Source organism: Nisaea sp. (assembly GCF_040217065.1).
Taxonomy (GTDB): Bacteria; Pseudomonadota; Alphaproteobacteria; order Thalassobaculales; family Thalassobaculaceae; genus Nisaea.
On record NZ_JAVJNX010000011.1, the window covers coordinates 229566 to 286784 of the forward strand.

Genomic DNA, 57219 nt, shown 5'->3' on the forward strand with positions numbered 1-57219 from the left:
TTCCCTGGCGCGCGAGGCCGCCGGCATCCGGATGCGCAAGAAACCGCTTGGGCGCAGCGCCCTTTGCGTGCCGGTCCGGCTCGAGCAGCCGCACGGCCGGCTCTGCATCGAGCGCTATGACGATACCGGCACCCTCACCCTGATCCCCGTCGGTGACCATGACGCCTCGCTGATCACCATCGCCGCCCCGGACGAGATTGCCGCCCTCGCCGCACATCCGGACGAGATCATCGAGCGCAAGCTGACGCGCCGCCAGGACGGGTTCGGCCACATCGCCTTCGCCGGCGAGAAAGCGGTCTTTCCGCTGTCCCTCGGCTTCACGCCGCAACCGGCGCGGAACCGTGTCGTGGTCATCGGCGAAAGCGCCCATATCGCACCGCCCATCGCCGCCCAGGGCTGGAACATGTCGGTGCGGGACATCATGACCCTGAAAGCCCTGCTCACCGCTGCCGCCGCAAATGGCGAGGATATCGGCAGCCAGCAGGTTCTCGGCGCCTACGCCCCCCGCCGCCAGCCGGACGTTGCCGGGCGTTTGTCCGCGATCGGTGCGCTTGCCGGCGTCGCCACACGGCCGGCCGCGCCGCAAAGACTTATCCGACAGGCCGGCCTGGCCGCTATCGGCCGGTTCAAGGGGGTCAAGCGCAGCCTGATGCGCGCCGGTCTCAGGTGACCATGCGCCGCGGCGCGGCACTGCTTTTTCTCATATTCGTACTGGTCGGCCCTATTCGGGCCATGGCCGCGACGGTCGCCGGTGCGGAACTGCCGCCCCCCTCTCTGGCCTCCATTTCGGCATGACTCTCCGCGCGGCGTCGGATGCCCTGCCAGAGACGGAAGAGCTGGATCCCGGTGTCGATTTCGGCCGTCTGAAAGGCCGGCTGGTGGTCCCGCAGGCTGACGCATTCGGATCCCTGTTCCGCATATACCTGCAATTCGGGCGGGCGGAGACCCTGCAGCAGATCCTTCTCGAACGGCGGCACGCGGCCGCAACCCGGCGCAGTGCCGGCGACATTCAGGACCGTCTGATCGCCAGCCTGGGACAGCCGGATGAAACCTGTCTTCCGCCCCGGGCGACACCGGCAGCCGCCCGGATCACCTGGCGGCGCAAGGGCTGGGTCCTGCATCTGATCGGGTTCGACGATCTCGGCCTCGGTATCATCACCGAGGATGCCGAGCGGGGCGACCCGCTGGAGATGAAACCTTTGGGACGCAGCCGCGACGAGCGTTTCCGCAGCCGCCAGCAACGCAGCCTGCCACGCCGGATTCTCATCCGGATACATGATGCAAACTCCCTGACGCTTGAACCGCCGGCTTGCGCTAAGCGCTAGGGATCCCCTTACTGCACAGCGTTGACGCCGGGCTCCCGCCCGTCAGCGACGCCGCACGCCGAGATACGCGCCCGCAAGAAATGGTGAGCTTAACATTGTTCCAACGCCTGCCGTGCCAAGACATGCCAATAATGCAGCGCGAATCAGTACATATCCGCACACACCAACAACATAACAGGTAAGTATTTATTTTTTACTACCATCAGCTAAGTAAAAATAAAATCTCACCCCCTGATTTGAAGTTTTTTCTTCTATTTTATGATGTTGTGATTTCACTTACATGACGGTTGCAGAATCACGCTACCGTGCATCGACTTGACAGGGCTGGTCCCGGCGGTATGTGTTTCTACCGGGATCACAGCAGAAACAAAGAGATTTTCAACAGGATGCCAGTCCGCACGTGGGGCCATTTAACGACGCTTGATGTCGCCGCGCTCGATCCTGTGCGCACCGTCGCAGTCCTTCCCGTCGGCGCCGTCGAGCAGCATGGCCCGCATCTGCCGCTGGCAACGGACATTCTGATCTCGGAAGGCATCCTGCAGGCGGCCGGAAAGCAGCTCTCTCCGGAGGTCTGCCTGCTCATTTTGCCTTCCCAGGCCGTCGGCCTCAGCCCTGAGCATATGAACTTTGCCGGCACCCTGTCCCACGAGGCCGAAACCCTGCTCGCCTCCTGGACGGAAATCGGCATGTCCGTCGCCGCGGCCGGTCTCTGCAAGCTGATCATCCTCAACAGCCATGGCGGTCAGCCCCAGATCGTCGATCTGACGACACAGCGGCTGCGCAGCGAGGCCGGCATGCTCGCCGTGCGGGCGAACAGCTTCCGCTTTGACCTGCCGCCGGACCTGGTCTCCGCGGAGGAGCGGGCATTCGGCCTGCATGGCGGCCAGATCGAAACCGCCCTGATGCTGGCACTGCACCCGGATCTGGTGCGCCGGGACAAGATCATGGACTTTCCGAACAGCGCGGCGGGCCGCACCGGCACGGCGAAACGCCTCGGCCTGTCCGGGGCCGGCGGCTACGCCTGGAATGCCGAGGACCTGCACCCGTCCGGTGCCACCGGCAATGCCAGCCGGGCAACGGCGGAACAGGGCGCGGCCCTGCTCGCCGCCTACGCCGCCCAACTTGCGGAGCTGATCACCGATGTCGCGGACTGGCCGCTCACCGATGGCGCCCCCTTCGGCGCGGCACCATGAGCGACACCTGGTCCGGTATCCTCGCCTTGCTCGGCAAGAACGGCGGTCCTGAAGAGGCCGGCGCGCCGGACATCCCCTGGCCGCTTTACCGGGAACTTGCCCGGGATTGCCTGGACCGGCCGCTCGTCATCGCCCAGATCGGCCAGAGTCTCGATGGCCGGATCGCCACCGCCAGCGGCCATTCGCACTATATCAACGGTCCGGAAAGCCTCGACCATCTGCACCGGCTGCGGGCCATGGCAGACGCGGTCATCGTCGGCGCCAGCACGGCCTCACTGGACAACCCCCGCCTGACAACACGGCGGGTGCCGGGGCCCAACCCGGTGCGCGTGGTGATCGATCCGAACCGGCGGGTGCCGCCGGCGCATGCCCTGCTGACGGAGCCGGAGGCGGAAACGCTTCTGATCAGTCGCCGCGACGACCCGGATCTGCCGCCCCATTGCACTGTGCTTGCCATGGCGGAGAGCACCGGCCATGCCGCCCCCGGCGCGATATTGGATGAGCTCCGGGCCCGCCGCTTGCGCACCGTCCTGATCGAAGGCGGCAGCGAGACGATTTCCCGCTTCCTGACTGCCGGGCTGATCGACCGGCTGCATGTCGCCGTCGCGCCCATGCTGATTGGCTCGGGCCGTCCGGGCCTTGTCCTGCCAGAGATCGAAACCCTGGCAGAGGCCCGCCGCTTCGAGTCCAGGAGCTATGCTCTGGGAGCCGACACGCTGTTTGACTGCCGCCTCAGCTGATCCGCGGCACGGCGAAATGATCCCGGTGCCCGACATGAATGAGGCCTCCGGGATCCGTCATCACGGCTGCCGCCCAGGCATCAATCTGCGGAGAATTTTCAGGTGCCATCTCGGACGCGGCCGAGACCCAGCCCCGGATCAGCTCTGCCGCGCCCGGATCGCCGGATCGCAGGCACCAGTCGCTGTCCCCTTCGGAGGGATTATAGGACCTGTCCACAAGACCGCGAGAAAGCGCGACAGCAACGTCGGGACCGAGCGCCGGACCGAAACCCTTGTCGGTGCGCTGATGCCAGTTTACGAGGTCCCTGACGGTTTCGGTGTCGGCGGGCACGGCGTCCGTCTGCATCCGGCCGTCATAGGTCAGCACCGAAAACAGAGCCGTCCCGCGCGCCGCCAATGCATCCAGCAGGCGCCCGAGCCAGGGTGCGGAGACAAGGTCGAACAGGGCAGACGCCGTCACCAGATCAGCCCCGGCGATGAGCTTTGCCAGATCGGCGCTGGCCAAATCCACAGTCTTGCATGCAATCCGGTCCGCCTCTTTCAGCACCGCTGTCTGTTCCGCCGCCGTGAGCAGGGCCGGATCGTTGTCGACCAGCAACCAGTCCACCGGCTGGCTGAATAGTGGCGCGAGGTGGCGCTGGTTGTTGCCGTTTCCGGCACCGAGATCGACGATCACAAGACGGTCGGGGCGGGCCGCGGCCCACGCCCGCAGAGCCGCCTCGACCGTCCGGTTCCGGGCCGGACCGTCCCAGGCGGCACGGGCGCTGAGCCAGGTGTCGGAAAACCCGGTCACTGCAGGACCACGCCATCGACTGCCCGCTGAAAAGCTGTCGCGGCCCGGGCCCAGTCGGACAGTTCCGGTGCCGCCTCCCGGGACCTTGCCGCCAGTTCCCGTCGTGCGTCCGGATCCGGCAGCAGCCGGCGGAGCGCTTCCGTCAGGGACGTGAGATCCCCGGCAGGAACCAGTAATGCGGCCGCGTGGACAGCCGATGCGACGGCGCTTTCGCGGCTTGCCAGAACCGGCAGACCGGTCGCGACCGCATCGGCAAGAGCCATGCCGAATCCTTCATGAAATGAAGTTGAGAGGAACAAGCCGGACCGGGTGTACAGGTGCGCGAGGTCTGCTTCCGGCACCTCGCCGTGCAACGACACGCGTCCGTCCAGACCAAGCTCGCCGACAAGTGCCGTCAGCTCCGCCGCATGGCCCGGATCGCGGGCCCCGCCGACGATATCCAGATGCCAGCCGAGATCGCGGCAGTCGGCCAGGGCGCGCAGCGCGATATCGTGCCCTTTCCGCCGGGTCAGGGTGCCGACCGAGAGAATTCGCACCGGTCCCTCGCCGGATTCCGCAACCGGCCGGACCCAGTCCGCAACACCGGGCTCGACCACATGGACGGAGGATGGATGCACGCCGAAATCCGCCAGCCGCTCGGCGGTCCGGCGGCTGGAAACCACGATCCGCGCCACTTCCTGCAGCACGGCCTTCTCCGCGTCGAAATAGGCCGTCTGCTCCGCCTCGCTGAGGCCCGTCTCGTCGGCCAGCGGATGGTGGATCATGGCCACCAGATCGAGCCGTGAGGCATGCTGGAATACCGCCTGGCCAAGCGCCGTCAGGGCCAGACCGTCGATGACGCAACGCGCCCGGTCCGGCAGCCCGGAGAGCACTGCCGCCCCGGCCGCGACGTCATAGGGAGCCGCTCTCGGAAAATCGCCGGCTAGCTCATGCACCTTGCCGAGGCGCCCGGCGGCCTTCAGCCCTTCCACCATGTGACGGTCATAGATGAACCCGCCGGTCAAACTGTCCAGCGGGCCCGGGACGATGAAATGCACCGGCGGCTCCGCGCCGGAGAATGGGTCGGTACTCACAGCGTTCCCTCGTAGGAGGCCCAGGCGATGTGGGATTCGTGCAGCGTCACCTTCATGGACGCGAGTTCCTTCGCCCCTTCGCCAAGCTCTCCGGCCGCAATCGCACCCGCCATGCGGTCAAAGATATGCCGGGCGAGGAATTCCGTGGTGGTGTTCTCACCGGCGAATTCCGGCAGATCATCAAGGTTGCGGTAGCCGAGCGGCTCCAGAACCGCCTTCAGCCGCTCCGACGCGGCGCCGATATCGACCACCAGATTATCCGCGTCCAGCTCCGCCCGGCGGAATTCCACGTCGATCACATAGGTCGCGCCGTGCAGCCGCTGGGCCGGGCCGAAGGTTTCGGAATTGAAGCTGTGCGCGATCATCACATGGTCGCGGACGGTAAGTGCATACATTGAAAGACTCCGGTCAGTCAGAATAGCGGATGCGGTGACAAAGGGTTTCCGGCGCTCCGGCGACAAGCCCCGCCAGAACTTCCGGCAGAGCCTCGAAGGGACTCTCGCCGGTAATGAGAATGTCGAGCGCCGGATCGTCCAGCAGGGTCAGTGCCTCGGCCAGGCGCTCGGCATGCCGCGCCTGCTCCCGCCGGGACGGCGCCACGGCACCGACCTGGGAGGCCTGGATTGTCAGGCGCTGGGAATGGAAGGCACCGCCCAATGGCAGGGAGACTTCGCGGTCCCCGAACCAGCTCAACTCAAGGATGGTCGCCTCGAAAGCCGCGAGATCGAGCGCTGTGCGCAAGCCGCCTTCGGTCGCGCTGGCATGAAAGATCAGGCTGAATTTTTCCGGCTGCATGTCCGCTTCCGCATAATGCAATCCAAGCCTCCGGCAGATCGCGGCGCGGCTTTCCACCGGGTCGAACACCCAGACCTCCGCTCCCCAGAACCGTCGGGCGAGATAGCCGGTCAGCAAACCGACCATGCCGCCGCCGATAACGGCAATCCGGCCGGTGCGGGCCGCCTCGGCATCCCAGACCGCATTCAGTGCCGTCTCCATGTTCGCGGCGAGCACGGCCCGCTCCGGCGTCACGCCTTCCGGGACCGGTATGGCGGCGGCGGCGGGCAGCACGAAACGGGTCTGATGCGGGTAAAGCGCGAAGATCAGGGAGCCGGCTTCCAGCGCGGAGCCACAGACCACACGCGCGACAGCGGCATAGCCGTATTTCACAGGCCCCGGGAACTGCCCTTCCTGAAACGGACAAGCCATGCGTTCCCATTCGGATTCCGGCACGCCGCCCCGGAAGACGAGGCTCTCCGTCCCCTTGCTCACAGCCGAATAGAGGGTATCCGCCAGAAGCTCGTCCGGCCCCGGCGCGGCAAGCGCCGCCGCCCGGATCTCGCCCCGGCCATCGCCGAGAGACCAGAACGCCCGCGCGCCGTTCCCGATTGCCGTATCCTGCCCGATCATTTCCGCCTCATTGGAAGACGCACAAATCCTACCGGTGAAGGCCTAGTCGGTTGTGCTTCCGAGCGCAGCAAAAACTATCGTGAGCGCGATGTTTTCGAGCTCTTCCCTACCCCAAAACCGTCATCCCGGCCGGAGAGCCGGGACCTAGATGATCATGGGCGGTGCTTGCCTTCCCTAGGTTCCCGCCTACGCGGGAACGACAATTTCTGGGGATGGTTACTCTTCTTCCCGAACGCTCGGCAATCGCGCCTCAACACCGGTCAGCTTCTCATAGGCCTTGATCACCGCTGTGCAGCTTTCATCCTCGAAGCCCATGATGGAGGCCAGCGCGTAGGTCTGGTGCACAGACTCGGCCATGAACCCCGGCAGCCCTGCCTGCTCCAGCCATTGTGCGTAATAGCGGACATCCTTCTGGGCGTTGGCAAGCGACATCAGCGGGGTGAAGTCGCGTTTCAGGGTGGCTTCGCCATAGAGATCCATCATGCCCGACTTGCCGCCTGCGGCGGAGATGATGCCGATCACCTTGTCCATATCGAGCCCTTCCTTGGCGGCGAGCGCGAAGCCCTCGCACCAGGAGGCGACATTGGCGAAGGCGATGTAATTGTGGATCAGCTTCAGCCGGATGGCGTGTCCGGCCGGGCCGACATGGAAGATGTTCTCGGCATAGGTCTCGAACAGCGGTCGCAACCGCTCCAGCAGATCCTCGGAGCCGCCGAACAGGATATTCACCTCACCCCGGTCGGCATGGACCGGCGTCCGGGTCATCGGCGCCTCGCAATAGGCGATGCCGCGCGCGGCGCAGGCCTCCCGCATCCGGTCCACATGCGCCGGCGAGACCGTTGTGTGATCGAGGAAGACCGTTCCCTCGCGCATATGGGAGAGCAGACCGCCCGGCCCGAGAGCGAGTTTCTGGACCGCCTCGGCCGTGGTGATGCAGATGCCGAGGACATCCACCCCGGCCGCGATCGCCGCCAGATCCGGCGCGGCTGTAGCGCCCTGCGAGACGGCCAGCGTTACCGCATCCGGGTCGAGATCATGCACCGCGACCATGGCACCTCCGGCCAGCATGTTCTTCACCACCCCTCGACCCATCCCGCCAAGACCAATGAAACCGACCTTGAAACCGGATGCCTTCGAAACTGTCTCATTTCCGTTCATGGCTGTATTCCTCTTCTCGACGCCGAAGGCAAAAAGGCCGGCAAATTGCCGGCCTTTCGCAAAAACAATTAAATGGTCAATTGATTACGCGCCCGGCTGATCGACCACACGGAGATAGGGGCGCTGCTCGTCCCAGCCGCCCGGGAACAGCTTCTTGGCGTCCTCGTTCGACAGCGCCGGGACGATGATGCACTTGTCGCCGCTGGTCCAGTTCACCGGCGTCGCCACCTTGTGCTTGTCGGTCAGTTGCAGGGAATCCACAACGCGCAGGATCTCGTCGAAATTCCGTCCGGTGCTGGCCGGATAGGTCAGGATCAGGCGGACCTTCTTGTTCCCGTCGATGATGAAGACCGAGCGCACCGTCAGCGTATCGTTCGCGTTCGGGTGAATCATGTCGTACAGACCGGCGACCGTCTTGTCGTGGTCCGCCACCAGCGGGAAATTCAGCGTATTGCCCTGGGTCTGCTTGATGTCGTCGGCCCATTTCTCATGGTCGCCGAGGCCATCGACGGAAAGGCCGAGAACCTTGACGCCGCGCTTGTCGAATTCCGGCTTCAGACCGGCCATGTAGCCGAGCTCGGTGGTGCAGACCGGAGTGAAATCCTTCGGATGCGAGAACAGGATGACCCAGTTGTCGCCCGCATAATCATAGAAGTTGATCTTGCCGTCCGTGGAATCCTGCGTGAAATCAGGCGCTATGTCGCCAAGCCGGATGGTCATGGCCTTCTCCTCCTGGTTTGGATTTTGAGCCGGTCGCCTCCCTCCCGGGGAATGCGCGGGCAGCGGCACTATAAACAGAAGCGGGGCCGGGCGAAACCGCCGCGACCCCGTTTCTTAACCATGAATCCGGTATCGGATCAGGGCAGTTCCATGCCGCGGCTCAGGGCCGGACGCGCCATCATGGCGTCGTACCAGCGCTTCACGTTCGGGAACTGCGCCAGGTCCACTTCCTGCCAGTCATGCCGGAACACCCAGGGCAGGGTCGCGAAGTCGGCGATGGACACCTCGTCATTGGCGAGATAGTCCCGGCCTTCGAGGCGGCTGTTCAGCACGCCGTAGAGACGCAGGCATTCCTTGCCGTAGCGCTCGATGCCGTAAGGCACCTTCTCTTTCGCGGCGCGCTTGAAATGGTGCACCTGGCCGAAGATCGGACCAATGCCGCCCATCTGGAACATCAGCCACTGGATGACCTCATAGCGCTTCGCCATGTCGGTCGGCATGAACTTGCCGGTCTTCTCCGCCAGATACATCAGGATCGCGCCGGACTCGATGACCGTGTAGGGCTTTCCGTCCGGGCCGTCCGGATCGATGATCGCTGGGATCTTCGAGTTCGGGTTGATGGCGATATATTCCGGTGTGAACTGGTCGTCCTCACCGATATTGATCGGATGCAGGTTGTACGGAATGCCGCACTCCTCCAGCATGATCGTGATCTTGCGGCCGTTGGATGTTTTCCACGTGTAGCATTCGATCGGCGCCGTCATGGCTTCCCCCCCTGTTGAATTCTTGAACCTTCATACAAGAAAAGACAGCCGCGTTTCCGCAACCGTCTTTTCAGAACGAGACCTATTCGGCGGCCGCGAGTTTGCCTTCGTTGGCCATTGCCCAGATTTTCTCGGGCGTCGCCGGCATGTCGATATTGGTGACGCCGAGCGCATCGCAGACCGCACTGATCGCCGCCGGCGGTGCGCCGATGGCACCGGCTTCGCCGGAACCCTTGATGCCGAGCGGATTGGTCGTGCACCAGACATTGTGGGTCTCGAAATCGACCCACGGCACATGGTCCGCGCGCGGCAAGGTGTAATCCATGTAGGAGCCGGTCACGAGCTGGCCGCTTTCCTCGTCATAGATCGTGTGCTCGTACAGCGCCTGGCCAATCCCCTGGCCGACGCCGCCGTGCACCTGGCCCGCCAGCAGGCTCGGATTGATGACCGAGCCGAAATCGTCGACCACGCTGTATTTCAGGATCTCGACGATGCCGGTATCCGGGTCGATCTCCAGCTCGCAGACATGGCAGCCGTTCGGGAAGGTTGCCGCTTCAGGCGTGCGCTTGTGCACCGTGTCGAGCCCCTCTTCCTCATCACTCCTGGCTTCCCTGTTCACGTCGAAGAGCGACATGGTCTTGTCGGTCCCGGCAACGGTGAAGGTGCCGTCGGCGAATTCGATATCCTCGATTGCGGATTCCATCACCCGGGCCGCGACCTTCTTGCCCTTCTCGACGATCTCCCGGCCGCCGAGCAACACGGCGACACCGCCCACCGGCATGGCACGGGAGCCGCCGGTCAGGCCCGGAGGGGTGCGGTCGGTATCGCCCTGGATGATCCGGATATCCTCACCGTCGATGCCGAGCACGTCGCCCAGCACCTGGGCATAGGCAGTCTCGTGCCCCTGCCCGTTCGACTGGTTGCCGATATAGATCTCGATCTTGTTGTCCTCGGTGAAGCGGATATCCGCCGTCTCCGGGTTCCCGCCACCGCATTTCTCGATGTAGTAGCCGAGGCCGATGCCGCGCAGCTTGCCGGCCTTCGCGGATTCGGCCTTGCGGGCGGGAAAGCCGTTCCAGTCCGCCTTGGCCAGGCATTTCTCCATGACCGTCTGGAATTCGCCGGTGTCATAGACGTTGCCGAGCGTGGTGCTGTAGGGCATCTGCTCCGGCGTGATGAAATTGCGGCGCCGGATCTCGTCCCGGCCAAGACCGGTTTCCGCCGCGCAATTGTCGATCACACGCTCGATCAGGTAGGCCGCTTCCGGCCGGCCCGCACCACGATAGGCATCCACCGGCGTGGTGTTGGTCAAAACACCCTTCACATTCACATAGATCACCGGAATGTCGTAGACGCCGGAGAGCATGTGCGTGCCCGCCTCGGTCGGGATGAAGGGGCCGAAATTCGAGAGATAACCGCCGAGATTGGCGAAGGTCTCGACCTTCATGCCGATGATCTTGCCGTTCCCGTCGAGCGCGGCATCGACATAGCTGACATTGTCCCGGCCCTGGGTATCGCTCATGAAGGCTTCGGATCGTTCCGGGGTGTATTTCACGGCCCTCTTCAGGCGGCGGGCGGCCCACGCGAGCAGGCACTGTTCCGGATAGAGGAAAATCTTCATGCCGAACCCGCCACCGACATCGGTGGTGATGCAGCGCAGCTTCTCCTTGTCGATCTTCAGCACCGTTTCGGCCAGGATCGGGTGGATGAAGCTCGGGCCCTGGGTCGAGCTGTAGAGCGTCGTGCGGTCGGTCTCCGCGTCGTACAGGCCGATGGCACCGCGCGGCTCCATGGAGTTCACGATAATGCGGTTATTGACCACCTTGGTGCGGACCACCTGCTTCGCCCTGGTGAAGGCGGCCTCGGCCATCTCCAGATCGCCCTTGTGCCAGTCGAAGCACACATTGTGCGGGATGTGGTCGTAAAGCTGGGCAGCGCCCGGCTTGGTCGCGCCTTCCGTGTCCGTTGCCGATTGCAGTGGCTCGTAATCCACCTCGATCAGTTCCGCCGCATCGCGTGCCTGCTCCAGCGTCTCCGCAATCACCATGGCGACCGGAGTGCCGACATGGCGGACCGTATCGCCTTCGAGGATCGGGCGCGGCGTGTCGGCTCGCGCACTACCATCCTTGTTCGGCGCCGGTGCAAGACTGGGAAGATCGCCCAGCCCGTCTTCCTGCACATGCCTGTTGGTCAGCACGGCGATGACACCGGGAGCCGCTTCCGCGTCCGCCGTATCGATGCCGTTGATCCGCGCATGGGCATAGGGGGACCGCAGGATGAAGGCCCGGGCCGTTCCGTCGGGCGTGACGTCATCGGTGTAATTGCCCTGACCGGTCAGCAGCCGCTGATCTTCAACGCGTTTGATCGCCTGGCCAATGCCGAATTTTACCATGGAGTCCCTCCTCGTCGGGCCGTTGCGGACACAACAGCCGAAATCTCTCGCGCGGATGTTATGGGTTTAGAAGTCTGGCACTCAAGCAGCAAATGGGTTAGCAAACTTTCTCTTCATACATCCTTCACAGAGTTAGGGGCTCTTTGCCCGTGAACCAACCCTTGTCGCAGAAATCGGCAGAGATTCCGCCTTTCGCGATCTTCCTGCTGGCCATGCTCGCCCTGCTCTGGGGCCTGAACTGGCCGGTGATGAAACTGTCCCTTGCCGAATATCCGCCCTTTGTGTTCCGCGCCATCGCGGGGATATCGGCCGGGCTGGGTCTGTTCGCCCTGGCACGGGCAAACGGGCATGTACTCCGCGTGCCGCGCGCCGAGTGGAAGGGACTCCTCATCGTCTCCCTGCTCAATATGTCTGTTTGGAACATTGCGGTGCTCTACGGCATTGACCTTATGGAATCGGGACGGGCCGCAATTCTCGCATACACCATGCCGCTCTGGGCAACCTTGACCGGCGCATGGTTGGTCAAGGAGCCCTTGCGCGCCCGCTCGATTCTGGCACTGGGCCTGGGCCTTGTCGGCATGGGCCTGCTGTTCTTCGGTGACGACCGCGCCGTGTCGGGCGATCCGCTCGGCCCGGCGTTGGTTGTCATTGCCGCCATGAGTTGGGGCGCTGGCACCGCGGCGGTGAAATATTTCCGCTTTTCCATGTCCGTGACCGTGCTGACCGGCTGGCAGCAGATGCTGGGGGCATTGCCCGTGGCCGTAATTGCACTTCTCTGGGACTACCAGAACATGCCGGAAAGCGTGACCCTCATTCCCACGCTCGGCCTCGTCTACAACATGACGATTACCGGAATCTTCTGTTACTGGGCCTATTTCAGCGTGGTGAACATGCTGCCGGTCGTGGTCTCCACAGTCGGCACGCTGATGGTTCCGCTCGTCGGCGTCATCACGGATGCCATGATCTTCGGAACGGTGCCCGGACCGGTGGATTACGCTGCCCTGGCGGCCGTGGTCTCCGCCGTTTTCCTGGTGATGACCCGCCGGGCGAAATAGCGCCGAGACAGCCGCGATTCAGATCAGGGCGTAATGCAGGATGCTGAGGACCGGCACCAGCACGGCCCAGACGACGAAGACATAGGCCAGATTCGGGCCGAGGGCGACGCGGGTTGGCCGCACGTCGAACATCGAACCGGCCGTGACCACGGACAGCGACGCGATGGAGACCATCGCCCCCAGGCCCCAGCCTGCGAGCATTGCTTCGTAGAGGGCCAGCGGCAGCACGCCGTGATCCAGACTGGTCAGCGCGGCGAGAAAGACCGTCCCGGTAATGATCGGGTGAATACCGACAATGGCCGGTATCAACTGAATACCGATCATCATGGCCAGCAGGACCGGGGCCGGCAATCCGCCCTCAAGCAGCGGCGCGACATGGACAATAATTGCATCAGCCTCCCCGGCCACGGTGCCGATGACGATGGCGATGGCGACCAGGGCAAGATCGTCTCCGAGATCCTTCATCCCCTCGGCGGTCTTATCCAGCACCGGCCAGAATGCATCCGGCCGGCGGAAGAATTGCAGCGCGCACAGCAGAGGCATCACCACCAGAATGGCGCCCAGCGTCGAAAGTGGCGTGAACGTACCGACCAGAATGACCGTCCCGGCTGCAATGCCGAGGCGCGGCGCGATCGGCCGGAGACAGGCAAGGGCGGCGCCGACGGCCGCCAGACTGACAGGCCGCGCAAACATGGCAAGCCCGATTGCGATGCAGATACCGACGCAGATGAAGCCAAACGGAACGATCTCCCAAAGCTCGACCGCCGGCAGATAAGTACCGGCCACGGCGAAGCCGACAAAGAAGGGTGACCAGAGCACGGCGATGCTCATGCCCCGCATCGAGGCACAGGCCGCCGCGCGGCGGCGGTCGTCGCTTGCATCGGCGGGCACCACCGCCGAGACCAGAGCGAACGAGCCTGTGTTCAGCACCGATCCAAAGACCATCGCCCCGATGGTAATGCCGACATCCGCGGCGCTGTCCGGGAGGGCCGCCAGCCTGTTCTGGCTGTCCCGCACTGACGGCATCAGCCGGGCGACTTCCCGGGTCATTTTCAGCGTCGGCAGCAATCCGGCGAAGATCAGCGTGCGCTCAAGACCGCGCCAGACCGCTTCCGGGGCGGCGACGGTAAAGATCAGGATCAGCGTTGCGACTATGCCGATGCCGACGAGCACTTTCGTCTCCAGCCGGGCTTGCGGCAGCGTCCCGAGCACGAAAAGCAGCAGGCCACCGGCAACGATATGATCGAGCGTCGGGAGAGAAAGGAAGAGCCCGGCAACCGAACCGGCCCACACGGCTGTCAGAAGCAGGACGCGCCAGTCCAGAAAAGACTGCGGAAGGATGGGATATCTCCAAGGCGACGGAAACAGCAGATGAACGAGAAAGACACTGCGCCGCCGTGGGATATTTGGCAATCCTCGCGCAAACGTCTCGGAATTGCCCTAACGATCTTCCGCCAACGGTGGCAACGTGTTATCGGTATTAGATCGGATTTTGCACAAAATTATGTCGGGCGAATTTCAATGAGCGACACTTCGAACACCAACACCGGCGGTCAGGCGGCTGGACAGCAGCCGAACATCGTGATTGCCCCTGAATGTCAGGATATCTTTGTCGACGGGGTCATCGGCGCAATGGTGCGGGACGGTGTCGTTCGGATCAACCTGGTGAACACCCGGTTCAATATCGACGGCTCCCAGGTCGAGCACGCCGTGGTCTCCCGCATGATCATGTCCCGTTCCGGGGTGCGCAACCTGCACGCGGCTCTTGAGCAGCTGATGGGGCGCCTGACCCGCTCGGCGGATGGCCGCCGCGGGGAAGACGCTCCCGAAGACGAGGGCTGAACCTGCCCGTCAGATGGTCGCGTGCTGCAGAACCGTGAGGTTCGAATGGCGGATCATGACGGCGAGGTTGTGCAGCACCAGAACCAGCACCGAGGGATATTCCGCCAGAATATTGCGGAAATCGCTTGGTGCCATCGCCGCTACGAGACAATCTTCAATCGCCCGGACCTCGGCGGATCTGGGACCGCCATCCAGCGCCGAGAGCTCGCCGAAATAGGCACCGGCACCGAGCCGGTCCAGCTCAAGCGCATCGCCGATCAGCGTATGGTTCACGACATCCGCCGATCCCTCCAGCATGAAATAGACATCATGATCGGCACCGACGCTGGAAATGATGGTTTCACCTGCCGAGAAGCTGCGCTTTCGGCACAGTGCCGCAATCGCCGAACGCTCCTTTTCCCCGAGATCCAGAAACAGTCCAATCCGGCCGATCTCATCCGCGTCGACAGGACCTCCGTCCAACGTCACGTCATCAGAACTCATCACCTGCCCCCATCAGCCATCTTCGCGTCGATATCACATAGTATGCATTCTCGGAGCCTGGACGAAAGCGCTTAGCGTGGAATTGAGTTTGTATGGCTCAGAGCGTTCCGGCACGTCTCAATTCCCGAATCGCAAGCGCAATTGCCCGCGAATCGCCGAGTCCGGTATGGGCGCCGGGCACGGCCGGAAGCCCAAGATGCTGCGGCAATGTCGAGCTCACGGTTTTCGTCTCCGGAAGGTTCATGGCGCGGGAGAGGCCCGGACGAACATTCGTAAAAAGAGCGTCCGGGAACGGCCATGCCATACCGGCCCAGTCCGCATTCAGCACAAGGTCGAGCCAGTCATTCCCGTTGGACAGCACGAGTTCGGCATCATCGACAAAATCCGCGAACCGGATCAAAGCCTCCTCGAAGGACAGGCCATGACGGGCAAGATCCTCCTTGCTGATTCCGGTCAGCTCGATGAAATAGTCGGAAAGAACCGGATTTTTCACAGGCTTCACCAGAACTTCGAAACTGGACAGTTCAGCCATTGGCATGGCGGCATCCAGCTTCACCGCACCGATCTGGACGACCTCCATGAATTCGCCGGGCCCGCTCCAGTTTCGGGCGAGCGAGCCTTGCCAGGCCGTGATCTCAAGATCGAAAATAACGATTGTCCCGCGCTCCGGGAAGCTTCGGAAAGGGCTGGCCGCTGTGTTCCCGCCGACGCGATCCGCGCGTCCAGGCATGGCCGCTCTCCTCTTAGAGGTTGATTTGTAGACTGGTAAAAACCGACGGGCAGACGCTACAGTTCCCCCGTCAACCTGCCAAGTGAAAGACTGATGATCAAAAATCTCGTCCATATCGGCTGTGGCGCCGGCTTTGCCGGTGATCGAAAGGATGCGGGCGGCCCGGTCGTCGATACGCTGGCCACCCGCGACGGCCCCAGATACCTGATTTTCGAGACCCTTGCGGAACGCACCCTGGCCCTGGCCCAGAAGCAGAAGCAGCGCGATCCGGACCGTGGCTACTCACCGTTCCTCGACTCCTATGTACGGCCGGTTCTGGCACGCTGCCTCGCGAACAATATCCGCATCGTGTCCAATTTCGGCGCCGCAAACCCTGCCGCCGGCGCGAGGCACATCCTGAAGATTGCCGAGGAAATCGGCTGCCCTACGCCACGTATCGCTGTTGTTTCCGGCGACGATCTGCTGACGGTGATGGACGAACAGGAAATCCGGGCGCACGGCACGATTGAAGGCCTGCCGATCGGTGAGGGAATAGTCGCCGCCAACACCTATCTCGGTGCACGTCCGATCGCCGAAGCCCTGGCCGGCGGTGCCGATATCGTCGTCGTCGGACGGACCACCGACCCGGCCCTGGTGCTTGGTCCGCTGATCCATGAGTTCGGCTGGACGGAAGACGACTGGGATGCGCTGGCGGCCGGAACCCTGGCCGGGCATCTGCTGGAATGCGGCGCCCAGGTGACCGGCGCCTATTTCGCCGATCCCGGCTTCAAGGATGTTCCCGACCTCGCCCATGTCGGCTTTCCCATCGCGACGATCGCCCGCGATGGTGCGATCCGGATCTCGAAGGCGGACAATACCGGCGGCTGCGTGACGCCGGCGACCGTGAAGGAGCAGATCCTCTATGAAATGCACGATCCTTCGGCCTATCTGACGGCCGACGTGGTGCTCGATATAACCGGCGTGACGGTCGAGCAGGCGGGAGAAAACCTGGTCGCTGTCTCCGGCGCCCGGGGCAAGGCCAGACCCGGCACTCTGAAAACCACGGTCAGCTTTGACGGCGGCTGGCTCGGCGAGGCGGAAATCAGCTATGCGGGCCCGAACGCCCTGGCCCGTGCCGAACTTGCCCGCGACGTCCTCGGCGAGCGGGCCCGGGAGCGGGGCAGCAACGCCGCGTACCGTTTCGACATCATCGGTACATCCAGCACCTTCGATGGCGGCACAGCGCCCTATCCGGGCGCCGTAGCGGCGGCGCCGGATGGCGATTACCGTGTCCGCGCCTCTGTTTCCTGCCATTCCCGGGAGGTCGCGGAGGATCTTGCTGACGAGGTGCTGAGTCTTTACTGCTCCGGCCCTGCCGGCGGCGGCGGCTTCCGGCGGAACATCACGGCACAGATTCACACCGCCTCGATCCTGGTCGACAGGAACAGACTTTCTCCCAGGGTCCATTTTCTCGGAGCCGGCGCATGACAGTGGTTCTCGACACAATCCGGCTGCGCCTGCACGACATCGCCCACGGCCGCAGCGGCGACAAGGGAAACCGCTCCAATATCAGCGTGATCCCTTACGCCGAAACCGCCTATTCCCTGCTGCTGGAACAGATCACGGAAGAACGGGTACTCGAGCATTTTGCCCATAAGGGCGCAAGCGCGGTCGCACGCTATGAGCTGCCCAACCTGCCGGCACTGAACTTCGTGATCGACGACGCGCTTGAAGGCGGTGTCAACAGCACGCTCAATCTCGACCTGCACGGCAAGACGCTGTCCTTCATGCTGCTGGACCTGCCGGTCGAGGTGCCTCTCGATCAAATCGAGGAATTCACCCTGGGCCGGCGGACAGCCTAGCGCGCCCGGCTCGGTTTTCCGGCCAGGGCCTCGCGCCTGGCCTCGAAGATCGCTTCGCGCATTTTCGGCGGCAGCGCCTTCAGCCGCTCCGCCGCATCCGCCGTTGACAGGGTCTCGACAACATCCTCGGGCATCGCCTTCGCCTCTGTTTCCAGTTGAGCCTGGGCCTTTTTCAGACTGGCTTCGACAGCGGCCATTGCCATCCTGGACATCTCGATCTCGTGCAGGATTTTTTCGTAGCGTTCTTCAACGTCAAGCTGCTTCAGCTTCAGGTAGTCCCCCTGATCCGGAATGATTTTCTCAAGGACCGGCAGCAGACTGTTCTCGAAAAACGCCTCGGAGATACGGCGGGCGTCACTCTTGATGCCGAACAGATCGAACCCGAGCGGTTTCGAGAGCCGCCAGACGCCGAGTCGGATCACGTCAAGGACATACTGGCTGTCATAATTTGCACAGAGTTGGTCAAGCGCCGCACGCGCCTTGCCCGGACTCGCATAGCAGTTGAAGAATCCCTGGGCGAGGCTGTCCAGCTTGGTTTCGTGCTTGGTCACGAACCGCTTCTCGGCCTCGAGCAAAGCCTCCGATTTCTGGTGCTCCTTCAGGCCCTTGCTCACCTTGGCACGCAGGACCTGCGCATCTTCCACCAAGTTTACCAAACCACGGAAGCGCTTTACCGTATCCGGTTCGGACATCGCTTGATCGAAACGGGCCCGGAGAGCCTCGACGACCGTTGAATTAGTCCCGAAATCACCCATTCACCACGTCGCCAATGTTCCCTGTGCTGACAGCCGAGCATTACCCCGTCTGAATAAGAAATGCTGGATCGCTCCTATAATTGCGTGCGACAAAAAGACAGTCCAGCCACGAATTAACGAGATCAATAGACATGTTGCGACGCGAAGATGACCGGCTGCTCACCGGCCACGGCTGCTATGTGGACGATTTGTTCCCGGAAGGCGCCGCGCACGCGGTCGTGGTCCGGTCGGCCATGGCGCATGCGCGCCTTCTCTCTGTTGCAGTCGAGGACGCCAAGGCCGCCCCCGGCGTGCTGACCGTACTGACCGGCGACGATCTGGTGCGTGAAGGCGTCGGTCCGATGCGTTCACGGATGCCGGTGACCGGTCATGACGGCACGGCGATGATCGAGCCTGAGCGTCCGGCGCTGGCCCGGGGAGTCGCCAAATACGCGGGTCAACCGGTCGCTTTCATCGTCGCCGAAACCATATCCGCCGCCCGCGAGGCCGCCGAACTTGTCGATATCGATTATCAGGATCTCGACCCGGTCACCGATCTCGCCCATGCGGTCTCCGATGGTGCCCCGCAGCTCTGGGAAAACGCGCCCGGCAATGTCAGCTTTGACTGGCGAATCGGCAATGGCAGCGATGTCGATGCCGCGATCGCCGCGGCCGACCATGTGGTGGAACTGACGGTCGACCATCCCCGCGCCGTGATCGCCCCGGTCGAGCCGCGCGGCTGCGTCGGCGTATTCGACAGTGAAAGCGGGAAATATACTCTTCACACCCCGAGCCAGGGCGTCGTCATGCTGCGTGCGGCCATGTCGGAGGCGCTCGGCGTCGACGAGACGGACATGCGGGTCATCACCAACGATGTCGGCGGCAGTTTCGCGGTGAAGATCTGGCCCTATCCGGAGCAGATCCTGTGCCTGCTCGCCGCCCGTCTGACCGGACGGCCGGTAAAATGGATTGCGGACCGCACCGAGAGTTTCGTCGCCGACGCACCGGGTCGCGGCCGCCTCGACCGGGCGACGCTGGCCCTGAGCAAGGACGGCACGATCACCGCTTTCCGGATTGACGCGCTGGCCGATATGGGCGCGTTCCTCAATGCGGTGAACCCGTCCATCGTCACCAAGGGCGCCGTCCGGGTCTTCACCAGTTGCTACAAGATCACGGCGGCCGAATACCGGGTACAGGCCGTGTTCACCAATGCCACACCGACGGACGCCTATCGCGGCGCCGGAAAACCGGAAAGCGCGGGCACGCTGGAACGGCTTATCGACTATGCCTGCGACACGCTTGGCTTCGACCGGGCGGAAATTCGCGCCAAGAACCTGATGACGCCGGCTGACCTGCCGTTTCATACCCCGATGGGCGAGGATTATGATGGCGGCGACTATCCAGAGATCTTCAGGAAAGCGCTCGCCAAGGCGGATTACGAGAGCTACGCGGAGCGCCGCACGGCGAGCGCGGCTGCCGGCAAGAAGCGCGGCATCGGCTTCGGTATCCACGTCCACGCAACCGGCGGCTCCACCGCCGAGCGCAGCAAGGTCGAGCTGACCGACGACGGCAAGGTGCGGGTCCGTACCGGCACCCAGGATTCCGGCCAGGGCCACCAGACCACGCTGGCACAGGTCGCCGCCGAGACTCTCGGGATCGATCCGTCGCAGGTCATCGTCGAGCAGGGCGACAGCGCCGCTCTTCAGGTCGGCGGCGGCACTGGCGGGTCCTGCATGATGCCGATCGCGGCCAATACCGTGCATCGCGCGGCCATCGAGATGGTCGAGAACGGCAAGAAGCTGGCCGGGCACATCATGGAAACCGCCGCCCAGGACATTGAATACGAGGCCGGATCCTTCAAGGTCGCCGGCACTGACAAGGCGATCTCCTTTCCCGAGCTGATGGCCCGCATGGGCGACATTCCGGCGGAAACGCTGGAGCCCGGACTGCGCGGCGGCTGCGTTGGCGAAATGGATTTCGAGGGAAAGCACACCACCTTCCCGAACGGGGCCTATGTGGTCGAGGTCGAAATCGATCCCGACACCGGCAGGGTCATTGTCGACCGGTTCGTCGGGGTCGATGATCTCGGCCGGATCGTGAATGAGCCCCTGGCCTTCGGACAGGTCACCGGCGGCATCGCCCAGGCCATCGGCGAGGTTCTGATGGAAGGCAGTGTCTACGATCCGGACTCGGGGCAGTTGCTGACCGGCTCGCTGATGGATTACGCCTTCCCGCGCGCCGATGACGTGCCAATGATCGACCATGCCTGGGCGGCCACGCCGTCCCCGAACAGCCTGCTCGGGGTCAAGGGCGTCGGCGAGGTCCCGTCGATCGGCGGACCGGGACCGATCATGAATGCGGTGATCGATGCGCTTGCCGAGTATGGCGTCAAACATATCGATATTCCGATGACACCACAGAAGGTCTGGTCGGCGATCCAAAACGGCGGCTGATCCGCAACCAGGCTGATGAATGCCGGCAGCAGACCGGCACCAGCACACGGGAGGAAGACATGACGCTATCCAGTTCCATGACCGGCGGCACGGCGCTGGTCCGCGCCCTGACGGAAAACGGTATCGATACTGTTTTCGGTCTGCCCGGCATCCAGCTCGACGGGTTGTTCAACGCCTTCTATGACGCCCGCAACAGCTTGCGCGTGATCAATGCCCGGCACGAGCAGGGCACCGCCTACATGGCCTTCGGCTATGCCCAGTCCACAGGCAAGGTCGGCGCCTATGCCGTGGTTCCCGGCCCCGGCCTGCTGAACACCTTTGCCGCGCTCTCCACCGCCTATGGCTGCAACGCCCGCGTTCTTGCCCTGACAGGACAGATACCCAGCAACACCATCGGCCGCGGCCTCGGCATGCTGCACGAGATCCCGGACCAGCTCGGCCAGATGGAACGGCTGACCAAATGGTCCCACCGGATCAACCATCCGTCCGAAGTTCCCGCAGTGATGGATCAGGCCTTCCGGGAACTCTGGAGCGGACGCCCCCGCCCGGTCGGCATCGAAATGCCGCTCGATCAATTGCATCTGAAAAGCCCGGTCGGCCCGATCACGCCGACCGCGGCACCGGAGCCGCCGGAGCCCGACCCGGATCTGATCGCGGCGGCCGCACAGATGCTCGGCGAGGCCAGCAATCCGATGATCTTCGTCGGTGGCGGCGCCTATGAGGCTGCTGAGGAAATCCGCGCGTTGGCTGAGATGCTGCAGGCGCCGGTCGTGTCCTACATGAACGGCAAGGGCGTGCTTGACGATCGTCACCCGCTTTCCCTGCACCACCCGGCCGGCAACCGGCTCTGGGGCGATGCCGATGTGGTGATTTCCATCGGCTGCCGGCTGCAGCACGAGAGGATGACCTGGGGCATGGATGAACGCCTCGCAATCATTCACGTCGACATCGACCCGACCGAACTGACCCGTGTCGGAAAGCCGGATATCGGCATTGTTGCCGATGCGGCGGGTGCAACCCGCCTTCTGCTCGACAATATCCCGTCACATAACCGCTCACGCCCGTCCCGGACCGAGGAAATGGAAGCCCTGAAGGCCGAATTCCAGGCCCAGTTCGAAGCCAGGATCGGCCCGCAGATGGAATGGGTTGCCGCCCTCCGCGCCGCGTTGCCGGAGGATGGCTTTCTGGTCGATGAGTTCACTCAGGTCGCCTATGCCTGCCGCGTCGGATTTCCGACCTACGGTCCGCGCACGCTTGTCTCTCCTGGCTATCAGGGCACGCTCGGTTACGGTTATGCCACCGCGCTCGGCGTGCAGGTCGCGCATCCGGACAAGCAGGTATTGTCGATCAATGGTGATGGCGGATTCATGTACACCATGCCGGAGCTGGCAACTGCCGTGCATCACGGCATCAATGTCGTCGCCGTTGTCTTTGCCGACGGCGCCTACGGCAACGTCATGCGGATGCAGAAAGAGCTCTACGACAACCGGGTGATCGGCAGCGAATTCACCAATCCCGACTTCGTGAAGCTCGCCGAAAGCTGTGGTGCGCTAGGCTTGCGGGCAACAACGCCTGCGGAACTGAGAAAGAAGATCGAGGAAGGCTTCGCCGCCGGGCGGCCAACCCTGATCGAAGTCCCGGTCGGCGAACTTCCGGAACCCTGGCCGGTGATCCGCCCCGGACCGTCGCGCCCCATGCGGTAGCGAGCGGCGGCGGAGCCACCGGGCCGAACAGCAAGGATGACCCCCATGCCTGAATCAGTATTGATTGTCGGAGCCGGCGCCGGGCTCAGCGCCTCCCTCGCCCGCCTGTGCGCAAAAGATGGCATGAAGGTCGTGCTGGCCGCCCGCGACACGGAAAAGCTGGCCGCCCTTGCCACTGAAACCGGTGCCCAGGTTCAGACCTGTGACGTGGCCGACAAGAACAGCGTCGCCGCCTTGTTCGACTGGGCAGACGGCGCGATCGGCGCCCCGGATCTTGTGGTCTTCAATGCGTCGAAACGGGCCCGCGGGCCGATTGTGGATCTCGACCCGGACGAGGTTCTGGCCGCAACCACCGTAACCTGCCACGGCGCATTCCTGGTCGCCCAACAAGCGGCGCGGCGCATGCTGCAGGCCGGGCGCGGCACGATTCTCCTCACCGGCGCCTCGGCCGGCGTGAAGGGCTACCCGCAATCTGCGCCGTTCGCCATGGGCAAGTTCGGCCTGCGCGGCCTTGCCCAATCCATGGCCCGGGAGCTGCACCCCCAGAATATCCATATCGGCCACTTCGTCATCGACGGCGGCATCCGGACCGCTAACGACCAGCGCGAAAGCCCGGGCGAAGACAAGCTTCTGGATCCGGACGCGATCGCCGAGAGCTACCTGCATTTCCACCGGCAGCCCCGGTCAAGCTGGGCCTGGGAGATCGAACTTCGTCCCTGGAAAGAGACGTTCTAGACGGAGGCTGTTGCCCGATAGCCACAAATTGTGGGTAATCACACACTCTGCGGCGTCGCCAGGTTTTTTCCCTTCCCTTCAGGCATGAAGGTCTCATATATCAGTCCGTCATATATCGGACCGATATACTAGGGCTTTTTCATGGACGTAAAAACACTCTGCCTCGCCGTCCTCAGCCGACGCGACGCAACCGGCTACGAGATCCGCAAGCAATTCGCGGAAGGTCCGTTCGCGCATTTCCAGAAAGCCTCGCTCGGCGCCATCTATCCCGCCCTGACGCGCGCCGCCGAGGAAGGGCTGGTGACGGTCACGGAAGAAGCCCAGGACGGCCGGCCGGACAAGAAGGTCTATTCCCTGACCGAGGCCGGCGAAACCGCCCTGCGGCGGGCCTGTGAAATAGACCCGGAGCCGGATCAGGTTCGTTCCGATCTGCTCTTCCTGATCTTCTTCGCCAACTACCAGACACCGGAAAAGATCGCCCGGCTGATCGACGGGCGCATCGCTTTCTATGAGACCCAGCAACGCGAGCTTGACGAGTTGAGCGCAAATTGTGTTGCCGGCCCAGGCAGAGAATTCGTCCGCGGGCTCGGCAGTACCATCTACTGCGCCGCCGCCGACTACATGCGGGCCAATCGCGACGATCTTCTGGCGAAACTCGACTCGGAAGAGCGTCTTGCAGCCGAGTAGCCCCCTCATCGAACAGACACGGACGCCACGACTCCGGAACACATAGCCCCTCTGAGGTCTCATGAGAATTAACCGTTCCATCATACTGGCCACCGTCATCGCCATCGGGTCCGTCGCATGGATTTTGTCCGGCCAGTTTGCAAGCGGATCGCGGACGGACGGCGAAGTGACCGAGCCCGGAAAGATAACGGCGCCGGTTGCGGAAATGGCGTCCGTCCGTTTCGTGGAAAGCGTTGCCGAACCCTACCGTTCCGCCGTGATCATCTCCGGCCGCACGGCTCCCTTCCGTCAGATCGAGCTGAAAGCGCAGATCCAGGGCAAGGTCGTCGAGCTCAGTGCGAAAGACGGCGATCAGGTCAAGAAAGGCGATCCGATCGTCAGGTTTGACCCGGAAGACCGGGAAGCACGGCGCCAAATGATGAAAGCGCGCATCGACCAGCGCGCGGTGGAATTCAATGCCGCCGACAAGCTCGCGGACAAGGGGTTTCAGGCACAGACACGCAGGGCCGAGGCATTTGCCGACTTGCAGGAAGCCAAAGCCGACCTGGCAATGGTCGAGGAGGAAATCCGGCGCCTGAAAATCGCGGTGCCTTTCGACGCGGTGCTCGACGATGTCCATGTGGAACTCGGTGATGTCGTGCAGAGCGGCGATCCGGTCGCGACCCTGTATGATCTCGATCCGCTCCTGGTCGTCGCCCAGGTCGCCGAGCAGGAGCGGGTCAAGCTTGTCGTCGGGCAGCCGGGCAGAGCCACACTGCTCGACGGCACCGAGCTGACCGGCACCATCCGCTACATCACGGCCGCCGCCGACCCGGATACAAGAACGTTCCGGGTTGAGCTCGAAGTGCCCAACCCGGCATTGACACTGGAACTCGGCATCACCGCCGGTGTCGTGCTGCCGCTCCCCGAAGTGACGGCCCACAAGATTACAGCCGGAGTCTTTACCTTGAATGACGAGGGCCAGTTCGGGGTGATGACCGTCGATGCCTCCGATACCGTGCGATTCAACAAGGTAGCCGTGCTCGACAGCGATGCGGACTGGGCCTACGTCACCGGCCTGCCGGACCGTGTGCGGCTGATTTCGGTCGGCCAGGAATTTGTCACCGACGGTGAGACGGTGCATGCCGTACCGGAATCGGCTGTCGGCACCGACGCCGCGAAAGCCAACTGAGGATCGCCCGATGCATGCGCTGATCGACGCCGCCCTGCACCGGAGCCGCACCACCCTGATGGTGCTGTTCCTGATCCTGGTTTCCGGGGCGGTCGCCTATGTGACCATCCCGAAAGAGGCGGATCCGGACGTCAACATCCCGATCGTCTACGTGGCGATGAAACACGACGGCATCTCGCCGGAGGATGCCGAGCGGCTTCTGCTGAAGCCGATGGAATCCGAGCTTCGCGGCATCGAGGGCGTGAAGGAGATGCGCGCGACCGCCTATGAGGGCGGTGCGAACGTCACCCTGGAATTCACAGCCGGATTCGATGCCGATCAGGCCATGCTGGATGTCCGGGAGAAGGTTGATCTCGCCAAACCGGAACTGCCCGAGGAAACGGACGAGCCGACGGTCCACGAAGTCAATGTGAGCCTGTTCCCGATCCTGGTCGTGACCCTTTCTGGCGCGCTGCCCGAACGCACCATGCTGCATCTCGCACGGAACCTCCGTGACGAGATCGAGGGCATCACCACGGTGCTCGAGGCGAAGCTGACGGGCGAACGCGAGGAGCTGGTCGAGATCATCATCGATCCGCTGCGTCTCGACAGCTACAACATCGACGCGGCGGCCGTGCTTGAGATCGTCGCCCGCTCGAACCAACTGGTCGCGGCCGGAACGCTCGATACCGGCAATGGCCGGTTCCCGATCAAGGTGCCCGGGCTTTACGAGAACCTGCAGGACATTCTCAATCAGCCGATCAAGACGAACGGCGATGCCGTGGTCCGGGTCCGTGACGTTGCCTATGTGGAGCGCGGCTTCAAGGACCGCGAGGCTCTTGCCCGGCTAGATGGCCGGCCGGCAATCGGCATCGAGGTGACCAAGCGGATCGGCGAGAACGTGATCGAGACCGTCGAAAAGATCCGCGCCATCGTCGCCGAGACGCAGAAAGCCTGGCCGAACGGCGTCAACGTCACTTTCAGCCAGGACAAGTCCGGCCAGATCCGGATCATGCTGACCGACCTGCGCAACAACGTCCTGAGCGCCGTGCTGCTGGTCATGATCGTCATCGTCGGCGCGCTTGGCATCCGCTCCGCCGGTCTTGTCGGCATCGCCATCCCAGGCTCTTTCCTGCTCGGCATCCTGACACTTTCCTCGCTCGGACTGACGGTGAACATCGTCGTGCTGTTCAGCCTGATTCTCGCCGTCGGCATGCTGGTCGACGGCGCCATTGTGGTGACCGAATATGCCGACCGGAAATTGTCCGAAGGGCTCGACCGCCGGGCGGCCTATTCGGAAGCGGCCAAGCGCATGGCCTGGCCGATCATTGCCTCGACCGCGACGACCCTTGCCGCCTTCCTGCCGCTGCTGTTCTGGCCGGGCGTGGTTGGCGAGTTCATGAAATTCCTGCCGATCACCCTGATCGCGACCCTCAGCGCTTCGCTCTTCATGGCCCTGCTCTTCGTCCCTGCCCTCGGCTCGATCATCGGCAAAGCCGGTGCGCAGAGTCCGGAAAGCCAGGAATCGCTTGCCGCCATGGAAAACGGCGACCTGAACAAGGTCAGGGGCTTCACGGGTGGCTATCTGAAGGTCTTGCAGGTCGCGCTCAACAATCCGGGCAAGGTGATCCTGGCCGCGGTCGCGCTGCTGGTCGGCGTCCAGTATTACTACGCCAACCATGGCAACGGGATTGAGTTCTTCCCCGATGTCGAGCCCGACAACGCCATGATCCATGTCCATGCCCGCGGCAACATGTCGACAGCGGAAAAGGCGCGGCTGGTTCTCCAGATCGAGAAGGAAGTGCTCGATGTCGGCGGCTTCAAGTCCACCTACACATTTGTCGGCGACAAGGACAGTGGCGGGCAGGATCTGGCCGAGGATGTCATCGGCACGATCCAGGTCGAATTCATGGACTGGCAGGAGCGCCGTCCAGCCGATGTGATTCTCGCGGACATCGCCGCGCGCGCCAAAGCCTATCCCGGCATCTTTGTCGAAACCGCGAAGGAAGAGGGCGGACCGCCGACCGGCAAGGCGGTCCAGGTCCAGCTCCGGTCCAATTATCCCGACCGCCTGACCGAGGCGACCACAAAGATCCGGGCCCAGTTCGACAATATGACGGGGCTGCAGAATATCGAGGATGACCGGCATATCCCCGGTATCGAGTGGCAGATCGACGTCGACAGGGCGCAGGCTGCCAAATTCGGCGCCGATATCGCCCTGATCGGCAGTTATGTGCAGTTCGTCACGCGCGGCCTCAAGGTCAGCGACTTCCGGCCGAACGACAGCGACGAGGAGATCGACATCGTCGTCCGCTATCCGCGCCCGTTCCGGCGCCTGGATCAGTTCCTCTCGATCCGGATGGTGACGGACAAGGGACTGGTGCCGCTGCGGAACTTCGTTACCTGGTCACCCCAGGCCAAGGTCGGTACCATCAAGCGCTCCGATGCGCGTCAGGTCATGTCCGTGAAGGCGGATGTCCTCCCCGGCGTGCTGGCGGACGAGAAGGTCCAGGAGTTGACCGAATGGCTGGCAAAAACCGACCTGCCGGCTGGTGTCAGCTACAAGTTCAAGGGAGAGGACGAGGAGCAGAAGGCGGCCCAGGCCTTCCTCGGCAAGGCCTTTGGCATCGCCCTGTTCATCATGGCGATCATTCTGGTAACCCAGTTCAACAGCTTCTACAGCGCTTTCCTGATCCTGAGCGCGGTCATCATGTCCACCATCGGCGTGATGATCGGGCTGATGGTCACCGGCCAGCCCTTCGGCATCGTGATGAGCGGCATCGGCGTGATCGCGCTCGCCGGTATCGTGGTGAACAACAATATCGTGTTGATCGATACCTTCGATGCACTCAAGACGACGACCGGCAGTACCATGGAGGCGATCCTGCGCACCGGTGCCCAGCGCCTGCGCCCGGTCATGCTGACCACGGTCACGACCATGCTGGGCCTGTTGCCGATGGTGTTGCAGACCAATATCGACCTCTTCACCCGGGAAGTCTCGGTCGGGGCGCCGTCGACCCAATGGTGGGTGGCACTGTCTTCCGCCATCGTGTTCGGCATGGGCTTCGCCACGATCCTGACGCTGATCGTGACGCCGTCCGCCTTGCAGCTCCGGTCGAATTTCCGGGAATGGTGGACCGGGTCGGTGGTCAATCGTCGCGAGCGGGACCGATTCCCTGACAATTTGCCCGACGCCCCGGAGACGGCTGAACAGAGGCAGGGTTAAGCCAGCTCTTGAGCCGGCGGCTCGCCTCGATCATGTCTGCGGTGGCGCCGGCAAAGGAGAACCGGATCGAACCATGGCCGCGCGCCGGGTCGAAATCGACGCCCGGCGTCGCGGCGAGACCGATCTCGGCCAGCATCCGCTTCGAGAAATCGACGCTGTCATTGGTGAAACGGGTGACGTCAGCATAGATGTAGAAAGCACCGTCCGCCGGCGCCAGATCGTCCAGCCCGGCCGCCGGAAGCTCGTTCAGCAGCACCTCGCGGTTCTTCGCGTAACGCGCCACGTTGGCCTGCAGTTCATCGTGACAATCGAAGGCCGCCACCGCTGCATGCTGGGAAAGTGTCGGCGGCGAGATGAAGAAATTTTGCGCCAGGCACTCCATGGAACGGGCCAGATCCTCCGGCACCACCATCCAGCCGAGCCGCCAGCCGGTCATGGAAAAATACTTCGAGAAACTGTTGATGACGAGAGCCTGGCTGTCGCTCTCCAGCGCCGAAACCGGACGGGTACCGAAACCGATGCCGTGATAGATCTCGTCCGAGACGATCCGGATGCCCTTCTTCTTGCAGTAATCGGTCAGGGCGGTGAGTTCCTCCGCCCCCAGCATGGTGCCTGTCGGGTTGGACGGGCTGGCGACGATCAGGCCGTCGATCTCCCCCTCCACGGCATCGAGCAATGCCGGGGTCGGCTGATAGCGATCCGAACGCGCGGTCTCCAGCAACACGGTTTCGACACCGAGAGCGGAGAGAATGTTGCGATAGGCAGGATAGCCCGGCGACGCCATGGCCACCCGGTCGCCCGCCTCGAAGGCGGCAAGAAAGGCGACCTGGAAAGCACCTGACGATCCGGTTGTCACCATGATCCGGGATGGATTGAGGGAGACCCCGTACCAATCGTTGTAATGCTGCGCGATGCGTTCCCGCAGGGGGTCGATTCCGGCGGCCAGCGTATAGCCGATCCGGTCATCATCCAGCGCCCGTTTCGCCGCTTCGATCACGCCGCGCGGCGCCGGTGTCGCCGGCTGGCCGACTTCAAGATGCAGCACATCGCCGCCCGCGGCCTCCCGGTCAGCCGCAGCCTGCATCACATCCATGACGATGAAAGCGGGGACAGCGCCCCGCCGGGAAACTTTCAGGGCCATGGGCCTGCCTCTCTGTTATGTGCCGGGTTCGAACAGGATCATGCCGCGGCCGCGCGGATCGTCGGCAATGCCGCAATCCAGGTCGCTTCGCGGCAACCCTTCCCGGCACCGGAACAGGCGAACCGCGCCAATCGGCCGGATGGCCGGCTGCACCGGATAGCCGGATCGCGCGGCAATAGCCCCGGCGCCTGGCGCGATACCGGTCTCAACGGAGAGAACACCGGTCGCCATGTCGAAGTGGGAACGCGGCGCCGCAACGGCTGCCGGCATCTGCTGTCCGCCGGCATAATGCCGCGCGATGGGCGGCACGAGAGCTGAGACCGCTTCCCGGCCGCCGGTCGCCATTGCCGTCATATGGACCTGCCAGGCATGCGTGTTGCCGGCAATAACGGCCGCGGCCAGAGGCGGGTTCGAAGCCGGAAGAGCCGGGGCCGGCATGAAGCCGAGATCGGGAAGCGCGCGGCCTGTCCCGAACGGAGCATTCATCGTCAGTGCACAGCCGACCGACTGACCGCGCTTGTCGGTGATCGCAAAGCTCGTCGCGCCGGACCGTGATGCCCCTCCGAACAGGGCGGCCGCGCCGGGCGTAGCCGCGCTGCGGGGCGCACCAGGATTGAAATTCCCGAACAGCAGCGCTGCCGCATCCTCGCTTAGGTCGGTGTCGCCATTTGCCACTGCATTTGCCGCACGGACCTGCATTTCGGCCAGCATGAGCGGGTCAATGTCCTGCGGCGCGGCAGACCAATTGCCTTCATGGAACGCAAGCGAGAGAGTCTTGCCGATCAGCGCGCTATCGGCGATGCGACTGGCTGCGACCGCCCAGACATGATTGTCGAAATCGACGCCTTCGACATCGGCCCACGACGGAACCGCACTGCGCAGGCGCGCCGGATCGACCGAATATCCGAAGTCTGCCGCCCCTGCCATGAAACGGCGCGCGAGCTGCCCTGAATAGAGGTCACCAATTCCGGAGACCCGCAGCCGGCCAAAGGCGGCAGCAAGATCCAGCTGGACAAGGGAGCTCCCCGCCTGCAGCGGAGTACCGCCGGGAGCGAACAGGTTTGGACGCCCGGGGCCGGATGCCTGCAGCCCGCCGCCATCGCGCGCAAGGTCCTCCGCCAGGCGGCGGGACACAGGTTCGCCGAACCGCGCGAGCTGCTCCGGCTCGCCGATCAGCTGCGTGATCGGCAGCCGACCGTAACGGGCATGCAAGGCGAACATCGCCCGCGGGCCAAGCGGAGCCGCAATCGCATTCCGCTCATCCGACAAGGGGTACGGCAGGAAGGAAAGGCGCTCGAAACGCTTGCTGGCGGAATCAAAGACAACACAGGTACCGACCGCTCCCAGTCCCGCTGACGACGGTAATGTGACGGCCAGGGTGAAATAGGCCGAGACAGCCGCATCGGCGGCTGTGCCGCCATGAACCAGCACATCTTCGGCAATAACGGCGGCCCGGGGCTCATCAACGGCGACAGATCCGAAAAAGCCTTCGGTGACCTCGACGGCCTCGTCGCTCGCACAGCCTGCGAGTAGGCCGGCACAGAGCGCCAATGCCGCAGGCACGGTCCTATGAAACATAACTTCCCCTCAATTCACCGCTAGCTATTGAATGCGTTCCCTGACACGCGCACATTAAAAAGCCATGCGCGCTGCACCAACAGGCTCGGACCCAAATCCATGAAGTGCAAAGCCCTTGTTGGCAAGTCTCTAGTTACGATCGTGTTTATGTTGACCGTCCTTTCCGGATGGGCCCGGCCGGCGGACGCCCGATCGTACATTACCGATACGGAGATTGAGCTCTATATCCGCGAGCTGGCGACACCGGTTTTTCAGAGCGCCGGCCTGTCGCCCTCGGCAATTGATCTCTATTTCATCAACGATGACACGCTGAATGCCTTCGTCGCCGGCGGCCAGAATATCTTCTTCCATACGGGGCTGCTCATGGCGACAGAAACGCCGGAACAGCTGCTTGGAGTGATCGCTCACGAAACCGGACATATTGCCGGAGGCCATTTGGCCCGGAGCGGAGAAGCCCTGCGGAATGCAAGCCAGAACGCTCTCCTGGGCATAATCCTCGGCGCGGGCGCCGCCCTGGCGACCGGCCGCGGGGATGCGGCCACAGCGATCTTCAAGGGCAGTCAGGCGGCGGTGCAGGGATCACTGCTGGAATATAGCCGGGCGCAGGAATCCGCCGCAGACCAAGCAGGTATCCGCTACCTTGAAAGCAACCAGGAAACATCGAAGGGCATGCTCGAATTCCTCTCCACCCTGAGTGGTCAGGAATTGCTGAGCGGCCGCAGCCGGTCTCCCTATGCAAGTACACACCCCCTGACCCGGGATCGAATCGCCTTTGTCGAGGAACAGGTCAGGAAGTCCCGCTACAGCGACAAGAAATTGCCGGAAGATCTGCAGTTGAAACACCGCCGCATGGTGGCGAAGCTGCATGGTTTCATCAATTCTCCAGCGCGCACGTTCAGGGATTACCCGGAAACCGAGACATCTCTGGAAGCCCGCTACGCCCGCGCCATCGCCACCTATCGGCTGCCGGACACGACGAAAGCCGAGAGCCTCGTCGACGACCTGCTGGCAGACAATCCGGACGATCCCTATTTCCTTGAACTGAAAGGCCAGATCCTGTTCGAGGCGGCCTTGCCGGCGAAAGCGGAGGCGGCCTACCGAAAAGCGCACGAGGCCCTGCCGGATGCGCCGCGGATCGAGCTGGAGCTGGCGCGGGTCCTGCTCGCCCTCGGGACAAAGGAAGACGACCAGGAAGCGCAGGCGCATCTGGAAAATGTCGTTCGGAAACTGCCGAACAGCACTTTTGCCTGGCGCCAGCTTGCCATCGCCTACGGCCGGAACGGCGAGCACGGAATGTCCGCCCTTGCGCTCGCCGAGGAAGCCTTTCGGGCCGGGCGGGAACGGGACGCCGCCCTGCAGGCCAACCGGGCCAAGCAGAAATTGCAACCGCATACCGAGGCCTGGTTGAGAGCCACCGATATCGAGGAAATCTCGACACCGCGCGACCGCGAGCGAAAGAAGAAATAAAGCCCCCGTGCGGCCGGCAGGATGCAATAACGACAACGTGGCTTGTCAGCGCCGGTGCCCCGGCTAAAGTCAGCAACAGATCAAATCACGACGGGAAAGGCACGCGACATGGCTGCCACGATGCTCCGAACAAAGCCCCGCAGGCCGCTGATCCAGGCACTGGCTCTCGCGGTCGCTCTTGCGATCCTGCCCGCAAGTCTGCCGGCCGCTGCCGCAGAGCCCTTTTCGGCGGACCAGAAGGCCGCGCTCGACGCTGCCATCCGCGACTACATCTTGGCCCATCCGGAAGTGATCGTTGACTCGCTCAATGCCATGCAGGCGCGCCAGGAAATGGCGGAAAAACAGCAGCAAAGCGCTGCGCTCGTCCATTTCCAGGACCAGATCTTCGCCAATCCCGACGATCCGGTCATCGGCAATCCCGATGGCGATGTCACGGTGGTCGAGTTCTTCGATTACCAGTGCGGTTATTGCAAGCGCATGGTCGATCCGGTCATGCAGCTGCTGAAGCAGGATCCGAATGTCCGCTGGGTGATGAAGGAATTCCCGATTCTCGGCCCGGCCTCCGTGACCGCAGCCCATGCTTCGATCGCGGCCCGCAACCAGGGCGCCTACCAGGCATTCCACATCGCTCTCATGGGCTACCGCGGACGGCTGAGCGATGCCGTCGTGTTCCAGACAGCCCGGGAGGTCGGCCTCGACATCGAGAAGCTGAAAGCCGACATGTCATCTCCCGAAACCCGGAAAACAATCCAGGACGCCACGGCTCTGGCGCGCACGCTGGGTGTCAATGGAACGCCGGCATTCATCATCGGCAAGGAACTGCTGCCGGGTGCGGTCAGCCTGGACACGTTGGTCGAACAGATCGAAGTCGCCCGTAAAGGGTGAGTCAGGGCTTGATCATCTGAACCGATGGCGGAATGTCACGGATCCGGCTGTAGAATATTGCAGCCACGACGATCAGCACGGCGACACTGGCAAAAACCAGCCGGTAAGCCTGATCGGATCCGCCACCGACCAGATCCACGATCAGCCCCGTTCCCCATTGGGCGAGGAAGATCGTTCCAACCCCGACAAGGCTCATTGCGGTAATTGCCCGACCGGCAAGGTGGTCCGGCACGAATCCGCGGCAATGCGCCGCCAGAACAACAAAAAACGGAGAGACGAAACCGAAGGCAACCAGCAGCAGCAGGGCAAGCCAGAGCGCCGGTTGCGGAATCAAAGCCATGATTCCGAGCAAGAGCACCATCAGGATACAGCTTCCCAGCACCACGCGTTTTCGGGAATTCAGCAACCGGTCCAGTGGGCCGAACCCCAGTGTTCCGGCATTCTGTGCCAGCACCATGACAAGCAGCGCGTAGCCTGCTTCGGTCTGGCCAAGTCCGTGAACCTCCCTGAGATACGGACCGGCCCAGAGCCCGCCTATCGTGGCAAAAGGCGCGGCAAAGCAGCTTGCCATGATGAGTGTGCCGCGCAGGTCCCGGTCCCGCAGCATCGTGAGAATGGCGGAGAAGGCCTGACCGAAGCTTTCTTTCGGCCGGTCGGGACGCACCAGTCCGGGCGGATGGTCCCTGCCCCAGAGAAAGATCATAACCGTCACGATCAGGATCGCGGCGGCAAGCAGCAGGAAAGTCCCGGTGAACCCGACCCGCTGCAGCATGATAGCGAGCGGCGCCGTTGCGAGCAGGCCGCTGGTTGCGCCCGAAATCGCGATCAATCGTGCCGAGACCGTGGCAACCCGATCGGGCCGGGTCCAGCCAAGCACGATCAGGTAGACCGTGGTCACGGCACCGGCATGCCCGACGCCGAGCAGCACCCGACCTCCGGTCAATCCGGCGGCGCTCTCCGAAACGGCAAAAAGCACCATGCCGCCAACCGCAATCAGGCTGAGCGCCGAGGCGGTCAGGCGTGCACCATAGCGGTCGAACAAAACCCCCATCGGAATCTGCACGAAGGCGGCGGCGAGCGACATGATCCCAATAACGGCCCCGATCTCGGCCGGGGAAATGCCGCGCTGCTCCATCAGGGCATTGGCAATAACCCCGCCACCAAGCCGGTTGATCTGTACCAGCGTCAGAAACGCACAGAGAATGAAGAAGACTCGTACTGCACCGCTGCGCACGGCATGTCCGGTCGCGCCTGTCATAAGACGCCCCCGGACCTACCGGCGCTGCGGAGCGCCACGAACAGCACCTGCGGAACCATGAATACTCCGGATAAAATGCAACAGCCCGCCAGCATCGGCTGGCGGGCTGTATCTGAAACCAAATGCGAATTTACGATCCGGTCAAGACCATTCTATCAGGCATCAAGCACACCGCGCCTGACCTGATCCTGCTCGATCGATTCGAAGAGCGCCTTGAAGTTGCCTTCACCGAATCCCTCATCACCCTTGCGCTGAATGAGTTCGAAGAATATCGGGCCGATCACGGTCTCGGTGAATATCTGCAGCAGGAGACCGCCATTTTCGGTCGGCGCCCCGTCGATCAGGATGCCGTGCTGCTTCAGACGGGCAACATTCTCGCCATGCCCGGGCAACCGCTCATCCAGCATCTCGTAATAGGTGTCCGGCGGCGGGTTCATGAACCGTGAGCCAGCAGCCTTGAGTGCCTCGACGCTGGCAAAGATATCGTCGGTCGCCATCGCGATATGCTGGATACCTTCCCCCTTATAAGCATTGAGATATTCCTCGATCTGCGACTTGTCGTCCGAGGACTCGTTGATCGGGATTCGGATCTTGCCGCACGGGCTGGTCATCGCCTTCGACTTCAGCCCGGTCAGCTTGCCTTCGATGTCGAAATAGCGGATCTCCCTGAAATTGAAGAGCCGTTCGTAGAATTCCGCCCACACATCCATGCGCCCGCGATGCACATTGTGGGTCAGATGATCGACCATCGTGAAACCCGCTCCCGCGGGGGTCTGCTCGACGCCCTCGAGCGGAACGAAATCGACATCATAAATCGTCTGCGCGCCATATCGGTCGACCAGATAGATCAAGCTGTCGCCGATCCCGTGGATCGCCGGAATATTCAGTTCCATCGGTCCAACCTTGCCGTCGAACGGCCGGGCGCCGAGTTTGACGGCACGATCGAATGCCGCAGCCGCATCCTTGACCCGGAACGCGATGGCGCAACAGGACGGGCCATGCACGCGGGCAAAGGACTGGGCGAAACTGTCCGGCTCGCCATTGACGACGAAGTTCACACCACCCTGGCGAAACAGGCAGACGTCCTTGGACCTGTGGCGGGCAATCTCGGTAAAGCCAAGAGTACGGAACAGATGCTTCAGTGTCTCCGGGTCGGGCGCGGTATATTCAACGAACTCGAAACCGTCGGTCGCCATCGGATTCTCGGCGGTCCCGCCTGGAATCGGTTGAAGTATCTCAGATGCCATGACTGTCTCCTCCTGCGGGCTCCTGTTCCGCTCGCACCTTGACAGCGGTCCGGTGACCGGCGAACGTCGGAGCAGGTGAAATTTAGTTACAAATGAAACCAATCGAGAAAAACGGGTGCAAAGTCAAGATAATCCCCCGGGCGATGCAACGCATTTGGCGACGTCGGTTGAGGATTTCTCGCTCGACACATTTCTCCCATATCGCCTTGCTCTCCTGTCTTCTCTGGTCTCCCGCGGCATCCAGAACATCTATGCTGCGGAGTTCGACATCAGCATTTCCGAGTGGCGCCTGATCGCCATCCTCGGCAGCGACGGACCAATGGCTGCGAACGATATTCGCCAGCGCGCTGCGATGGACAAGGTGCAGGTCAGCCGGGCCGCGGCCAAATTGCTCGAGGCGGGTCATATCCGGAAACAGGTCGACCCTGGCGATCGCCGTCGGGCGACGCTGTTTCTGTCAGACAGCGGCGAGAAGATTTTCAACCAGATCGTGCCAATCGCACTTGAACGGGAGGCGTTTTTATCGTCCTCTCTCTCGGAAAAAGAGAAATCAAATTTGATACAATTATTAGAAAAACTTACAAAAATAGCGAAAGAGATGACGATCACGACGTATTAGTCCATATTCGCCCCACCCAGCCTCGGTCCCGCCTGTTTCAACAACCGATTTATTGCCACAACCATTACAGCATGATATCCGAATTTCGTGTGTGGTCCGGACATCCGGTCATGAACCACACTGAAGCTCTTGGAAAGAGTTCAGACAATGAGCCAGATACTTGAGGACGTCAGCGACCCAACACTCGCAAAATTGGTGGAAAGATGGTTCGCATGGCGCTCCGGAGACGCCTATCCGGCGCGCAAGTCGATCGACCCGACCGAACTTGGATCGTCCCTTCCCTTTGTCTGGATCTGCCAGCGTGAACCGGAGCTCGATTGCTACCGCTACCACCTTGTTGGCGAAGCTGTGAACACGCTCTATGGCAAAGGCCTCAGAGGGCGTTCTCTGGGAGAGTTCCTGGCGGAAAAAACAGCGGCAAGGCTCAAGAAGCGTCTCGACGAGTGCCTGGCTTCGGGACTCCTCTTCCACTCCGTCGCACCGCAAACCCTGCACGACAAACGTCATGTTGTCGTGCAGCGGCTGTTTCTTCCAATGACGGGGCCAAGCGGAGACTTGGATACCATCCTCGGCTGCACGAGGGTGACAGATAATATTGCTGAGAATGCGCGGCAGGATGCACTGTCCCAGGAAGCCATCTACGCCAGTGACGGTACCCGTCTGAAAATAGGTAGTGCCATTCTCACCATGTATTCCGCAGATCAGTTATATTAAATGATTCGCGCAGCCCGTTCCGATTGCGTCACCCGGACCGCGTGATATAACCCTCGAAACTGAGATGCAGGCGAGCACAGTGTCCGAACGCCCGGAAATTCTTATCCTCAACGGTCCGAATCTGAACATGCTTGGAACCCGGGAGCCTGAGCTCTATGGGGCCGAGACCCTGGATGATGTCGACGCCATGTGTGCCGATCATGCGGCAACACTTGGATTGGCCACCGATTTCCGGCAATCCAACTTCGAAGGCGAGCTGGTGACGATTATCCAGCAGGCCCGTGGCAGCGCGTCCGGCATAATCATCAATGCAGGCGCCTACACGCATACCTCCGTTGCCATTCACGACGCGTTGCGCGTCGCCGACCTGCCGGTGATCGAAGTGCATATTTCGAACATTCACCGGCGTGAGGGCTTCCGCCACACCTCCTACATTTCTTCCGTCGCCGAAGGAATCATCGTCGGACTTGGAACCCAGGGCTATGTCCTGGCCCTTGATGGTATGGCGCGGATACTTGATCGCACCTGAACGAACCTGGAGACCCCTTTGTCGCACGACATTGACAGTAAACTCGTTAGAAAACTCGCTGCCCTCCTGGAAGAGACCGGTCTCGGAGAGCTTGAATATGCGACGGACGACTGGCGGATACGTATCGCCCGACCTGCGGTGCAGCAGGCGGCCAGTGTGGTCGCCGCACCGGCGCCCGCGCCGGTCGCGCACCCGGCGGATTCAACAACGGCCGTCATCGCAGGCGCGGTGAACTCCCCGATGGTCGGAACAGCCTATCTCGGCCCCGATCCCGACTCGACCCCGTTCGTTTCGGTCGGCTCCAGGGTAACCGAGGGCCAGACCCTGATGATCATCGAGGCAATGAAGGTCATGAACCCGATTCCCGCGCCCCGCGCCGGGACGGTAAAGGACATCCTGATTCAAAACGGGCAGCCGATCGAGTTCGGCCAGCCGCTGATCGTGATCGAATAGCAGGCTGGAGCCAACATGTTCGAGAAAGTCCTGATCGCCAATCGCGGCGACGTGGCCCTGCGCATCCACCGGGCCTGCCGCGAAATGGGCATACGCACCGTCGCGGTGCATTCGACTGCCGATGCGGACGCGATGCATGTGCGTCTCGCCGATGAAAGTGTCTGCATCGGTCCGCCCGCAGCAAAGGACAGCTATCTCAACATTCCGGCGATTCTCACCGCCGCGACCGTGACCGGCGCCGATGCCATTCATCCCGGTGTCGGCTTCCTCTCCGAGAACGCGGATTTTGCCGAGATCGTCGAAGCGCATGGCTTTGTCTTCATCGGCCCTTCGCCGCAGCATATCCGCGACATGGGTGACAAGATTGTCGCAAAGCGGACCGTGAAGGCGCTGGGAATCCCCTGCGTGCCCGGCTCGGACGGGCCGGTCGAGTCCGTCGAGGCCGCTGAAGCGGCCGCCGAGGAAATCGGATATCCGGTGCTGATCAAGGCGACGGCCGGCGGCGGCGGGCGCGGCATGAAGATCGCCAAATCCCTCGAAGAAGTCAGAGAAGCCTACACCATGGCCCGCCGGGAAGCGGCAGCAGCCTTCGGCAATGACGAAGTCTATATGGAGCGCTATCTCTCCAAGCCGCGCCATATCGAAGTGCAGATCGTCGGCGACGGACACGGCCATGTGGTCCATCTCGGCGAACGCGACTGCTCGCTGCAGCGGCGGCACCAGAAGGTGCTGGAAGAAGCGCCCTCCCCTGCGCTTAACGAAGCGGCGCGGGCGAAAATCGGCACCATCGCGGCAAAAGCGACCGCGAAAATGAACTACCGCAGCCTCGGAACCCTGGAGTTTCTGTATGAGGACGGTGAGTTTTTCTTCATCGAGATGAACACCCGGCTGCAGGTCGAGCACCCGATCACGGAAATGATCACCGGTATCGATCTGGTCCGCGAGCAGATCCAGATCGCGTCAGGGGCCATGCTGTCGTTCACCCAGAAGGACGTGGTGCTGAACGGACATTCCATCGAATGCCGGATCAATGCGGAAAACCCCCGCACCTTCATGCCCTCGCCCGGCCGCGTCACCGACTACCATGCACCGGGCGGGCTTGGGGTCAGGGTCGATTCGGCGCTTTATGCCGGCTACCAGATACCGCCCTACTACGACAGCCTGATCGCCAAGCTGATCGTGCACGGGGCGAACCGGAACGAGTGTTTGCTGCGGCTGCGCAGGGCCCTGGACGAGATCGTGATCAGCAACGTGGAGACCACGGTGCCACTGCATCAGGATCTTTCGCAGGCACCGGATTTCATTAACGGCGATTACGACATACACTGGCTCGAGAAGGTTTTCCTCGCCGAAACCGTCTAACCGGTCAGGCCTGATGCCCGACAGGGTGATGAGGAGGCTCCGGCACAATGTCGGAATTGCGGCCCGAACTGCTGCTTCAGGCCTATGCCATTGGTGTCTTTCCGATGGCGGAAGGCCGGAATGACAATCGCACTTTTTTCGTCGATCCGGAAAACCGTGGCGTCCTGCCGCTTGACGGGTTCCATATATCGCGCAGCCTGCGCAAGGAAACGAAACGGCGACGTTTCGAGATCCGGTGCGACACCGATTTCCGTGGCGTGCTCGAAGGCTGTGCGGAATCGCGGGCCGAACGGCCGGACACATGGATCAACGAAGAGATCTTCAAACTCTATATGTCGCTTCACGAGATGGGCTACGGGCACAGCGTCGAATGCTGGCAGGACGGCCGTCTTGTCGGCGGGCTCTATGGCGTCGCGTTGGGTGCAGCCTTCTTCGGCGAGAGCATGTTCAGCCGGAGGCCCAATGCGAGCAAGGTGGCGCTTGTGCACCTGGTGGCCCGGCTGAAGGCATCCGGTTTCACCCTGCTCGACAGCCAGTTCATCACCGACCATCTGGTGCAGTTCGGCGCAATCGAAATTCCGCGCCAGGATTACCGGGACAAGCTTGCGGAAGCCTTGAGAATCCCTGCCGAATTCTACTCGGCGCCGGACGACTGGCCGTTCGTTGAAGCGCTCCTGCAATCGAGCAGCCAGACATCGTAGACCGGATGCTCGACTGCGTTCAGCGCCGGACTTGAAGCAAACATCCAGCCTGTGAACAGGCGAACCTCTGCTTCATCCGGCTTTTGCTCGTCGATTTCCAGGAATCCGGCGCTTTCCGGCGTTTCGGTCGGAGGGCGCTTGCGGCAGGCCCGCGGCGTGATCGACAATGTCCCGAAGGTCGCGGTGCTCCCGACCGGGGCATCAAAGGTCGAGATCCGGGCCGTAATCTTGTCCAATCCCTGCATGACCGCCACCGGAAGCTCTATCCAGCCCGGCTCGGAACCGGCGGTCTGTGCCCCAGCGGGCGCCATTGGAGCGATCAGGAAACCCGCCACCCAAAGCAGAGCAATCTTCGAAAGTCGCATTGGCGCATCCCGGCCAGTTTCGCCTTACTAGTCTTTCGTGGAAGAAGAACTGGCCGAAAATATGAACTTGCCGAGCAACTGGACGATATCCACTGGATCCTGCGTATATTCGATCACACCACCGCTCTTGATGATATCCGGATCGCCGCCCGGGACGATTTCCAGAAAGCTGCCGCCGAGCAGGCTTTCGTTCGAGATCGCCGCCGCACTGTCGGCCGGAAGTTCAATATCGTCGCGGATGTTCATCGTGACCTTGGCCAGGAAGGATTCCGGGTCGAGTTCCTGGCTAACGATGGTGCCGATCTTGATCCCGCTCATCCGGACATCACCGCCAACGGCGAGCCCGGAGACCTTGTTGAAATTCGCCGTCACGATGTAGCCGCCGCGCGTGTTGAGATCGGCGGAGACATAGGCGAATGCCATGAACATGCCGGCAACCACCAGCACCACGGCCCCCATAACCGTTTCGATCGTATTACGCTTCATATACCCTCAGCAGGTTGGATCAGGCGGTGCAAGACCACCGCCGGAAACCGTCAATTCGGTGTCCAGGCCTCATAATCCCCGGTGGCCGCGTCGCGCTTGCCGCCTTCAAGCACATGCCCCGGCGGGCGGTAGGCATAACGCGTTCCCGTCAGGTTCGGCAGATGTTCCTTCTGCCAGTCGAAATCCTGCTCGGCCTCCAGCGGTGCCTCCGCCGTGTAATGCAGCCAGGCATGCCACTCCGCCGGAACCTTCGACGCTTCGACGATGCCGTTATAGATCACCCAGCGTTTACGCCGGTAGCCCGCGGCCGGTTCGGACTTGTGCTCGTAATACCGGTTGCCGAACTGGTCTTGGCCAACCTCGCGACCGTTCAGCCATGTATAAATCGACGTGCCGATGTTCATCGACCAACCACCCTGTCACCTGCATCAAGACGTTGGCGGAATATGTCATTCCCGCGCCGCGCCGTCCAGTCGGACGCGCGTTCGCTCATTCCGCGTTGACCTCCGGAATTTCGATACCGAGCATCTCTGCCGTGGTCTTCCCGGCAGCAAGCTGCGCCAGCATATCTGTCTCTTTGCGGACATGCGCCTCTCCGGCCTCCAGAATCGCGGCCGCCTGGCCGAGCGGAACGACGGTGACGCCGTCGGCATCGCCAAGGATCAGATCACCCGTCTGCACCGGGACACCGCCGCAGGAAATCGGCCCGTCGATCGATCCGCCGAAACCCTTGTGCGGTCCAGCCGGCGCTGACGCTGCCGCGAAAACCGGAACGTCACCCGCCCTGAGCTCGGCCACATCCCGGGCGGCGCCGTCGATGACAAACCCGGCAACCCCCTTGTGCTTGGCCGCCGTCACCAGAATCTCGCCGATGATGGCCACATCCGGATTGCCGCCGGCATCAATCACGATGATCTCGCCCGGCCGCATCAGCGGGATCGCCGCATGGACACATGCATTATCCCCCGCCATCACCCGGATGGTCCGGGCATGTCCGATGATCCGCATATCCGGATGCAGGGGAGAGACCCGCCCCGCCATGCTGGCCGTCCGGTTCAGGCAGTCCCCGGCAACGGCCGGCGGGACGCCTTTCCAGCGTTCGAGTACCGACGCATCAAGCGCCGCATAGTCGCCTTTATGTCTGATGATGGCCATTGGTCCGCTCCCTGGTTTTTCTGTTATTTGCCCGTCACCCCGCAGAACGCCGGGTCAGTGCCGTCAGAAGTCCGGCGCCGATCATTGCACTTCCGCCGAGCCTGTTCACTATCCGGAGCGCCCGCGGACTGGAAAACCGGTTCCGCATCGTCCCGGCCATGACCGCCCAGAAGGCAGCATTCACTGCACCGAGAATCACGAAGGTCGCAATCAGGATGGAACATTGCAACACGATGGGACGTGATGAATCGAAGAATTGCGGCACGAAGGCCACGAAGAAAACGATACCCTTTGGATTGAGCGCCGTCACCACAAAGGCATTGCTGAACATCCTCAGCCTGTCGCGCCGCCCTGCCCCGATCTGAATTCGCGCAAGTTCCGGCTTGCTGCGCCATAGCTGGACGCCAAGCCAGACGAGATAGCCGGCTCCGGCGAATTTCATCATGGTAAAGAGCTCCGCGGATGCTGCGAGAACCGCACCGGCTCCAAGCAGTGACACCGTCATGGCCAGCAGATCCCCGAGCGCGACGCCCGGCACCGTCGCCCAGCCGGACCCGCGCCCGCGTGCCATCGCGTAGCTCGCGACCAGCATCACCGTTGGTCCCGGGATCGCCAGCATGAAAGTCGAGGCCGCCGCGAATGCGAACCAAAGGGCCGGGTCCATCTCAATCCTCCCACACCAGTGTCTCCGCCGACGGGATGCGCGGCGCACGGGAGTGAGCCACAGGTGCGGAACGGCAGGCAAGACCCGCGTGCGTCACCTCGCGGCCGAACAGCGCACTCACCGGGCTGTTCGGCGAAAAAACACTAAATGTAGATTTTATGACAACTCGGAGCACAAAATATGTTGATTCGGAAAACCGAAAACGGCATTATTTGGTTCGACGGCTTGGCACGGGCCTTTCATTAGATAAAGCAAAGATCAGTCGCGAGACTGATTTCTCTGCGTACTTGATCACAACCCGCAACTAAAAACCGGCCTATTTTTTCAATTCGCCAAATAAAACTGGCGAAAATACACCTATTTTACTTTCATTTTACTTGGTTCAGGCACACTAAGTCGTGTTTTTGGCCGCAATCCGTGTGTTTTAGGAGAATATTCACTTTTTCCACCGCTCAGGTTTATTTATCGTTGCCTCTCGGAGCCCAAATCCGGTATCGTCTCGACCTTCGGCCACAAGATCTTGTGGCCTCAGCATTGAAGCCACTGACCGAACGGAACGGGGGGTTCCAAGTATGAGAATCGAACGCCGGTTTACGGACTCCAAGAAGGGTCCTTACGCAGGTATTGCATTTCGGAAAACCAGCAGCGAAATCCGCAACCCGGATGGATCTGTCGTTTTCCAGAATGCAGATATTGAAGTCCCGGCCGATTGGTCGCAGGTGGCTTGCGACATCCTCGCACAGAAATATTTCCGCAAGGCGGGCATCCCGGCGCGCCTGAAGCCGTTCGAGGAGAATGACGTCCCGTCTTGGCTGTGGCGCATGGTCCCGGACAAGGACGCCATCGCGGCCCTGCCGGAAGACGAGCGCACGGTCGGCGAAAGCAGCGCCAAGCAGGTCTTCAACCGGCTGGCCGGCACCTGGACATACTGGGGCTGGAAGGGCGGCTATTTCGACGCCGAAGCGGACGCGAAGACCTATTACGAAGAAATGTGCCATATGCTTTGCCGGCAGATGGCTGCCCCGAACTCCCCCCAATGGTTCAACACCGGCCTGCACTGGGCCTATGGCGTCGACGGTCCCGCACAGGGCCACCATTATGTGGACTACAAGACCGGCAAGCTGACCCGCTCCAAGTCGGCATACGAGCATCCCCAGCCCCATGCCTGCTTCATTCAGGGCGTCAGCGACGATCTGGTGAATGACGGCGGCATCATGGACCTCTGGGTCCGCGAAGCGCGCCTCTTCAAGTATGGCTCCGGCACCGGCTCGAACTTCTCCCGGCTGCGCGGCGAGGGCGAGTCCCTGTCCGGCGGCGGCAAGTCCTCCGGCCTGATGAGCTTCCTGAAGATCGGTGATCGGGCTGCCGGCGCCATCAAGTCTGGCGGCACCACGCGCCGGGCGGCAAAGATGGTCACGGTCGATATCGACCATCCGGACATCGAGAAATACATCGACTGGAAGGTCAAAGAGGAACAGAAGGTCGCCGCGCTGGTTGCCGGCTCCAAGCTGGCCCAAAAGCACCTGAAGGAAGTCATGGCCGCCTGCCGTGACGCCGACGGCGTCGAGGGCGCTGCCCGCTTCGATCCGAAGCAGAACCGCGCCCTGAAGAAAGCCATCATCGGCGGCCGCAAGGCGATGATCCCGGAAAACTACATCCAGCGGGTCATCCAGTTCGCCGAGCAGGGCTTCACCGAAATCGACTTCCCGACCTACGACACCGACTGGGACAGCGAGGCCTATCTCACTGTTTCCGGCCAGAACTCGAACAATTCCATCCGGGTCAGCAATGACTTCCTGGAAGCGGTTGCCGAAGGCAAGAACTGGGACCTGATCCGGCGTACAGACGGCAAGGTCGCCGAGTCGGTCAATGCAGCCGAGCTTTGGGACAAGGTCTCGAACGCGGCCTGGGCCTGCGCCGATCCGGGCATCCAGTACGACACCACGATCAACGAGTGGCACACCTGCCCGGCATCGGGACGGATCAATGCATCCAATCCCTGCTCCGAGTACATGTTCCTCGACGATACGGCCTGCAATCTGGCCTCCATGAACCTGATGCAGTTCCGGCATGAGGATGGCAGCTTCGACATCGACGCCTTCGAGCACGCCACCCGGATCTGGACCATCACGCTGGAAATCTCCGTGCTGATGGCGCAGTTCCCGTCCAAGGAAATCGCCAAACTGTCCTACGATTTCCGCACCCTCGGTCTCGGCTTCGCCAATATCGGCGGTCTGCTGATGGCCAGCGGATTCTCCTATGACAGCGACGAAGGCCGTGAGCTGTGCGGCGGCATCAGCGCTCTGATGACCGGCATTGCCTACAAGACCTCCGCCGAAATGGCCGGCGAGCTCGGCACGTTCCCGGAATACAAGCCGAACGCAGAACACATGCTGCGGGTTATCCGCAACCATCGCCGCGCCGCCTATGGCGAGGACGAGGGTTATGAGGATCTGTCGATCCCGCCGGTGCCGCTGAACGCCCTGAACAGCCCGAACCGCGGACTGAACGCGGCCGCCATCGCGGCCTGGGACGCGGCGCTGGAACTCGGCGAGCAGCACGGTTACCGCAACGCCCAGACCACGGTGATCGCGCCGACCGGCACCATCGGCCTGGTGATGGATTGCGACACCACCGGCATCGAGCCTGACTTCGCCCTGGTGAAGTTCAAGAAGCTGGCCGGCGGCGGCTACTTCAAGATCATCAATCGGATCGTTCCGGAAGCCCTGAGCAATCTCGGCTATTCGGAAGAGCAGATCGAAGAGATGATCCGCTATGCGGTCGGTCACGGCACGCTCGAAGGCGCCACCGGCATCAACCCGGAAAGCCTGAAGGCAAAGGGCTTCGGCGATGCCCAGGTGAAAGTGATCCAGGATGCGGTGGCCAGTGCCTTCGACATCAAGTTCGCTTTCAACAAGTGGACCTTGGGCGAGGATTTCTGCCGCGACACGCTCGGCTTCACCGACGATCAGCTGAACGATCTCTCCTTCGACATGCTGCTGTCTCTCGGCTTCAGCAAGAAGCAGGTCGAGGAAGCCAACACTTATGTGTGCGGCGCAATGACCCTTGAAGGCGCGCCGTACCTGAAGGACGAGCATCTGCCGGTGTTCGACTGCGCCAATCCGTGCGGCCGGACCGGCAAGCGGTTCCTCTCGACCGAAAGCCACATCCGCATGATGGCGGCCTCCCAGCCGTTCATCACCGGCGCGATCTCCAAGACCATCAACATGCCGAACGCGGCGACGGTTCAGGATTGCTCGGATGCCTACATCCTGTCCTGGAAGCTCGGCATCAAGGCCAACGCGCTCTATCGTGACGGCTCCAAGCTGAGCCAGCCGCTCTCCTCCTCCCTCGTTGACGACGAGGACGAGGAAGAGATGGAAGATCTGCTGGACGCGCCGATCGCCGCCAAGGCGCCGCTTGTCGCCGAGCGGATCGTCGAGCGCATCATTGAGCGTGCCGTGGAACGTGAGCGTCTGCCGCATCGCCGCAAGGGATATACCCAGAAGGCCAATGTCGGCGGCCACAAGGTGTATCTCCGGACCGGTGAATACGAGGAAGGCAAGCTCGGCGAGATCTTCATCGACATGCACAAGGAAGGCGCCGCCTTCCGCTCGCTGATGAACAATTTCGCCATTGCCGTTTCCATCGGCCTGCAATATGGCGTGCCGCTCGAGGAATATGTCGACGCCTTCACCTTCACGCGGTTCGAGCCGCAGGGCATGGTGACCGGCAACGACGCCATAAAGATGGCGACCTCGATCCTTGATTACATCTTCCGGGAGCTGGCGATCTCCTATCTCGACCGCCACGATCTCAGCCATGTCGATACCAGCGACCTGCTGCCGGACGCCATTGGCGATGGCGACGACGAGAATGCCGTGGACAAGGCCAAGGCCCAGCTCATGGAACAGGTCGGCACCATCACCAGCCGCGGCTATGTCCGCAAGAACCTGGTGGTGTTGCAGGGCGGCCAGTCGAACCAGATGAAGGCGACCGGAACGGACAATGCCCAGCCGGTCATGGCCAGTGCTCCGACGGCCACGCATGCGGCCACTGTGACGACGACGGTGCAGAAAAGCGCATCGGTCACTGTCTCCGAAAGCGTGATGGACGCGACCGACGCAAAGCTGAACCGGATCCGAGAAGCCCGCATCAAGGGCTATGAAGGCGAAAGCTGCGGCGAATGCGGCAACTTCACCCTGGTCCGCAACGGCACCTGCCTGAAATGCGACACCTGCGGCGGGACGTCCGGCTGCAGCTAAGCCAGCCAGCCTTAATCACAAACGGCCGCCGCGAAATCTCGCGGCGGCCGTTTGCATTTGTAAAGCAAGCTCTCGCTCTACATCCGTGTCAGAGCTTCTTCAATTTGATTGACTGGCTTCGATGTCAGATCCTTGCCAATCTCTCCGAGCAGCGTTTCCTGCACCGCCGCACTATAGTGCGATCGCAAGGTTCCAAGCGTACGGGGGTCGGCGATAACGACCAGATCACCGAACCTCTTGTCACGCGCCCACGCATTCAGGTGAGCCGCAGTCTGCTCGGCGAAATGCGTTTTCTCGAAGACATGCCAATCCGTCGCCTCGACAGCGCTTTTCTGCCGGTATGCCGCGTCACTCAGGCGCCCCGGTCGATCCGTTCCCTGCAAATGGTCCGGCGGATTGCGGATCGATCCGGCATCGACGGTACGGAGATCGATGAGCTCGGTATCTCCATGGTTCTCGTAAATGACGAAACGTTCACCATCCGCAACGAGGACCCAAGCCTTGAATGGTATCTTCATTTCACTACCCCAACATTCATCCATCCAACAACAGTGTTTCGCGCACCATGCCGCGAAACACCAACATCGAACAATCGCATGTCGGGCGATGATCGCCTCGCCAATTTCCCGATAATCCGGCGCGTTGGATAAAATGTCGCAGATTGCACACGACGATCAAAGGGCAGATCAATTAGGCGCCAAGTATGAAATGTTGTCCACCCCAGCACTGGCTATATGCATGTAAATACAACTGTTTTCACATTCGAAGAATTTCCGCTGAGGCCCATTTTTTTCACTTATTTACCATCCACTCATGTGCGTTAGATCTTCCTTAATAAAAAAACTGCATAATGAGGTTCCCTTAACCTCTGGTGGGTGGAGCTCATCCCATGGGCCTAGACCGTCTCTCTTTTGCGCAAAAAATCGCTCTGATCATTTTGCTCGCTGCCATTGCAATGATCACGCAGATTGCCTCTACCGTATGGCTTGAGCGCCAGCAGCTCTACAAAGAGCGGACGCGCGAGATTCAATCTGTTGTGGAACTGAGTATTTCCGAAGCGCTGGCCTACGAAGCACGCGTGAAGAGCGGTGAGATATCGCGGGAAGAGGCTGTGTCCGCCTGGGAAAGAAACGCCGTTGCGGCGCGCTTCCGGGGCGTTGAATACCTGTTCGCCTATACCATGAACGGCATCAATGTCGTGCATGGCGGAAAGCCGTCGTTGAAGGGAAAGGACATGTTTGACGTCGCAGATCCGAACGGCGTCAAAATCATCCAGGAAATGGTCAATCTCCTGAAGCAGGATCCGAAGGGCGGAACCAGCGAATACATGTGGCCGAAAGCAGGATCCGAAGTCCCCCAGCCGAAGCTGTCCTTTGTCGCGATGATTGAACCTTGGCAGATCTTTGTCGGAACCGGGATCTATACCGACGACATTGACGCCGCCCTGGTCAATTACGCGATGCGTTCTGCCGGGTTCTCCGGGGTCTTTCTGTTAATCATGGTCGCCGCTGGACTGGCAATCGCCCGGAGCATGACTCGTCCGATGGAGTTGCTGCGGAACGCAATGTCCGAGCTTGCAGCCAACAATCTCTCAGTCTCGGTTCCAGGCATAGACCGGCGGGACGAGATTGGGGCAATGGCCGTGGCCGTCCAGGTCTTCAAGGAAAACGCGGAACGCGTCTCAGCACTTGAAGCGAGCCGGTATCAGGATGCGGAGAATGCCCAGTCCGAACGGCGGCATTTCCTGGAGGGAATCACCAAGGATCTGGAAAACTCCATCGGTCGGGTTACAAGTGAGGTCGAAACCTCTGTAAATTCGGCACAGAAATCCGCGGCCGACATGCAGCACAACGCAACCGAAACCGCCGAGAGTGCCCGTGAAGCCAATCATGCGGCGCAAGAAGCATCCGAAAGCCTTCAGAGCGTGGCCGCCGCGACTGAACAGTTGACGAACTCGATCGCGGAAATCGGCCGGCAGGCAGACCAGTCCGCATCCATATCCCGTTCCGCGGCGACTGAAGCCGCCGATGCCAACACCAAGGTGACGAGCCTGCAAACCTCCGCCGAACGGATCGGTGAAGTCGTCAGCTTGATTAACGACATCGCCGAACAGACAAACCTCCTCGCCCTCAACGCGACAATCGAAGCGGCCCGGGCGGGAGAAGCCGGCAAAGGCTTTGCCGTGGTGGCCAGCGAAGTGAAATCGCTGGCCAACCAGACCGGCAATGCGACCCAAGAAATTGCCGGACAGATTTCGGCTATTCAACAGGCAACCAAGGACGCCGCCGACGTGATCGGAGCCATTGTCGGAACGATCCAAAACATCGATGAGACGACGTCGGCGATTGCTGCTGCCGTCGAGGAGCAGGAGTCCGCGACGCGCGAGATTTCCAACAATGTGGAGCAGGTTTCCCGTGCGACCGATACCGTGACCAGCAACATCGGCCGGGTCAGTTTGGCTGGCGAACGCTCCGATCTTACGGCACGCGATCTGTCAGAGGTGACCGGAAATCTCAACCAGCAGGTCCGCTCACTTCGCCAGGAGATCGATACCTTCGTCCGCAAGCTTAACGAGAACTGAGCAAAGACGGCCCGGGCGGCAATCTAGACCCCGGGTCGTCATCTCTCGCTCCATCGACAGCGACTTGCCATAAAGTGCGAGCGCCTTTTAGAAAGACGGACCTCGGCAATTCACGGATCGCTACACCATGGCGGCAGAACTGCTTCCCCAGCAACCGATCGTCCCTGACGCCAAACAACGCTTCCTGAGCAAAACCCACCTCGATATTCCGGCTTTCACGGACTATCTCGGGCAGCTGCGCCGGGAGGTCGACGCCGTGCTTGCACCGCGATTTCCCGAGTTCGGAGGTAAACCCTACCCGCTTGGCCGGTGCCGGGAACTTCGGGACGCCGTCTATGACCGCCTCGTCGCGGACATTCATCAGCCCCGATGCGCCACGTCTCTGGCCCTGCTCAGCTTTATTCGCGCCGGTGGCATCGGCCGGAAGATCTGGGGCGTGCTGCGCGACAGCTATTTCCAGAATGCGATGCAGTTCGGCATCTTCTATGTCGATGTCGCCAACGATACCGTCAATCCGGCGAAACCACCGATCGAAATCCTGTCGCTGGGAAAATCCGGCATGGTTCCGGTGGCCGACTTCTTCCATTTTGCCCGGATCGCCGAGTCCTACTGGAACAGCGATACCTACGCGAACACCGCGTTTCCGGGACTAGCCGCTTTCTTTCCGATGATCTGCGTCAGTCGCATCGGCGGCGGTATTTCGCTCGCTCCAGGATCGGACCAGATGATCGCCTTGACCCGGTCTCGCGGTTTCCAGCCGTCGCTCGCATTCCTGAAATCCGCCCCCGCTCCGCCACCATCCGTTCAGGATGAGCTGGCAAGACGCAGGAAGTCCTGCACCCACGCGCTTTTGGTCAATAGTGGTGCTTCGATCACTTCCGTCGAGCAAGCGATTACAGACGAGGACTTCAAAAACGACACCTATTACGCATCATGCGTTTCCGCTTATCGGGAGCTGACCGCCATCTCAAACAACGAGGACGTCACTGAGATTGAAAAGAGTCTCTGAACCTGGTCGATGTTTTATCAATAAAGCCATATTAATTCGACGGACTATTCAGTAACCGGCAACTGAAACAGGATCATTTCAAATATTTAACAAATTTACCGCGAAAAATACTTGTTGCGGTTCACCCTACCCATAACTACTATATATAGAGTTAGAAACCAGATGTAGTTGGTTTCGCCCCGGTTAGCGGGCCTGTGGGGGCAGAGCTTCCGCCCTTCAGGTCCAGAGTTCCATCGTCAGCCAAACGATGGAAAACCGAGGAGCGGTACTCTCCCATCCCCGCTCCTCGATTACCCTGTGAAGCTCCAAGGACGAAGCCTCTATCGTCCATTACTGGGTGCGTCATCTTTTGACGCACCCCTCTTTTTCGAAAAAGTAGCGGCCTCCGGCGCGACTGTCTATGCTCTGCGCTGTCCTTCGGACATTTCGCACGATCTTTTCAGGATACTTAAGGAGTCAGCCCATGGCCGGCGCAATCGACGCACGCCTTTCAGAACTTGGCATCGACCTTCCCAACGCGGCCGCGCCTGCAGCCAACTATGTTCCCTTCGTGATTTCCGGGAAGACACTGTATATTTCCGGTCAGGTTCCGTTCTGGAATGGAGAGCTGAAAGGCGTCGGCACGGTCGGCAAGGACATGACCGCCGAGGAGGCACAGAAGATCGCCCGGATTTGTGCCCTGAACATCATTGCCCAGGCACGCGCGGCGTGCGGCGGCGACCTGGACAAGGTTGCGCGGGTGGTGAAGGTCGGCGGCTTCGTGAATGCGACCGATGATTTCACCCAGCACCCGATGGTCGTGAACGGCGCGTCGGATCTGATGGTCGAAGTCTTCGGCGACAAGGGCAAGCATGCCCGTTTCGCGGTGGGCGCTGGCTCACTGCCGCTGGGCGTCGCGGTCGAGGTCGAAGCGGTCATCGAACTCGCGTGATCAGCCGATGACGGTTGACGGATCGTTGCGGCGCACAATCTTCCAGGATGAGTATCAGCGGAAGGTGAGGACCGGTGCCGGACGGTGAAAACACAACGGAATTGCGGGCGGCCGTTTCGGTCGTCCGCTCAATACACGAGATTGCCCCGGCCGACTGGGACGCCTGTGCCGGCGCTGCCAATCCGTTTCTCAGCCATGCCTTCCTGTCCGCCCTGGAAGACAGCGGCTCGGTCAAGGCCGAGACCGGCTGGCTGCCGCAGCATCTGGTCTATGCGGATGAAGAGGGGCGGATCGCCGGAATTGTCCCGCTTTATCTGAAGGGGCACTCCCAGGGTGAGTATGTCTTCGACTGGGGCTGGGCGGACGCCTATGAGCGCGCCGGCGGCGACTATTATCCGAAACTGCTTTCCGCGGTTCCCTTCACGCCGGTAACCGGGCCGCGCCTGCTATGTCACCCGGACGCGGATGCGGAATCCGTGAGCTCGATCCTGATCGGTGGCCTGATCGAGGTCACCCGCCGGTTCGAGGTCTCCTCCCTGCATGTGAATTTCCTGCCGGAAGCACAATGGGATGCCCTGGGGGACGCCGGATTCCTGAAGCGGGTCGGTCTGCAATTTCACTGGCACAATGACGGCTACAAGGACTTCGGCGACTTTCTCGATGCCCTGTCCTCCCGCAAGCGCAAGGCGATCCGCAAGGAGCGCAAGGCGGCGGCGGAATCGGGCCTGATCATCCGGGCGCTGACCGGTGCCGACATCGAGCCACGGCACTGGGATGCCTTCTACCGTTTCTATACGGATACCAGCGATCGGAAATGGGGCTCGGCCTACCTGACACGCTCTTTCTTCGATCTGCTCGGCGAACGCATGGCCGATCGCGTGCTGCTGGTGATCGCGGAGATGGACGGCACACCTGTCGCCGGCGCCCTCAACCTGATCGGCAACGACACGCTGTACGGCCGCAACTGGGGCTGCATCGCCGACTTCAAGTTCCTGCATTTCGAACTTTGCTATTATCAGGCCATCGATTTCGCCATCAGACGCGGCCTTGAATGGGTTGAGGCCGGCGCTCAGGGGCAGCACAAGATTCAGCGCGGGTATCTGCCGCGATACACCCACAGCGCCCACCTGATTCCCTCACGTTCCTTCAGCGACGCGGTTGCGGATTTCCTTCGCCGTGAGACCGAGCAGATGGCTTACGAAAAGCAAGCTCTCGAAAATCAGTCACCGTTCCGCTCCGAGGGTTGATCCGGATGCATGGCTGACCTTCGCTATTTGTGCACCGCAAAATCGGCGAATGGGTCAATATACCAATCAGCACATGCACTGACAGGCCAGCCAACTGGCGCCGTCAGTGCCATCCAGATCAAGATACAGGGAGATACATCATGGGCGACCGCTTTTGCCTGACGCTTCTCGAAGCCGCCGAAATGAACGGCTTCACCACTTCTGAAATGCTGATCCTCGTGGACCGGCACACCAGCATCGCCGTTAACGCAAATGGCGCCTGGCGCGTCGACCCCGACGCTCTCAAGGCCGTCGTTGACGGGGCCGCCGGCTACCTGCTGGCTGCCTAAGCCGCAACCGCAGCATACAGACGCAAAAAGGCCCGCGCATCGCGCGGGCCTTTTTCTATGGTTGGACAGTGATCGGTCCGAGGCGCGTCCGCGCCTCAGTCGACCAGTTCCGGCTTTTTCTTCTTTTTCTCGCGCTTCTTCGGGCCGTCGCCGGAGCCGTCCCCCTCGTCGCCCGGATAGGCGAAGACCAGGGCATCGTCCTTCAGCGCGACCTGCACCAGGCCGCCCTTGACGAGTTTGCCGAAAAGCAGTTCCTCCGCCAGCGGCTTCTTGACATGCTCCTGGATGACCCGGGACAGCGGACGGGCGCCATACAGACGGTCGAAGCCCTTTTCGCCGAGCCAGGTGCGCGCGGCTTCACTGAGCTCGATGGTGACACCCCGGTCGGAGAGCTGGACCTCGAGCTGCATGATGAACTTCTCGACCACGCGGGAGATGATTTCCGGCGTCAGGTTGGCAAACGGAATGACGGCGTCAAGCCGGTTCCGGAATTCCGGTGTGAACATCCGGTTGATGGCTTCGGTGTCGTCGCCTTGCCGCTCCGAGCGCATGAAGCCGACCGCTTCCTTCGCCAGATCCGAGGCACCGGCATTGGTGGTCATGATCAGGATGACGTTCCGGAAATCGACATTCTTGCCGTTGTGATCGGTCAGCTTGCCATGATCCATGACCTGCAGCAGGACGTTGAAGAGATCAGGATGCGCTTTCTCGATCTCGTCCAGCAGCAGCACGCAGTGCGGATGCTGGTCGACGGCATCGGTCAGCAGGCCTCCCTGGTCAAACCCGACATAGCCCGGAGGGGCGCCGATCAAGCGGGAGATGCTGTGACGCTCCATATATTCCGACATGTCGAAACGAGTCAGCTCGATGCCGAGGGCATTTGCCAGCTGGCGCGCCACCTCAGTCTTGCCGACACCGGTCGGGCCTGAGAACAGGTAATTGCCGATCGGTTTCTCGGCCTCGCGCAAGCCGGCGCGGGAGAGTTTGATCGCCGTTGCCAAGGAGGCAATCGCGGTGTCCTGACCGAAGACAACGGTCTTCAGATCCCGCTCCAGGTTCTTCAGCACCGTTCTGTCGTCGCTCGAGACACTCTTCGGTGGAATCCGGGCGATCTTGGCGACGATCTCCTCGACTTCCTTGACACCGATGGTCTTGCGCCGCTTGGACGGGGCGACAAGCATCTGGGCCGCACCGACTTCGTCGATCACGTCGATCGCCTTGTCCGGCAGCTTGCGGTCGCCGATATATTTTGCGGAGAGTTCCACGGCCGTCTTCAGTGCCTCGGCAGTGAAGCGAACCTTGTGATGCTCCTCGTAATAGGGCTTCAGGCCCTTCAGGATCTTGATGCTGTCCTCGATCGACGGTTCCTTGACGTCGATCTTCTGGAAACGGCGGGCCAGCGCCCGATCCTTTTCAAAATGGGTCCGGTATTCCTTGTAGGTGGTCGAGCCGATGCAGCGCAATGCGCCCGTCTGAAGCGCCGGCTTCAGCAGGTTGGAGGCGTCCATGGCACCGCCGGATGTCGCACCCGCACCGATCACCGTGTGGATCTCGTCAATGAACAGGACGGCCTCCGGATTGCGCTCAAGCTCGGAGACAACAGCCTTCAGACGCTCCTCGAAATCGCCGCGATAGCGTGTGCCGGCGAGAAGAGAGCCCATGTCGAGCGAGAAAATCTGCGCCTTCGCCAGGACCTCCGGGACCTGACCGTCCACGATGCGGCGGGCCAGCCCTTCCGCAATGGCGGTCTTGCCGACCCCGGGATCGCCGACATACAGCGGGTTGTTCTTGGTCCGCCGGCAGAGGATCTGGATCGTCCGGTCCACCTCGAACTCGCGGCCGATCAGCGGGTCGATCTTTCCCGCCATCGCCTTCTTGTTGAGATCGACGCAATAGGCGTCCAGCGCCTCATTGCCGCTCTTGTTGACCGTCTCCTGCTTGGCCTCCTCGTCCGCACCGTCGACGCGACGGGTCTCAGACTGGGCCTGGCCGTGCACCTTGGCGATGCCGTGGGAGATATAGTTCACCGCATCGAAGCGGGACATTTCCTGCTCCTGCAGGAAGTAGACCGCGTGACTCTCGCGCTCGGAGAACAGGGCAACAAGAACGTTCGCCCCGGTCACTTCGGCACGGCCGGAGGACTGCACATGGATCACGGCCCGCTGCACCACGCGCTGGAACCCTGCGGTGGGCTTCGCTTCGTCTTCCTGGCCGCCGATCAAATTCATCAGGTCGTTGTCAATGTACCCGACGAGGTCGTTCTGCAGCCGTTCGACGTCGACATCGCAGGCACGCATCACGGCGATGGCGTCCTGATCGGTCGTCAGCGCATAGAGCAGATGCTCGAGAGTGGCGTACTCATGGTTACGCTCATTCGCGAGATCGAGAGCTCTATGCAGGCTTTCCTCTAGATTTTTTGACAACATGATTTGCTCAAGCCTTTTCCAGAGTGCATTGCAACGGGTGCTGGTGCTGACGGGCAAAGTCCATCACCTGGGTCACCTTCGTTTCAGCGACTTCGTAGGTATAAACGCCACAGATACCAACACCGCGCTGGTGGACATGCAGCATGATCGTCGTCGCCTCTTCCCTATTCTTGGAGAAGAACCTTTCTAGAACGTGAATAACGAACTCCATCGGCGTATAATCGTCATTCAGCATGATGACTTTATACATCGCCGGCTTCTTGGTTTTCGGGCGTACCTTGACGACAACGCCGGTATTGGCGCCGTCATCGTTCTTGTCGTCGTCTTTACTCATTTCCAGAACTTTAACTCTCCCGCACCGCATCGGGCCGGTCTCTCCATGCTGCACAAGCTAAATTAAGCCGCTGCGGGCCGGAAGAAAGCCCACGCGGCATTTCCCGCCAAGCTTCTTGCCCGATAGGGACAGGGTGACAGACATTTCGTGTCGAACACAAGCCGTTGCAAGGGCAAATCGGACCGGCAACGGCCTATTGCCGTATTGCAAAAAATGCGTTGCTCGCGGAATCCCGGCGCGGACCGGGCCCCCTCGCCGAAACGCAAAAGGCCCGGCTGAAACAGCCGGGCCCTGCATGATGTCTCGAAGGCTGCCTGTTAGGCGGCGAGCGGCTTCGTCAGTTTCTCGAACGTGCCGGTCAGGCTTTCCTGGATCGGCTTGATCGCTTCGTTGACTGTGTTGACGGACATCTCGGAAATCTTGGTGATTTCCCCGACGGCCTTGTCATAGCTTTTCTTGCTCATGTCGCTCTGCAGCTCCACCAGATCGCTGACGGTCTTGCAGCTCATCACGGTCTTGCCGGTTTCGACAGAGACCTCAACGCTTTCCTGACCGAAGGCATAGAGCTCTTTGCTGATGGCCTCAAAGCCCTTGGACCAGGTGTTCATCGCCGTGACATAGGCATCATAATTCGCCTTGCCGAGCGACGCGTATTCGTCATAGCCGCCATAGAGGGCCTTCTGGGCCTTCTCGGTATGCTCTTTCATGAGTTCGACTGCCTGGTCATAGCTCTTCTGGGCGACGTCCTGGGTCGCCTTCACAGCCGCTTCAACAGTTTCCTTGCCGTCTGCAACCGCGTCTTCAATCTGGCCGGCAGCAGCGGTAGAGGTGGTTTTCTTCGCAACCATTGTCACTCTCCTTGCGCATCGTTTATAAAATCCGGAGTTTTCCCCGGCTGGCCGCAGGCATGCCCCCTGGACACGCGCACTCACAGGATATGTCTGGGCTCATGCTGCACTGCAACATGGACTGTAAAATAGGCGGTGGCGCGGAAAGGTCAAGGATATTTTTGTGCGCTGCACAATTATTTCCCTTTTGCCGCGCATTCGGCTCAGATAGGAGTGTTTCCAGCCTCCCGATAACCGGCAGAACGTCCGTAGTCCGCTACAATTGAAGGCAATGTTTAATTTTGTTTCAATCGCTTATGGACAACAGCTAAGCTCTTACATAAGATTTTGGTGTTTTTCGATAAGGCTAAACCGGACCGCGCTTGGGCGGTGTGGAAGATTGGGGGGGGCAAATGGCGGACTGCGTGACACGGCGAGCCTT

At 61.7% G+C, this 57219-nt stretch carries 54 protein-coding genes (2 of these 54 running past the window's edge); 29 read left to right on the top strand and 25 right to left on the bottom strand.

The features are described 5' to 3' along the window. From RH950_RS19295 to RH950_RS19310, 4 genes are all read left to right on the top strand, one after another. Positions 1–670, top strand: partial view of an FAD-dependent monooxygenase gene (locus tag RH950_RS19295; protein WP_350059376.1) — the 3' portion only. It extends 452 nt beyond the left edge of the window; 670 of the gene's 1122 nt are visible here — the last part of the coding sequence; its start codon lies beyond the left edge, outside the window; its stop codon occupies positions 668–670. Between the two features lie 121 nt (positions 671–791). Then, positions 792–1325 (top strand): hypothetical protein, encoded by a 534-nt coding sequence (locus RH950_RS19300; RefSeq protein ID WP_350059377.1) that lies wholly within the window; start codon positions 792–794, stop codon positions 1323–1325. A 386-nt stretch (positions 1326–1711) separates the two neighbouring features. Next, positions 1712–2518, top strand: a complete 807-nt coding sequence (locus RH950_RS19305) for a creatininase family protein (RefSeq protein WP_350059378.1) — start codon at positions 1712–1714, stop codon at positions 2516–2518. Next, positions 2515–3258, top strand: a complete 744-nt coding sequence (locus RH950_RS19310) for a RibD family protein (RefSeq protein WP_350059379.1) — start codon at positions 2515–2517, stop codon at positions 3256–3258. Before RH950_RS19305 ends, RH950_RS19310 begins: the two co-directional genes overlap by 4 nt. Here RH950_RS19310 and RH950_RS19315 read toward each other — a convergent pair. From RH950_RS19315 to RH950_RS19350, 8 genes are all read right to left on the bottom strand, one after another. After that, the gene (locus tag RH950_RS19315) at positions 3251–4051 is read right to left on the bottom strand and encodes a class I SAM-dependent methyltransferase (RefSeq protein WP_350059380.1); all 801 of its coding nucleotides are present in this window, start codon (positions 4049–4051) and stop codon (positions 3251–3253) included. The two genes, RH950_RS19310 and RH950_RS19315, sit on opposite strands and share 8 nt — an antisense overlap. Continuing rightward, on the bottom strand, positions 4048–5124 hold the full coding sequence (locus RH950_RS19320; protein ID WP_350059381.1) for a glycosyltransferase family 4 protein: 1077 nt from the start codon (positions 5122–5124) through the stop codon (positions 4048–4050). Before RH950_RS19320 ends, RH950_RS19315 begins: the two co-directional genes overlap by 4 nt. Further along, positions 5121–5519 (bottom strand): 6-pyruvoyl trahydropterin synthase family protein, encoded by a 399-nt coding sequence (locus RH950_RS19325; protein ID WP_350059382.1) that lies wholly within the window; start codon positions 5517–5519, stop codon positions 5121–5123. Before RH950_RS19325 ends, RH950_RS19320 begins: the two co-directional genes overlap by 4 nt. A 13-nt stretch (positions 5520–5532) precedes the next feature. Then, complete coding sequence (locus RH950_RS19330; protein WP_350059383.1) at positions 5533–6531, bottom strand: zinc-dependent alcohol dehydrogenase; 999 nt, start codon at positions 6529–6531, stop codon at positions 5533–5535. Between the two features lie 216 nt (positions 6532–6747). After that, complete coding sequence (locus tag RH950_RS19335; RefSeq protein ID WP_350059384.1) at positions 6748–7689, bottom strand: NAD(P)-dependent oxidoreductase; 942 nt, start codon at positions 7687–7689, stop codon at positions 6748–6750. Between the two features lie 84 nt (positions 7690–7773). Beyond that, entirely contained in the window at positions 7774–8409 is a 636-nt protein-coding gene (locus RH950_RS19340; protein ID WP_350059385.1) for a peroxiredoxin, read from the bottom strand. 137 nt (positions 8410–8546) lie between these two features. After that, positions 8547–9173: a glutathione S-transferase family protein gene (locus tag RH950_RS19345; RefSeq protein WP_350059386.1), complete on the bottom strand. Its 627-nt coding sequence runs from the start codon at positions 9171–9173 to the stop codon at positions 8547–8549. 82 nt (positions 9174–9255) lie between these two features. Then, positions 9256–11565, bottom strand: a complete 2310-nt coding sequence (locus RH950_RS19350) for a xanthine dehydrogenase family protein molybdopterin-binding subunit (RefSeq protein ID WP_350059387.1) — start codon at positions 11563–11565, stop codon at positions 9256–9258. A gap of 161 nt (positions 11566–11726) precedes the next feature. Here RH950_RS19350 and RH950_RS19355 point away from each other — a divergent pair, with 161 nt between their 5' ends. Further along, on the top strand, positions 11727–12620 hold the full coding sequence (locus tag RH950_RS19355; protein WP_350059388.1) for a DMT family transporter: 894 nt from the start codon (positions 11727–11729) through the stop codon (positions 12618–12620). An 18-nt stretch (positions 12621–12638) separates the two neighbouring features. On the opposite strand, the gene RH950_RS19360 is transcribed toward RH950_RS19355, so the two are convergent. Beyond that, the gene (locus tag RH950_RS19360; RefSeq protein ID WP_350059389.1) at positions 12639–13913 is read right to left on the bottom strand and encodes a hypothetical protein; all 1275 of its coding nucleotides are present in this window, start codon (positions 13911–13913) and stop codon (positions 12639–12641) included. 228 nt (positions 13914–14141) lie between these two features. Here RH950_RS19360 and RH950_RS19365 point away from each other — a divergent pair, with 228 nt between their 5' ends. Beyond that, positions 14142–14462: a hypothetical protein gene (locus RH950_RS19365; protein ID WP_350059390.1), complete on the top strand. Its 321-nt coding sequence runs from the start codon at positions 14142–14144 to the stop codon at positions 14460–14462. A 9-nt stretch (positions 14463–14471) separates the two neighbouring features. Here the strand turns inward: RH950_RS19365 and RH950_RS19370 are convergent, their stop codons facing one another. Then, positions 14472–14945: a cyclic nucleotide-binding domain-containing protein gene (locus RH950_RS19370; RefSeq protein WP_350059391.1), complete on the bottom strand. Its 474-nt coding sequence runs from the start codon at positions 14943–14945 to the stop codon at positions 14472–14474. A 97-nt stretch (positions 14946–15042) separates the two neighbouring features. Next, a complete protein-coding gene (locus tag RH950_RS19375; RefSeq protein ID WP_350059392.1) occupies positions 15043–15675 on the bottom strand; it encodes an exonuclease domain-containing protein in 633 nt (210 codons plus the stop codon). 93 nt (positions 15676–15768) lie between these two features. On the opposite strand from RH950_RS19375, the gene RH950_RS19380 reads away from it, so the two are divergent. Together RH950_RS19380 and RH950_RS19385 are read left to right on the top strand one after the other, a co-directional pair. Then, the gene (locus RH950_RS19380; RefSeq protein WP_350059393.1) at positions 15769–17142 is read left to right on the top strand and encodes an acyclic terpene utilization AtuA family protein; all 1374 of its coding nucleotides are present in this window, start codon (positions 15769–15771) and stop codon (positions 17140–17142) included. Further along, positions 17139–17516 (top strand): AtuA-related protein, encoded by a 378-nt coding sequence (locus RH950_RS19385; protein ID WP_350059394.1) that lies wholly within the window; start codon positions 17139–17141, stop codon positions 17514–17516. Before RH950_RS19380 ends, RH950_RS19385 begins: the two co-directional genes overlap by 4 nt. Here the strand turns inward: RH950_RS19385 and RH950_RS19390 are convergent. After that, positions 17513–18271, bottom strand: a complete 759-nt coding sequence (locus tag RH950_RS19390; RefSeq protein ID WP_350059395.1) for a hypothetical protein — start codon at positions 18269–18271, stop codon at positions 17513–17515. The two genes, RH950_RS19385 and RH950_RS19390, sit on opposite strands and share 4 nt — an antisense overlap. Before the next feature lie 131 nt (positions 18272–18402). On the opposite strand from RH950_RS19390, the gene RH950_RS19395 reads away from it, so the two are divergent. The 6 genes from RH950_RS19395 (at position 18403) to RH950_RS19420 (ending at position 28204) form a co-directional block, all read left to right on the top strand. Beyond that, the gene (locus tag RH950_RS19395) at positions 18403–20703 is read left to right on the top strand and encodes a xanthine dehydrogenase family protein molybdopterin-binding subunit (protein ID WP_350059396.1); all 2301 of its coding nucleotides are present in this window, start codon (positions 18403–18405) and stop codon (positions 20701–20703) included. 59 nt (positions 20704–20762) lie between these two features. Further along, a complete protein-coding gene (locus RH950_RS19400) occupies positions 20763–22406 on the top strand; it encodes a thiamine pyrophosphate-dependent enzyme (RefSeq protein WP_350059397.1) in 1644 nt (547 codons plus the stop codon). A 45-nt stretch (positions 22407–22451) separates the two neighbouring features. Further along, positions 22452–23141 (top strand): SDR family NAD(P)-dependent oxidoreductase, encoded by a 690-nt coding sequence (locus RH950_RS19405; RefSeq protein ID WP_350059398.1) that lies wholly within the window; start codon positions 22452–22454, stop codon positions 23139–23141. 141 nt (positions 23142–23282) lie between these two features. After that, positions 23283–23828 carry a PadR family transcriptional regulator gene (locus tag RH950_RS19410; protein WP_350059399.1) on the top strand — a complete coding sequence of 182 codons (546 nt, stop codon included), beginning with the start codon at positions 23283–23285 and terminating at the stop codon, positions 23826–23828. 61 nt (positions 23829–23889) lie between these two features. Further along, positions 23890–24999 carry an efflux RND transporter periplasmic adaptor subunit gene (locus tag RH950_RS19415; RefSeq protein ID WP_350059400.1) on the top strand — a complete coding sequence of 370 codons (1110 nt, stop codon included), beginning with the start codon at positions 23890–23892 and terminating at the stop codon, positions 24997–24999. After that, on the top strand, positions 24950–28204 hold the full coding sequence (locus tag RH950_RS19420; RefSeq protein WP_350059401.1) for an efflux RND transporter permease subunit: 3255 nt from the start codon (positions 24950–24952) through the stop codon (positions 28202–28204). Before RH950_RS19415 ends, RH950_RS19420 begins: the two co-directional genes overlap by 50 nt. Here the strand turns inward: RH950_RS19420 and RH950_RS19425 are convergent. Together RH950_RS19425 and RH950_RS19430 are read right to left on the bottom strand one after the other, a co-directional pair. Next, positions 28128–29345 carry a pyridoxal phosphate-dependent aminotransferase gene (locus RH950_RS19425; protein ID WP_350059402.1) on the bottom strand — a complete coding sequence of 406 codons (1218 nt, stop codon included), beginning with the start codon at positions 29343–29345 and terminating at the stop codon, positions 28128–28130. The genes RH950_RS19420 and RH950_RS19425 overlap by 77 nt on opposite strands. 15 nt (positions 29346–29360) lie before the next feature. After that, positions 29361–30923, bottom strand: a complete 1563-nt coding sequence (locus RH950_RS19430; protein WP_350059403.1) for a gamma-glutamyltransferase — start codon at positions 30921–30923, stop codon at positions 29361–29363. Between the two features lie 147 nt (positions 30924–31070). On the opposite strand from RH950_RS19430, the gene RH950_RS19435 reads away from it, so the two are divergent. Next, positions 31071–32390: a M48 family metalloprotease gene (locus RH950_RS19435; protein ID WP_350059404.1), complete on the top strand. Its 1320-nt coding sequence runs from the start codon at positions 31071–31073 to the stop codon at positions 32388–32390. Positions 32391–32498: 108 nt separating this feature from the next. After that, positions 32499–33275, top strand: a complete 777-nt coding sequence (locus RH950_RS19440) for a DsbA family protein (RefSeq protein ID WP_350059405.1) — start codon at positions 32499–32501, stop codon at positions 33273–33275. 1 nt (position 33276) lies between these two features. Here the strand turns inward: RH950_RS19440 and RH950_RS19445 are convergent, their stop codons facing one another. After that, positions 33277–34533: an MFS transporter gene (locus RH950_RS19445; protein ID WP_350059406.1), complete on the bottom strand. Its 1257-nt coding sequence runs from the start codon at positions 34531–34533 to the stop codon at positions 33277–33279. Between the two features lie 155 nt (positions 34534–34688). Further along, positions 34689–35780: a 4-hydroxyphenylpyruvate dioxygenase gene (gene hppD, locus RH950_RS19450; RefSeq protein ID WP_350059407.1), complete on the bottom strand. Its 1092-nt coding sequence runs from the start codon at positions 35778–35780 to the stop codon at positions 34689–34691. 115 nt (positions 35781–35895) lie between these two features. Here hppD and RH950_RS19455 point away from each other — a divergent pair, with 115 nt between their 5' ends. From RH950_RS19455 to aat, 6 genes are all read left to right on the top strand, one after another. Next, complete coding sequence (locus RH950_RS19455; protein WP_350059408.1) at positions 35896–36399, top strand: MarR family winged helix-turn-helix transcriptional regulator; 504 nt, start codon at positions 35896–35898, stop codon at positions 36397–36399. 147 nt (positions 36400–36546) lie between these two features. Further along, positions 36547–37113, top strand: coding sequence for a PAS domain-containing protein (locus RH950_RS19460; protein ID WP_350059409.1), 567 nt, complete (start codon positions 36547–36549; stop codon positions 37111–37113). Between the two features lie 64 nt (positions 37114–37177). Then, a complete protein-coding gene (gene aroQ, locus RH950_RS19465; RefSeq protein WP_350059410.1) occupies positions 37178–37642 on the top strand; it encodes a type II 3-dehydroquinate dehydratase in 465 nt (154 codons plus the stop codon). 18 nt (positions 37643–37660) lie between these two features. Continuing rightward, positions 37661–38095 (top strand): acetyl-CoA carboxylase biotin carboxyl carrier protein, encoded by a 435-nt coding sequence (gene accB / locus RH950_RS19470; RefSeq protein ID WP_350059411.1) that lies wholly within the window; start codon positions 37661–37663, stop codon positions 38093–38095. A 15-nt stretch (positions 38096–38110) separates the two neighbouring features. Next, complete coding sequence (gene accC, locus RH950_RS19475; RefSeq protein WP_350059412.1) at positions 38111–39457, top strand: acetyl-CoA carboxylase biotin carboxylase subunit; 1347 nt, start codon at positions 38111–38113, stop codon at positions 39455–39457. Between the two features lie 47 nt (positions 39458–39504). Beyond that, positions 39505–40158, top strand: coding sequence for a leucyl/phenylalanyl-tRNA--protein transferase (aat, locus tag RH950_RS19480; RefSeq protein WP_350059413.1), 654 nt, complete (start codon positions 39505–39507; stop codon positions 40156–40158). On the opposite strand, the gene RH950_RS19485 is transcribed toward aat, so the two are convergent. The 5 genes from RH950_RS19485 to RH950_RS19505 all read right to left on the bottom strand — a co-directional run bounded on the left by RH950_RS19485 (position 40092) and on the right by RH950_RS19505 (position 42828). Continuing rightward, on the bottom strand, positions 40092–40523 hold the full coding sequence (locus tag RH950_RS19485) for a DUF2155 domain-containing protein (protein WP_350059414.1): 432 nt from the start codon (positions 40521–40523) through the stop codon (positions 40092–40094). The two genes, aat and RH950_RS19485, sit on opposite strands and share 67 nt — an antisense overlap. A 27-nt stretch (positions 40524–40550) precedes the next feature. Beyond that, positions 40551–41009 (bottom strand): outer membrane lipid asymmetry maintenance protein MlaD, encoded by a 459-nt coding sequence (gene mlaD, locus RH950_RS19490; protein WP_350059415.1) that lies wholly within the window; start codon positions 41007–41009, stop codon positions 40551–40553. 50 nt (positions 41010–41059) lie between these two features. Beyond that, positions 41060–41413 carry an NADH:ubiquinone oxidoreductase subunit NDUFA12 gene (locus RH950_RS19495; RefSeq protein ID WP_350059416.1) on the bottom strand — a complete coding sequence of 118 codons (354 nt, stop codon included), beginning with the start codon at positions 41411–41413 and terminating at the stop codon, positions 41060–41062. 85 nt (positions 41414–41498) lie between these two features. Continuing rightward, positions 41499–42164: an RraA family protein gene (locus tag RH950_RS19500; RefSeq protein WP_350059417.1), complete on the bottom strand. Its 666-nt coding sequence runs from the start codon at positions 42162–42164 to the stop codon at positions 41499–41501. 34 nt (positions 42165–42198) lie between these two features. Further along, positions 42199–42828: a LysE family translocator gene (locus tag RH950_RS19505; protein ID WP_350059418.1), complete on the bottom strand. Its 630-nt coding sequence runs from the start codon at positions 42826–42828 to the stop codon at positions 42199–42201. Between the two features lie 572 nt (positions 42829–43400). Between RH950_RS19505 and RH950_RS19510 the strand changes: the two genes are divergently transcribed. Further along, entirely contained in the window at positions 43401–47093 is a 3693-nt protein-coding gene (locus RH950_RS19510) for a vitamin B12-dependent ribonucleotide reductase (RefSeq protein ID WP_350059419.1), read from the top strand. A 77-nt stretch (positions 47094–47170) separates the two neighbouring features. On the opposite strand, the gene RH950_RS19515 is transcribed toward RH950_RS19510, so the two are convergent. Continuing rightward, positions 47171–47611 (bottom strand): host attachment family protein, encoded by a 441-nt coding sequence (locus RH950_RS19515; protein WP_350059420.1) that lies wholly within the window; start codon positions 47609–47611, stop codon positions 47171–47173. Positions 47612–47982: 371 nt separating this feature from the next. Here RH950_RS19515 and RH950_RS19520 point away from each other — a divergent pair, with 371 nt between their 5' ends. The 5 genes from RH950_RS19520 to RH950_RS19540 all read left to right on the top strand — a co-directional run bounded on the left by RH950_RS19520 (position 47983) and on the right by RH950_RS19540 (position 53190). Beyond that, positions 47983–49674 carry a methyl-accepting chemotaxis protein gene (locus tag RH950_RS19520; RefSeq protein WP_350059421.1) on the top strand — a complete coding sequence of 564 codons (1692 nt, stop codon included), beginning with the start codon at positions 47983–47985 and terminating at the stop codon, positions 49672–49674. A 127-nt stretch (positions 49675–49801) separates the two neighbouring features. Next, entirely contained in the window at positions 49802–50683 is an 882-nt protein-coding gene (locus RH950_RS19525) for a hypothetical protein (protein WP_350059422.1), read from the top strand. 463 nt (positions 50684–51146) lie between these two features. Continuing rightward, complete coding sequence (locus RH950_RS19530) at positions 51147–51614, top strand: RidA family protein (protein WP_350059423.1); 468 nt, start codon at positions 51147–51149, stop codon at positions 51612–51614. Positions 51615–51688: 74 nt separating this feature from the next. After that, positions 51689–52861, top strand: coding sequence for a GNAT family N-acetyltransferase (locus RH950_RS19535; protein ID WP_502889819.1), 1173 nt, complete (start codon positions 51689–51691; stop codon positions 52859–52861). A 140-nt stretch (positions 52862–53001) separates the two neighbouring features. After that, the gene (locus RH950_RS19540; RefSeq protein ID WP_350059424.1) at positions 53002–53190 is read left to right on the top strand and encodes a hypothetical protein; all 189 of its coding nucleotides are present in this window, start codon (positions 53002–53004) and stop codon (positions 53188–53190) included. A gap of 95 nt (positions 53191–53285) precedes the next feature. Here the strand turns inward: RH950_RS19540 and clpA are convergent, their stop codons facing one another. From clpA to RH950_RS19555, 3 genes are all read right to left on the bottom strand, one after another. Beyond that, positions 53286–55616 carry an ATP-dependent Clp protease ATP-binding subunit ClpA gene (clpA, locus tag RH950_RS19545; protein ID WP_350059425.1) on the bottom strand — a complete coding sequence of 777 codons (2331 nt, stop codon included), beginning with the start codon at positions 55614–55616 and terminating at the stop codon, positions 53286–53288. Between the two features lie 7 nt (positions 55617–55623). Continuing rightward, a complete protein-coding gene (gene clpS, locus RH950_RS19550; protein ID WP_350059426.1) occupies positions 55624–55950 on the bottom strand; it encodes an ATP-dependent Clp protease adapter ClpS in 327 nt (108 codons plus the stop codon). Between the two features lie 317 nt (positions 55951–56267). Beyond that, the gene (locus RH950_RS19555) at positions 56268–56798 is read right to left on the bottom strand and encodes a phasin family protein (protein ID WP_350059427.1); all 531 of its coding nucleotides are present in this window, start codon (positions 56796–56798) and stop codon (positions 56268–56270) included. 392 nt (positions 56799–57190) lie between these two features. Between RH950_RS19555 and RH950_RS19560 the strand changes: the two genes are divergently transcribed. Further along, positions 57191–57219, top strand: partial view of a serine hydrolase gene (locus tag RH950_RS19560; RefSeq protein ID WP_350059428.1) — the 5' portion only. It continues 1225 nt past the right edge of the window; the window shows 29 of its 1254 coding nt (coding positions 1–29); the start codon lies at positions 57191–57193; the stop codon falls past the right edge of the window.

Excerpts from the sequence above, each read along its gene's own strand:
- RH950_RS19300 (WP_350059377.1), top strand. The coding sequence starts at position 792 with ATGACTCTCCGCGCGGCGTCGGATGCCCTGCCAGAGACGGAAGAGCTG.
- RH950_RS19305 (WP_350059378.1), top strand. The coding sequence starts at position 1,712 with ATGCCAGTCCGCACGTGGGGCCATTTAACGACGCTTGATGTCGCCGCG.
- RH950_RS19310 (WP_350059379.1), top strand. The coding sequence starts at position 2,515 with ATGAGCGACACCTGGTCCGGTATCCTCGCCTTGCTCGGCAAGAACGGC.
- RH950_RS19325 (WP_350059382.1), bottom strand. The coding sequence starts at position 5,519 with ATGTATGCACTTACCGTCCGCGACCATGTGATGATCGCGCACAGCTTC.
- RH950_RS19330 (WP_350059383.1), bottom strand. The coding sequence starts at position 6,531 with ATGATCGGGCAGGATACGGCAATCGGGAACGGCGCGCGGGCGTTCTGG.
- RH950_RS19335 (WP_350059384.1), bottom strand. The coding sequence starts at position 7,689 with ATGAACGGAAATGAGACAGTTTCGAAGGCATCCGGTTTCAAGGTCGGT.
- RH950_RS19340 (WP_350059385.1), bottom strand. The coding sequence starts at position 8,409 with ATGACCATCCGGCTTGGCGACATAGCGCCTGATTTCACGCAGGATTCC.
- RH950_RS19345 (WP_350059386.1), bottom strand. The coding sequence starts at position 9,173 with ATGACGGCGCCGATCGAATGCTACACGTGGAAAACATCCAACGGCCGC.
- RH950_RS19350 (WP_350059387.1), bottom strand. The coding sequence starts at position 11,565 with ATGGTAAAATTCGGCATTGGCCAGGCGATCAAACGCGTTGAAGATCAG.
- RH950_RS19365 (WP_350059390.1), top strand. The coding sequence starts at position 14,142 with ATGAGCGACACTTCGAACACCAACACCGGCGGTCAGGCGGCTGGACAG.
- RH950_RS19370 (WP_350059391.1), bottom strand. The coding sequence starts at position 14,945 with ATGAGTTCTGATGACGTGACGTTGGACGGAGGTCCTGTCGACGCGGAT.
- RH950_RS19375 (WP_350059392.1), bottom strand. The coding sequence starts at position 15,675 with ATGCCTGGACGCGCGGATCGCGTCGGCGGGAACACAGCGGCCAGCCCT.
- RH950_RS19380 (WP_350059393.1), top strand. The coding sequence starts at position 15,769 with ATGATCAAAAATCTCGTCCATATCGGCTGTGGCGCCGGCTTTGCCGGT.
- RH950_RS19385 (WP_350059394.1), top strand. The coding sequence starts at position 17,139 with ATGACAGTGGTTCTCGACACAATCCGGCTGCGCCTGCACGACATCGCC.
- RH950_RS19390 (WP_350059395.1), bottom strand. The coding sequence starts at position 18,271 with ATGGGTGATTTCGGGACTAATTCAACGGTCGTCGAGGCTCTCCGGGCC.
- RH950_RS19395 (WP_350059396.1), top strand. The coding sequence starts at position 18,403 with ATGTTGCGACGCGAAGATGACCGGCTGCTCACCGGCCACGGCTGCTAT.
- RH950_RS19400 (WP_350059397.1), top strand. The coding sequence starts at position 20,763 with ATGACGCTATCCAGTTCCATGACCGGCGGCACGGCGCTGGTCCGCGCC.
- RH950_RS19405 (WP_350059398.1), top strand. The coding sequence starts at position 22,452 with ATGCCTGAATCAGTATTGATTGTCGGAGCCGGCGCCGGGCTCAGCGCC.
- RH950_RS19410 (WP_350059399.1), top strand. The coding sequence starts at position 23,283 with ATGGACGTAAAAACACTCTGCCTCGCCGTCCTCAGCCGACGCGACGCA.
- RH950_RS19415 (WP_350059400.1), top strand. The coding sequence starts at position 23,890 with ATGAGAATTAACCGTTCCATCATACTGGCCACCGTCATCGCCATCGGG.
- RH950_RS19420 (WP_350059401.1), top strand. The coding sequence starts at position 24,950 with ATGCCGTACCGGAATCGGCTGTCGGCACCGACGCCGCGAAAGCCAACT.
- RH950_RS19425 (WP_350059402.1), bottom strand. The coding sequence starts at position 29,345 with ATGGCCCTGAAAGTTTCCCGGCGGGGCGCTGTCCCCGCTTTCATCGTC.
- RH950_RS19430 (WP_350059403.1), bottom strand. The coding sequence starts at position 30,923 with ATGTTTCATAGGACCGTGCCTGCGGCATTGGCGCTCTGTGCCGGCCTA.
- RH950_RS19435 (WP_350059404.1), top strand. The coding sequence starts at position 31,071 with ATGTTGACCGTCCTTTCCGGATGGGCCCGGCCGGCGGACGCCCGATCG.
- RH950_RS19440 (WP_350059405.1), top strand. The coding sequence starts at position 32,499 with ATGGCTGCCACGATGCTCCGAACAAAGCCCCGCAGGCCGCTGATCCAG.
- RH950_RS19445 (WP_350059406.1), bottom strand. The coding sequence starts at position 34,533 with ATGACAGGCGCGACCGGACATGCCGTGCGCAGCGGTGCAGTACGAGTC.
- hppD (WP_350059407.1), bottom strand. The coding sequence starts at position 35,780 with ATGGCATCTGAGATACTTCAACCGATTCCAGGCGGGACCGCCGAGAAT.
- RH950_RS19460 (WP_350059409.1), top strand. The coding sequence starts at position 36,547 with ATGAGCCAGATACTTGAGGACGTCAGCGACCCAACACTCGCAAAATTG.
- aroQ (WP_350059410.1), top strand. The coding sequence starts at position 37,178 with ATGCAGGCGAGCACAGTGTCCGAACGCCCGGAAATTCTTATCCTCAAC.
- accC (WP_350059412.1), top strand. The coding sequence starts at position 38,111 with ATGTTCGAGAAAGTCCTGATCGCCAATCGCGGCGACGTGGCCCTGCGC.
- aat (WP_350059413.1), top strand. The coding sequence starts at position 39,505 with ATGTCGGAATTGCGGCCCGAACTGCTGCTTCAGGCCTATGCCATTGGT.
- RH950_RS19485 (WP_350059414.1), bottom strand. The coding sequence starts at position 40,523 with ATGCGACTTTCGAAGATTGCTCTGCTTTGGGTGGCGGGTTTCCTGATC.
- mlaD (WP_350059415.1), bottom strand. The coding sequence starts at position 41,009 with ATGAAGCGTAATACGATCGAAACGGTTATGGGGGCCGTGGTGCTGGTG.
- RH950_RS19495 (WP_350059416.1), bottom strand. The coding sequence starts at position 41,413 with ATGAACATCGGCACGTCGATTTATACATGGCTGAACGGTCGCGAGGTT.
- RH950_RS19500 (WP_350059417.1), bottom strand. The coding sequence starts at position 42,164 with ATGGCCATCATCAGACATAAAGGCGACTATGCGGCGCTTGATGCGTCG.
- RH950_RS19505 (WP_350059418.1), bottom strand. The coding sequence starts at position 42,828 with ATGGACCCGGCCCTTTGGTTCGCATTCGCGGCGGCCTCGACTTTCATG.
- RH950_RS19510 (WP_350059419.1), top strand. The coding sequence starts at position 43,401 with ATGAGAATCGAACGCCGGTTTACGGACTCCAAGAAGGGTCCTTACGCA.
- RH950_RS19515 (WP_350059420.1), bottom strand. The coding sequence starts at position 47,611 with ATGAAGATACCATTCAAGGCTTGGGTCCTCGTTGCGGATGGTGAACGT.
- RH950_RS19520 (WP_350059421.1), top strand. The coding sequence starts at position 47,983 with ATGGGCCTAGACCGTCTCTCTTTTGCGCAAAAAATCGCTCTGATCATT.
- RH950_RS19525 (WP_350059422.1), top strand. The coding sequence starts at position 49,802 with ATGGCGGCAGAACTGCTTCCCCAGCAACCGATCGTCCCTGACGCCAAA.
- RH950_RS19530 (WP_350059423.1), top strand. The coding sequence starts at position 51,147 with ATGGCCGGCGCAATCGACGCACGCCTTTCAGAACTTGGCATCGACCTT.
- RH950_RS19540 (WP_350059424.1), top strand. The coding sequence starts at position 53,002 with ATGGGCGACCGCTTTTGCCTGACGCTTCTCGAAGCCGCCGAAATGAAC.
- clpA (WP_350059425.1), bottom strand. The coding sequence starts at position 55,616 with ATGTTGTCAAAAAATCTAGAGGAAAGCCTGCATAGAGCTCTCGATCTC.
- clpS (WP_350059426.1), bottom strand. The coding sequence starts at position 55,950 with ATGAGTAAAGACGACGACAAGAACGATGACGGCGCCAATACCGGCGTT.
- RH950_RS19555 (WP_350059427.1), bottom strand. The coding sequence starts at position 56,798 with ATGGTTGCGAAGAAAACCACCTCTACCGCTGCTGCCGGCCAGATTGAA.